54 protein-coding genes, 2 tRNA genes and 1 pseudogene (1 of these 57 cut by a window edge) are annotated in these 44,712 nt (G+C 51.6%); 44 read left to right on the top strand and 13 right to left on the bottom strand.

The genetic code is table 11. The annotated features are described in order from the left end of the window. From OGY08_RS02350 to ldtA, 6 genes are all read left to right on the top strand, one after another. On the top strand, positions 1–658 hold the 3' portion of the coding sequence (locus OGY08_RS02350; RefSeq protein ID WP_125363423.1) for an energy-coupling factor ABC transporter ATP-binding protein. 158 nt of this gene lie to the left of the window's left edge; only the last 658 of its 816 coding nucleotides appear in the window; its start codon lies off the left edge, out of view; its stop codon occupies positions 656–658. Continuing rightward, complete coding sequence (locus OGY08_RS02355; RefSeq protein WP_125363422.1) at positions 655–2,175, top strand: cobyric acid synthase; 1,521 nt, start codon at positions 655–657, stop codon at positions 2,173–2,175. Before OGY08_RS02350 ends, OGY08_RS02355 begins: the two co-directional genes overlap by 4 nt. Next, positions 2,172–2,717 carry a bifunctional adenosylcobinamide kinase/adenosylcobinamide-phosphate guanylyltransferase gene (cobU, locus tag OGY08_RS02360; protein WP_003834083.1) on the top strand — a complete coding sequence of 182 codons (546 nt, stop codon included), beginning with the start codon at positions 2,172–2,174 and terminating at the stop codon, positions 2,715–2,717. The genes OGY08_RS02355 and cobU overlap by 4 nt, the downstream gene beginning before the upstream one ends. Then, the gene (cobS, locus tag OGY08_RS02365) at positions 2,714–3,457 is read left to right on the top strand and encodes an adenosylcobinamide-GDP ribazoletransferase (protein WP_125363421.1); all 744 of its coding nucleotides are present in this window, start codon (positions 2,714–2,716) and stop codon (positions 3,455–3,457) included. The genes cobU and cobS overlap by 4 nt, the downstream gene beginning before the upstream one ends. A 24-nt stretch (positions 3,458–3,481) precedes the next feature. Further along, the gene (gene cobT, locus OGY08_RS02370) at positions 3,482–4,546 is read left to right on the top strand and encodes a nicotinate-nucleotide--dimethylbenzimidazole phosphoribosyltransferase (RefSeq protein ID WP_008785130.1); all 1,065 of its coding nucleotides are present in this window, start codon (positions 3,482–3,484) and stop codon (positions 4,544–4,546) included. Positions 4,547–4,673: 127 nt separating this feature from the next. Continuing rightward, positions 4,674–5,603 carry a L,D-transpeptidase gene (gene ldtA / locus OGY08_RS02375; RefSeq protein ID WP_008785129.1) on the top strand — a complete coding sequence of 310 codons (930 nt, stop codon included), beginning with the start codon at positions 4,674–4,676 and terminating at the stop codon, positions 5,601–5,603. Between the two features lie 24 nt (positions 5,604–5,627). Here the strand turns inward: ldtA and OGY08_RS02380 are convergent, their stop codons facing one another. The 5 genes from OGY08_RS02380 to mtfA form a co-directional block, all read right to left on the bottom strand. Beyond that, positions 5,628–6,311 carry an ABC transporter ATP-binding protein gene (locus OGY08_RS02380; protein ID WP_032669186.1) on the bottom strand — a complete coding sequence of 228 codons (684 nt, stop codon included), beginning with the start codon at positions 6,309–6,311 and terminating at the stop codon, positions 5,628–5,630. Between the two features lie 10 nt (positions 6,312–6,321). Then, positions 6,322–8,010: an ABC transporter permease gene (locus OGY08_RS02385; protein ID WP_100272199.1), complete on the bottom strand. Its 1,689-nt coding sequence runs from the start codon at positions 8,008–8,010 to the stop codon at positions 6,322–6,324. Beyond that, the gene (locus OGY08_RS02390; RefSeq protein ID WP_125363420.1) at positions 7,994–9,031 is read right to left on the bottom strand and encodes an extracellular solute-binding protein; all 1,038 of its coding nucleotides are present in this window, start codon (positions 9,029–9,031) and stop codon (positions 7,994–7,996) included. The genes OGY08_RS02385 and OGY08_RS02390 overlap by 17 nt, the downstream gene beginning before the upstream one ends. Positions 9,032–9,292: 261 nt before the next feature. Beyond that, positions 9,293–9,368, bottom strand: a tRNA-Asn gene (locus tag OGY08_RS02395). Positions 9,369–9,500: 132 nt separating this feature from the next. Next, positions 9,501–10,265: a DgsA anti-repressor MtfA gene (gene mtfA / locus OGY08_RS02400; RefSeq protein ID WP_032943883.1), complete on the bottom strand. Its 765-nt coding sequence runs from the start codon at positions 10,263–10,265 to the stop codon at positions 9,501–9,503. 93 nt (positions 10,266–10,358) lie between these two features. Between mtfA and OGY08_RS02405 the strand changes: the two genes are divergently transcribed. Continuing rightward, a tRNA-Ser gene (locus tag OGY08_RS02405) sits at positions 10,359–10,448 on the top strand. A gap of 66 nt (positions 10,449–10,514) precedes the next feature. Here the strand turns inward: OGY08_RS02405 and OGY08_RS02410 are convergent. The 6 genes and pseudogenes from OGY08_RS02410 to OGY08_RS02435 form a co-directional block, all read right to left on the bottom strand. Further along, entirely contained in the window at positions 10,515–11,558 is a 1,044-nt protein-coding gene (locus tag OGY08_RS02410; RefSeq protein WP_100272200.1) for a tyrosine-type recombinase/integrase, read from the bottom strand. Then, positions 11,533–11,775, bottom strand: coding sequence for a DUF4224 domain-containing protein (locus tag OGY08_RS02415; RefSeq protein ID WP_071667664.1), 243 nt, complete (start codon positions 11,773–11,775; stop codon positions 11,533–11,535). The genes OGY08_RS02410 and OGY08_RS02415 overlap by 26 nt, the downstream gene beginning before the upstream one ends. Before the next feature lie 70 nt (positions 11,776–11,845). After that, complete coding sequence (locus OGY08_RS02420) at positions 11,846–14,317, bottom strand: 3'-5' exonuclease (protein ID WP_275377271.1); 2,472 nt, start codon at positions 14,315–14,317, stop codon at positions 11,846–11,848. A gap of 141 nt (positions 14,318–14,458) precedes the next feature. Then, positions 14,459–14,785 (bottom strand): RrF2 family transcriptional regulator, encoded by a 327-nt coding sequence (locus OGY08_RS02425; protein ID WP_032944383.1) that lies wholly within the window; start codon positions 14,783–14,785, stop codon positions 14,459–14,461. A 57-nt stretch (positions 14,786–14,842) separates the two neighbouring features. Further along, positions 14,843–14,989, bottom strand: a pseudogene (locus OGY08_RS02430) (hypothetical protein); the annotation flags it as partial. Positions 14,990–15,276: 287 nt separating this feature from the next. Further along, entirely contained in the window at positions 15,277–15,657 is a 381-nt protein-coding gene (locus OGY08_RS02435; protein ID WP_003832307.1) for a helix-turn-helix domain-containing protein, read from the bottom strand. A gap of 105 nt (positions 15,658–15,762) precedes the next feature. Here OGY08_RS02435 and OGY08_RS02440 point away from each other — a divergent pair, with 105 nt between their 5' ends. The 9 genes from OGY08_RS02440 to arsC all read left to right on the top strand — a co-directional run bounded on the left by OGY08_RS02440 (position 15,763) and on the right by arsC (position 22,585). Next, on the top strand, positions 15,763–15,975 hold the full coding sequence (locus OGY08_RS02440; RefSeq protein ID WP_003832309.1) for a helix-turn-helix domain-containing protein: 213 nt from the start codon (positions 15,763–15,765) through the stop codon (positions 15,973–15,975). 3 nt (positions 15,976–15,978) lie between these two features. Beyond that, complete coding sequence (locus OGY08_RS02445; protein ID WP_060683634.1) at positions 15,979–16,533, top strand: toxin YdaT family protein; 555 nt, start codon at positions 15,979–15,981, stop codon at positions 16,531–16,533. 252 nt (positions 16,534–16,785) lie between these two features. Then, positions 16,786–17,697, top strand: a complete 912-nt coding sequence (locus tag OGY08_RS02450; protein WP_224759863.1) for a DnaT-like ssDNA-binding domain-containing protein — start codon at positions 16,786–16,788, stop codon at positions 17,695–17,697. Next, positions 17,609–18,154 carry a replication protein P gene (locus tag OGY08_RS02455; RefSeq protein ID WP_122984015.1) on the top strand — a complete coding sequence of 182 codons (546 nt, stop codon included), beginning with the start codon at positions 17,609–17,611 and terminating at the stop codon, positions 18,152–18,154. The genes OGY08_RS02450 and OGY08_RS02455 overlap by 89 nt, the downstream gene beginning before the upstream one ends. Positions 18,155–18,277: 123 nt before the next feature. After that, entirely contained in the window at positions 18,278–18,631 is a 354-nt protein-coding gene (arsR, locus tag OGY08_RS02460) for an As(III)-sensing metalloregulatory transcriptional repressor ArsR (RefSeq protein ID WP_044700602.1), read from the top strand. A gap of 47 nt (positions 18,632–18,678) precedes the next feature. After that, on the top strand, positions 18,679–19,041 hold the full coding sequence (gene arsD / locus OGY08_RS02465) for an arsenite efflux transporter metallochaperone ArsD (protein WP_000855179.1): 363 nt from the start codon (positions 18,679–18,681) through the stop codon (positions 19,039–19,041). Positions 19,042–19,058: 17 nt separating this feature from the next. Then, positions 19,059–20,810 carry an arsenite efflux transporter ATPase subunit ArsA gene (arsA, locus tag OGY08_RS02470; protein WP_100272201.1) on the top strand — a complete coding sequence of 584 codons (1,752 nt, stop codon included), beginning with the start codon at positions 19,059–19,061 and terminating at the stop codon, positions 20,808–20,810. Between the two features lie 47 nt (positions 20,811–20,857). Further along, entirely contained in the window at positions 20,858–22,147 is a 1,290-nt protein-coding gene (gene arsB / locus OGY08_RS02475; protein WP_100272202.1) for an arsenite efflux transporter membrane subunit ArsB, read from the top strand. Between the two features lie 12 nt (positions 22,148–22,159). Next, complete coding sequence (gene arsC / locus OGY08_RS02480; RefSeq protein WP_100272203.1) at positions 22,160–22,585, top strand: glutaredoxin-dependent arsenate reductase; 426 nt, start codon at positions 22,160–22,162, stop codon at positions 22,583–22,585. A 66-nt stretch (positions 22,586–22,651) separates the two neighbouring features. Here arsC and OGY08_RS02485 read toward each other — a convergent pair whose 3' ends face one another. Continuing rightward, positions 22,652–22,948 carry an ArsR/SmtB family transcription factor gene (locus tag OGY08_RS02485; RefSeq protein WP_065554936.1) on the bottom strand — a complete coding sequence of 99 codons (297 nt, stop codon included), beginning with the start codon at positions 22,946–22,948 and terminating at the stop codon, positions 22,652–22,654. A gap of 100 nt (positions 22,949–23,048) precedes the next feature. On the opposite strand from OGY08_RS02485, the gene OGY08_RS02490 reads away from it, so the two are divergent. The 7 genes from OGY08_RS02490 to OGY08_RS02520 all read left to right on the top strand — a co-directional run bounded on the left by OGY08_RS02490 (position 23,049) and on the right by OGY08_RS02520 (position 27,295). After that, positions 23,049–24,140 (top strand): permease, encoded by a 1,092-nt coding sequence (locus tag OGY08_RS02490; protein WP_100272204.1) that lies wholly within the window; start codon positions 23,049–23,051, stop codon positions 24,138–24,140. Positions 24,141–24,422: 282 nt separating this feature from the next. Beyond that, positions 24,423–24,656 carry a DinI family protein gene (locus tag OGY08_RS02495; RefSeq protein ID WP_065554934.1) on the top strand — a complete coding sequence of 78 codons (234 nt, stop codon included), beginning with the start codon at positions 24,423–24,425 and terminating at the stop codon, positions 24,654–24,656. A 45-nt stretch (positions 24,657–24,701) separates the two neighbouring features. Then, positions 24,702–24,947, top strand: a complete 246-nt coding sequence (locus OGY08_RS02500) for a hypothetical protein (protein WP_100272205.1) — start codon at positions 24,702–24,704, stop codon at positions 24,945–24,947. 129 nt (positions 24,948–25,076) lie between these two features. Continuing rightward, positions 25,077–25,277 carry a hypothetical protein gene (locus OGY08_RS02505; RefSeq protein ID WP_065554933.1) on the top strand — a complete coding sequence of 67 codons (201 nt, stop codon included), beginning with the start codon at positions 25,077–25,079 and terminating at the stop codon, positions 25,275–25,277. Positions 25,278–25,279: 2 nt separating this feature from the next. Then, on the top strand, positions 25,280–25,639 hold the full coding sequence (locus OGY08_RS02510; RefSeq protein WP_048221174.1) for a RusA family crossover junction endodeoxyribonuclease: 360 nt from the start codon (positions 25,280–25,282) through the stop codon (positions 25,637–25,639). After that, complete coding sequence (locus tag OGY08_RS02515) at positions 25,636–26,676, top strand: DUF968 domain-containing protein (RefSeq protein ID WP_100272206.1); 1,041 nt, start codon at positions 25,636–25,638, stop codon at positions 26,674–26,676. The genes OGY08_RS02510 and OGY08_RS02515 overlap by 4 nt, the downstream gene beginning before the upstream one ends. Before the next feature lie 13 nt (positions 26,677–26,689). Then, entirely contained in the window at positions 26,690–27,295 is a 606-nt protein-coding gene (locus OGY08_RS02520; protein WP_060683642.1) for a hypothetical protein, read from the top strand. Positions 27,296–27,606: 311 nt separating this feature from the next. Here the strand turns inward: OGY08_RS02520 and OGY08_RS02525 are convergent, their stop codons facing one another. Further along, positions 27,607–27,981 carry a FlxA-like family protein gene (locus OGY08_RS02525; protein ID WP_060683643.1) on the bottom strand — a complete coding sequence of 125 codons (375 nt, stop codon included), beginning with the start codon at positions 27,979–27,981 and terminating at the stop codon, positions 27,607–27,609. 144 nt (positions 27,982–28,125) lie between these two features. Between OGY08_RS02525 and OGY08_RS02530 the strand changes: the two genes are divergently transcribed. From OGY08_RS02530 to OGY08_RS02630, 21 genes are all read left to right on the top strand, one after another. Next, the gene (locus OGY08_RS02530) at positions 28,126–28,314 is read left to right on the top strand and encodes a hypothetical protein (RefSeq protein ID WP_060683644.1); all 189 of its coding nucleotides are present in this window, start codon (positions 28,126–28,128) and stop codon (positions 28,312–28,314) included. A 431-nt stretch (positions 28,315–28,745) separates the two neighbouring features. After that, positions 28,746–29,024: a phage holin gene (locus OGY08_RS02535; RefSeq protein ID WP_016150496.1), complete on the top strand. Its 279-nt coding sequence runs from the start codon at positions 28,746–28,748 to the stop codon at positions 29,022–29,024. Next, positions 28,996–29,544 (top strand): lysozyme, encoded by a 549-nt coding sequence (locus tag OGY08_RS02540; RefSeq protein WP_219013478.1) that lies wholly within the window; start codon positions 28,996–28,998, stop codon positions 29,542–29,544. Before OGY08_RS02535 ends, OGY08_RS02540 begins: the two co-directional genes overlap by 29 nt. Beyond that, positions 29,541–30,056 (top strand): DUF2514 domain-containing protein, encoded by a 516-nt coding sequence (locus OGY08_RS02545; protein WP_060683646.1) that lies wholly within the window; start codon positions 29,541–29,543, stop codon positions 30,054–30,056. The genes OGY08_RS02540 and OGY08_RS02545 overlap by 4 nt, the downstream gene beginning before the upstream one ends. Before the next feature lie 473 nt (positions 30,057–30,529). Further along, on the top strand, positions 30,530–30,733 hold the full coding sequence (locus tag OGY08_RS02550) for a hypothetical protein (protein ID WP_044703081.1): 204 nt from the start codon (positions 30,530–30,532) through the stop codon (positions 30,731–30,733). 250 nt (positions 30,734–30,983) lie between these two features. Beyond that, complete coding sequence (locus tag OGY08_RS02555; RefSeq protein ID WP_275388314.1) at positions 30,984–31,475, top strand: DUF1441 family protein; 492 nt, start codon at positions 30,984–30,986, stop codon at positions 31,473–31,475. Next, entirely contained in the window at positions 31,475–33,577 is a 2,103-nt protein-coding gene (locus OGY08_RS02560) for a phage terminase large subunit family protein (protein WP_125363797.1), read from the top strand. Before OGY08_RS02555 ends, OGY08_RS02560 begins: the two co-directional genes overlap by 1 nt. Next, a complete protein-coding gene (locus tag OGY08_RS02565; RefSeq protein ID WP_125363798.1) occupies positions 33,574–33,789 on the top strand; it encodes a DUF6148 family protein in 216 nt (71 codons plus the stop codon). Before OGY08_RS02560 ends, OGY08_RS02565 begins: the two co-directional genes overlap by 4 nt. Then, entirely contained in the window at positions 33,786–35,294 is a 1,509-nt protein-coding gene (locus tag OGY08_RS02570; protein ID WP_044700357.1) for a phage portal protein, read from the top strand. The genes OGY08_RS02565 and OGY08_RS02570 overlap by 4 nt, the downstream gene beginning before the upstream one ends. After that, positions 35,221–37,251: a ClpP-like prohead protease/major capsid protein fusion protein gene (locus OGY08_RS02575; RefSeq protein ID WP_353622337.1), complete on the top strand. Its 2,031-nt coding sequence runs from the start codon at positions 35,221–35,223 to the stop codon at positions 37,249–37,251. Before OGY08_RS02570 ends, OGY08_RS02575 begins: the two co-directional genes overlap by 74 nt. 91 nt (positions 37,252–37,342) lie before the next feature. Continuing rightward, entirely contained in the window at positions 37,343–37,669 is a 327-nt protein-coding gene (locus tag OGY08_RS02580; protein WP_008784475.1) for a DUF2190 family protein, read from the top strand. Beyond that, positions 37,662–37,937: an ATP-binding protein gene (locus tag OGY08_RS02585; protein WP_125363800.1), complete on the top strand. Its 276-nt coding sequence runs from the start codon at positions 37,662–37,664 to the stop codon at positions 37,935–37,937. The genes OGY08_RS02580 and OGY08_RS02585 overlap by 8 nt, the downstream gene beginning before the upstream one ends. A 12-nt stretch (positions 37,938–37,949) precedes the next feature. Next, positions 37,950–38,504 carry a phage tail protein gene (locus OGY08_RS02590; RefSeq protein WP_008784477.1) on the top strand — a complete coding sequence of 185 codons (555 nt, stop codon included), beginning with the start codon at positions 37,950–37,952 and terminating at the stop codon, positions 38,502–38,504. Then, positions 38,501–38,899, top strand: coding sequence for a phage tail terminator protein (gpU, locus tag OGY08_RS02595; RefSeq protein WP_125363801.1), 399 nt, complete (start codon positions 38,501–38,503; stop codon positions 38,897–38,899). The genes OGY08_RS02590 and gpU overlap by 4 nt, the downstream gene beginning before the upstream one ends. 7 nt (positions 38,900–38,906) lie before the next feature. After that, positions 38,907–39,644 carry a phage tail tube protein gene (locus tag OGY08_RS02600; RefSeq protein WP_286565538.1) on the top strand — a complete coding sequence of 246 codons (738 nt, stop codon included), beginning with the start codon at positions 38,907–38,909 and terminating at the stop codon, positions 39,642–39,644. A 36-nt stretch (positions 39,645–39,680) separates the two neighbouring features. Then, on the top strand, positions 39,681–40,088 hold the full coding sequence (gpG, locus tag OGY08_RS02605) for a phage tail assembly chaperone G (protein WP_008784480.1): 408 nt from the start codon (positions 39,681–39,683) through the stop codon (positions 40,086–40,088). 50 nt (positions 40,089–40,138) lie between these two features. Next, positions 40,139–40,417: a phage tail assembly protein T gene (locus OGY08_RS02610; RefSeq protein WP_286565540.1), complete on the top strand. Its 279-nt coding sequence runs from the start codon at positions 40,139–40,141 to the stop codon at positions 40,415–40,417. Further along, on the top strand, positions 40,395–42,911 hold the full coding sequence (locus OGY08_RS02615; RefSeq protein WP_126317845.1) for a phage tail tape measure protein: 2,517 nt from the start codon (positions 40,395–40,397) through the stop codon (positions 42,909–42,911). The genes OGY08_RS02610 and OGY08_RS02615 overlap by 23 nt, the downstream gene beginning before the upstream one ends. A 3-nt stretch (positions 42,912–42,914) precedes the next feature. Beyond that, positions 42,915–43,262 carry a phage tail protein gene (locus OGY08_RS02620; RefSeq protein ID WP_125363803.1) on the top strand — a complete coding sequence of 116 codons (348 nt, stop codon included), beginning with the start codon at positions 42,915–42,917 and terminating at the stop codon, positions 43,260–43,262. Next, positions 43,259–44,014, top strand: a complete 756-nt coding sequence (locus OGY08_RS02625; RefSeq protein ID WP_286565543.1) for a phage minor tail protein L — start codon at positions 43,259–43,261, stop codon at positions 44,012–44,014. The genes OGY08_RS02620 and OGY08_RS02625 overlap by 4 nt, the downstream gene beginning before the upstream one ends. Position 44,015: 1 nt before the next feature. Beyond that, on the top strand, positions 44,016–44,712 hold a 697-nt coding region (locus OGY08_RS02630; protein ID WP_286565545.1), incomplete at its 3' end, for a C40 family peptidase.

Below are 44,712 nucleotides of genomic sequence, written 5' to 3' on the forward strand. Positions count from 1 at the left end.
ACAGCAAGGCGCGGTGATGTGGCAGGGCAAACCGCTGGATTACAGCAAGCGCGGCCTGCTGGCACTGCGTCAACAGGTGGCAACGGTATTTCAGGACCCCGATCAGCAAATCTTTTATACCGATATCGACAGCGATATCGCCTTTAGCCTGCGCAATCTTGGGGTGGATGAAGCTGAAATCGCTCGCCGTGTGGAAGATGCGCTTACGCTGGTCGACGCCCAGCATTTTCGCCATCAGCCCATTCAGTGTTTAAGCCATGGGCAAAAAAAACGCGTAGCGATTGCCGGGGCGTTGGTGTTGCAGGCGCAGTATCTGCTGCTGGATGAACCTACTGCGGGCCTCGACCCGTCAGGCCGCACGCAGATGATTGAGATAATCAAACGCATCGTTGAGCAAGGAAACCACGTCGTAATTTCCAGCCATGATATCGATCTTATCTATGAAGTCAGTGATGCGGTGTACGTTTTACGCCGGGGCGAAGTACTCACGCACGGTACGCCAGGCGACGTTTTCGCCCGTACGGATCTTATTGAACAAGCGGGATTAACTCAGCCCTGGCTGGTGAAGCTGCATACAGAGTTGGGCTTCCCGCTGTGTAAAACAGAGGCTGAATTTTTTAGCTGTATGCGAGAGAACGCACTGAAGGAGGCGTCATGACGCAGGCAATAATGTTGCAGGGAACGGCATCTGATGTGGGTAAAAGCGTATTGGTCGCCGGGCTGTGTCGTATTTTTTATCAGGATGGACTGCATACCGCGCCGTTCAAATCGCAGAACATGGCGCTGAACTCTGGCATTACGCCAGAGGGAAAAGAAATGGGCCGCGCGCAAATTTTTCAGGCCGAAGCCGCAGGCATTACGCCAGATGTGCGTATGAACCCGGTGTTGCTTAAACCGACCAGCGATCGAAAAGCGCAGGTAGTGCTGATGGGTAAAGTGGCAACCGATATGGACGCGGTGAGTTACCACGAGTACAAGCCACGTCTGCGGGAACAGATCCTGTCAGTTTATAACAGCCTGGCGCAGGAGTTCGATGTGCTGGTGCTGGAAGGAGCGGGGAGCCCGGCAGAGATTAACCTGCGCGATCGCGATATCGTCAATATGGGTATGGCCGAGATGGCGCAGTGCCCTGTCGTTTTGGTGGCGGATATCGATCGTGGCGGGGTGTTCGCCTCCATTTACGGCACGCTGGCGCTGCTGCACGATCACGAACGCGCACGGGTAAAAGGGGTGATCATCAACAAGTTTCGCGGTGATGTGACGCTGCTGCACTCCGGTATCGAGCAAATTGAAGCGCTGACCGGCGTTCCGGTACTGGGCGTGATGCCATGGCTGGATGTTGATCTGGAAGATGAAGACGGCGTTGCGCTGCAAAAGGGCAAGTATTTGCGCACTGACAAACGCGACATCGATATCGCCGTTGTTCAAATACCGCACATTTCTAACTTTACTGATTTCAATGCGCTTGCTGCGCAGCCGGATGTGCGCGTGCGCTATGTTCGCCAGCCTGAAGAGCTGGCGGGGGCCGATCTGGTGATTTTGCCGGGCAGCAAAAATACCCTTGGCGATCTGGTATGGCTGCGTGAAAGCGGGATGGCGCATGGCGTCGTGCAATTACATCGTAATAACGTACCGGTGGTTGGGATTTGTGGCGGCTATCAAATGCTCGGCGACACCATCATTGATGAAGTAGAGTCGGGCCTCGGTACGCTGCCGGGTCTGGGCTTACTCAATACAGTCACCCATTTTGCCCAGCACAAAACCACGACCCTGGTTGAGGGACAAATGTCTTCATCGCTGCCTGACTGGCTGGCGGGCACAGCGGGGTTATCCGTTCGCGGTTATGAAATTCATATGGGCGAAACAGCATTAACTGATGAATGCCGGTCGGTGATGACGCTGCACAAAGACGGCGGCAGCGTTGTTGACGGCGCGGTTACTCCGGATGGTCTGGCGTTCGGCACTTATCTTCACGGTCTTTTCGACAGCGATGATTTCACCCGTGCGTTGGTCAATGGCCTGCGAGAACGTAAAGGGTTAGCTCCGCTGGATTCCACCTTCCATTACGCGCAATATAAATCGCAGCAGTTTGATCTGCTGGCGGATGCGATGCGGCAACACATCGATATTGAAAAAATTTATACCATCATGCAGCAACACCGGGAGCCAGTATGATGATTCTGGTTACTGGTGGCGCGCGAAGCGGTAAGAGTCGGCATGCGGAAGCGCTGATCGCTGATTCCCCAAACGTTTTGTATATCGCGACTTCGCAGATTTTTGATGAGGAGATGGCTGCGCGAATTCAGCATCATCGCGATGGACGTCCTGCGCACTGGCGGACAGCCGAACGTTGGCAACATCTTGATGAACTGATCACGGACATGAACGATCCTCAGGAAGCTATTCTGCTGGAATGCATCACCACGATGGTGACCAACTTGCTGTTTGCGCTGGGCGGTGAAAGCGATCCGGACAGCTGGGATTACGCGGCGATGGAGCAGTCTATCGAAGGTGAAATCCGTTCGCTGATCGCAGCCTGTCAACGCTGCCCGGCAAAGATCGTGTTGGTCACTAACGAAGTGGGTATGGGGATTGTGCCGGAGAATCGTCTGGCGCGGCATTTTCGTGATATTGCAGGACGCGTGAACCAGCGACTGGCGGCGGCAGCGGATGAGGTCTGGCTGGTGGTATCAGGAATTGGAGTCAAAATTAAATGAGTAAGTTGTTCTGGGCAATGCTCTCTTTTATCAGTCGCTTGCCCGTTCCTGCTCGCTGGTCGCAAGGACTGGATTTCGAGCACTATTCCCGCGGTATTGTAATGTTTCCCCTGATTGGCGTCGTGTTGGGAGGGCTGACGGGGCTGGTCTTTATGGCGCTCCAGCCCTGGTACGGTATTCCGTTGGCGGCCCTTTTTGCGGTGCTGACACTGGCATTGCTGACCGGGGGATTTCATCTGGATGGTCTGGCGGATACCTGTGATGGCATTTTTTCGGCGCGCCGACGCGAGCGGATGCTGGAAATCATGCGCGACAGTCGTCTGGGCACCCACGGTGGGCTGGCGTTAATTTTCGTTTTACTGGCGAAGGTACTGGTGGTGAGTGAACTGGCTTTGCGTGGCACGCCGATGCTGGCCGCGCTGGCAGCGGCATGTGTCGCCGGGAGAGGAACGGCGGTGTTGCTGATGTATCGGCATCGCTATGCCCGCGAAGAAGGACTGGGCAACGTTTTTATTGGCAAAGTCACCGGGCGTCAAACCTGCGTTACGTTGGGATTAGCGGCGATCCTTGCCGCCGTGCTACTTCCCGGCATGCGCGGCGTGGCAGCGCTGGTTGTCACAATAGTGGCGATTTTTATTCTTGGGCAGTTATTAAAACGCACGTTGGGTGGGCAAACCGGCGATACGCTGGGCGCTGCCATTGAACTTGGCGAGTTGATTTTCTTGCTGGCTCTGCTCTGAGTCAGCCCACATACTGGAACCCTTATGCAGACTTTAACCTCTTTACTCCGCACGATCCCATCACCCGACAGTGCCGCGATGCTTCGTGCACAGCAGCATATTGACGGCTTGCTTAAGCCGCCGGGAAGTTTAGGGCGACTCGAATCTCTCGCCGTACAATTGGCCGGGATGCCTGGCCTGAAGGGTGTGCCGCATGTGAACGGCAAAGCGATGCTGGTGATGTGCGCCGATCACGGCGTGTGGGATGAAGGGGTTGCCGTTTCGCCTAAAGTTGTCACGGCTATACAGGCTGCCAATATGACGCGTGGAACGACCGGCGTCTGCGTCCTGGCCGCTCAGGCTGGGGCGAAGGTTCATGTGATAGATGTTGGGATTGATGCTGAACCTATTCCCGGTGTGGTGAATATGCGAGTGGCACGCGGCTGCGGCAATATAGCCGAAGGTCCGGCAATGAGCCGTTCGCAGGCCGAGGAGCTGTTGCTGGAAGTTATCCGCTATACCCATGAACTGGCAAAAGACGGTGTAACGCTGTTTGGCGTCGGGGAGCTTGGTATGGCAAATACCACACCTGCGGCGGCCATTGTCAGCGTGCTGACCGGCAGTGATGCTGAGGAAGTCGTGGGTATTGGCGCTAACCTTCCTCTTTCTCGGGTGGGGAATAAGGTAGACGTTGTGCGCCGGGCAATTGCCGTCAATCAACCGGATCGCCATGACGGTGTCGATGTGCTGGCTAAGGTTGGCGGGTTTGATCTTGTCGGTATGGCGGGGGTGATGCTGGGGGCGGCCTCCTGTGGCCTGCCGGTCGTGCTGGATGGTTTTCTTTCGTATTCTGCTGCTCTGGCGGCCAGCCAGATTGCGCCGCAGATTAAACCCTACCTAATCCCGTCACACTTCTCCGCTGAGAAGGGCGCCCGCACCGCGCTGGCGCATCTTGAATTGGATCCTTATCTGAATATGGGGATGCGTTTAGGCGAAGGTAGCGGGGCCGCGTTGGCGATGCCGATTATTGAAGCTGCCTGTGCGATGTACAAAAATATGGGGCAGCTCGCCGCCAGTAACATCGTGCTTCCAGATGGTAAGGAAGCGTAGTTACTGCTCAACCTGAACCTCGCCTGATGGCGAGGTTTTTTTATGCGCAAATATGTTGTAAGCCACTAAAACAGATAATAAAAGCTATACTTTACGGATATCTGTTGCGACGAAGGAAAGGAAAAAGATGCGTCGTGTAAAACTGCTTTGTTCACTCATTATGCTGCTTGCGAGTCAGGGAGCGCAGGCGGTGAGTTATCCGCTGCCGCCAGAGGGGAGTCGCCTGGTGGGTAGCACTTTGACTATTACGGTTCCACAAGGAAACACCAAGCCGCTGGAGGCATTTGCCGCTCAGTACGGGCAGGGGTTGAGCAATATGCTTGAAGCCAATCCGGGCGTCGATGTTTTTCTGCCTAAATCGGGTTCAACGCTGGTTGTGCCACAGCAACTGATACTTCCGGATACCGTGCGTGAGGGGATTGTCATCAACGTCGCCGAGATGCGGCTTTACTATTATCCTGCTGGCAGCAATACGGTTGAGGTTTTACCCATTGGCATTGGTCAGGCGGGTAGAGAAACGCCGCGTAACTGGGTGACAGCGGTAGAACGTAAGCAGGAAGCACCAAGCTGGACGCCGACGCCAAATACCCGACGTGAATACGCCGCTCGCGGGGAAAGCTTGCCGGCATTTGTTCCTGCCGGACCAGAAAATCCGATGGGCCTGTATGCAATTTATATTGGCAGGCTTTATGCCATTCACGGGACAAATGCCAATTTCGGTATTGGTCTGCGGGTAAGCCAGGGGTGCATCCGTTTGCGGAATGACGACATCAAGTACCTGTTTGATACGGTGCCTGTAGGGACGCGTGTACAATTAATTGACCGACCGGTGAAATACAGCGAAGAGCCGGACGGTAGTCGCTGGGTGGAAGTACATGAGCCGCTGTCACGAAACCGTTCGGAATACGAGTCTGACAGAAAGGTGCCTTTGCCAGTCACTCCCGCTTTGCGCACCTTTATCAGCGGGAATGACGTGGATGTGAGCCGCGGGAGCCAGGCGTTGGAAAGACGTTCCGGTATGCCGGTGAACATCAGCCTGGTACAGAAGCATTATTAATTTTCAGGGCGACCCTGTTTACCTTCAGGTCGGATGGGTCGCTTTTTTAATTTGATACTGCCCCATTTTTACCACGCCAATATGGTCAGCCATTAGCTGGGCTTCGTGTTCACTGTGGGTAACCAACAGCGCCGTTTGCCCGGCGGCGCGCAAAATATCCCGTACCTCGTTGCCAAGACGCTCACGCGTGCGCTTATCCAGGCTGGAGAAGGGTTCATCGAGCAACAGGATTTCCGGATGTGGCGCCAACGCGCGCGCAAGGGCGATACGCTGTTGTTGCCCGCCGGAAAGCTCATGCGGATAGCGGTTGGCATGGCTGTGTAACTCCACCATTTTCAACAGCTCAGTTACTCTGGCCTGTTGTTCCTCACGCGGCATGCGACGCAATCCAAAGGCCACATTTTGCTGCGCGGTCAGATGGGGGAATAACGCATATTCCTGGAAGACCATGCCGACATGACGTTTTTCCGGTGGCAGATGAACGCCGGGACCGGCAACACGTCGCTGTGACACATAGATCTCTCCGTTTTGCAGGCGTTCAAATCCGGCTACTGCGCGTAGCACCGTGGTTTTTCCGCAGCCTGAAGCGCCCAGCAGACAGGCAATTTCACCTTTACGTACCGACATTGAAAATCCGCTCAGTACCGATTGCTGGCTGTTGCCATAAGCAACGTGTACATCCTGGAGTCGTAATGCAATTTCTGACATTGTTGCTCTCTTAACCACGGCGAGTCATTTGGTGACGCACCAACAAAATAACCGGTAGCGTGCCAGCTAAAACAATCATTAGCGCGGCGATAGCACCTTCTTCATAGGTTCCACGGGCGGCTTCCGCATACAGCAACGTTGCCAGCGTTTCAAAATTGACTGGGCGCAAAAGCAACGTTGTTGGCAGCTCTTTCATGGCATCAGCAAAAACCAGCAGGGCACTGCTGACTAACGCTGGGCGCAGCAGGGGAAAATGGACTCGTGCAAACGTCCCCGCACCATTCTCACCCAACAGACGAGACGCCTGTTCCAGCGAAGGTGGAATGCGGCCCAGACCAGAATCCAGCGCGCCAATGGCAATCGCCTGGAATCGCATGGCACAACAAATTACCAGCAGGATCCCGGCGGACATCAGCGGCAGGCCGCGAACATCCAGTAAATCTGCCAGCCAGCGGTCGACAGCCATGGCGGGGGGTAAAAAGCCAATCGCCAGAATTGTGCCGGGAACCGCATAGCCTAAAGAGGCCAGACGCATCACGCCGCGACGAAATCCCGGCATGGCGTTGTCTGCGGCGCTATGACGCGCGCTCCAGGCCACCAGCATACTGACGCAAACCACCACCAGCGTGGTTCCCGCTGCCAGCGATAGCGTATTTTGCAATGCTGACAGTAACGAAGAGGAAAGGGGGTTCTCATCGCCTATGCGTTTGGCGCTTTCCCAAATTAAAAACAGTACCGGAGCCAGAAAACCCAGCACAACCGGCAGTGAAATAACGCCACCGAGCAGCCAACCACGCCAGCCATGCACGCGCGTAGGTTGAATCTCCCGCAGGCTGCGGCTGCTGAATCCTTGTTTTCTGCGACCATAAAATTCCAGCGTCAGAATAAGGAATATAAACATCAGCATCATGCAGGCAATTTGTGCCGCGGCAGATAAATCAGACCGCGAGATCCATGTGGTGTACACGGTAACGGTTAACGTCTGTACACCGAGAAACTCTGATGCGCCAATATCGTTGAGCGTTTCCAGCAGTGCCAGACTGATCCCAACGGCCAACGCCGGACGAGCCATGGGCAAAGCAACACGAAAGAAGGTTCCGGTTGCGCTGCATCCCAGCGTGCGTGCGGCTTCCAGTAAATGAGCCGGTTGGCTAATAAACATGGCGCGGGTTGTCAGATACACGTATGGGTACAGCACTAATCCGAGCAGGATGATTGCGCCGGAAAGTGAGCGTAAATCAGGCAGTCGGAACTGTCTTGGGCTGTCAAAACCTAATAAAAAACGGATAAAGGTTTGCAGAGGGCCAATCGGATGCAGCAGATCGAGCCACGCAAAGGCCACAATGTAGGTCGGCATCGCCAGCGGCAACAGTAACGCCCAGCTAAGAATTTTACGTCCAGGAAAATCCCATGCCGTTACCGCCCATGCGCTGCCTACGCCAATCACGCCGACCATCACCGCGACACCGGCTAATAACAGCACGGTATTTTTTAGTGCGGCAGGCAGTACATACGTCAGGAGATTATCCCAGTGAGATAAATCGGCCTGGGTAGCCTGCCAAATCAGCGCAATGATCGGTGTCAGAACGCCAAGCGCTACGCACAGCGCGCCAAGATGTAGCGGCGTTAATAATGACTGCGGCCCGGAAACCAGGCCGCGTAACGTCGGAAACTGCAGAGGTTTATTGATCGAATCCAACTTTATCTACCAGCAGACTAGCTTGTTTACGATATTTAACGATTTCGGTTAACGGCGTTTTATCGACGTCGATTTCACCGATGGTAGCGCTGATAACCGGGTCAAGCGTCACGCCTTTCAATACCGGATATTCGAAGTTCGCTTTCGCATACTGCTGCTGGGCAGGTGCGGAAACCAGATATTCCATCAGCTTAACGGCATCGGCTTTATTTGGTGCATAGCGGGCTACAGCTGCGCCACTGATGTTGACGTGTGTACCGCCATTTTCAAAGGTGGGTTTAACGACTTTAATCGCATCGCCCCACTGACGTGCATCACTGCCTTCTTTGGCGTTTTTCATATGGCCGACGTAATAGGAGTTGGCGAGACCAATATCGCAAATGCCGCCGAGAATATCGCGAGCTACATCGCGGTCGCCACCGGTAGCTTTACGCGCAAGGTTAGCTTTCACACCGCGCAGCCATTCTTCGGTCTTTGCTTCACCGTGATGAGCAATCATTGCGGCGATCAGCGCTGTGTTATACGGGTGCTGTCCGGAACGAATACAAACTTTACCTTTGTACTCAGGGCTGGCGAGTTGTTCGTAATGCCAGTTATCGATTGGCAGTGACTTCTCGGCATACAGCACGCGGGCACGCATCGACAGCGCAAACCACTGATTATCTGCGCCGCGTAGATTAGCCGGAATAGCGGTTTTCAGTGCTTCTGACTCTACTGGCTGAGTTACACCCGCTTCCACTAAATCAATGAGATTACCGGCATCGACGGTCATCAGCAGGTCGGCAGGTGAATTTTTACCTTCAGCTTTAACGCGCTCAAGCATACCGTCCTTGATATAGACCGTACTGACTTTGATGCCGCTGGTTTTGGTCCAGCTATCAAGCAAAGGCTGGATCAGACCCGGTTCACGGGTGGTATAGAGCGTTAACGTTTCCTGAGCGAAAGCCGGTAGGCTAACTGAGAAGACCAGGACAGAGGCAAGGGTGATACGGCGCAGTCCGGCGCGAGGCAGAGAATTCATCGTTTATATCCCAGAGTAATTGGAACGTACAGTGAACCGAGCGGGGGGCTCGTTCCTTTGGCTCGCGTACAATAAATGATAATCACTAGCACTTACAATAATTGCAAAGTTTAAACGATTTACATTTACATAACTTTAATCAACGTTGTGATGCGGCATGTAACAGCGGTGCAGAGCAGGCAGGGGGCTTATGAGAGGGGATTTTATAGCGACCTGAAAAGCAAAAAGCCTGCTTAGTTTCCTAAGCAGGCTTCTTAAATATGGCTCCTCTGACTGGACTCGAACCAGTGACATACGGATTAACAGTCCGCCGTTCTACCGACTGAACTACAGAGGAATCGTGTGAACGAGGCGCATATTACTGACCTGACCATGAGGTGTCAACAGTAAAATTAGCGCGTCATTTCAATTGGTTAATTAATCTTCAAATTCAGCGTTAATGCACATTTGGTGAGCGACAATGGCCACCTTAGCGGGTATCGCGTAACCGCTCCATGGGGTTCTGGCGGTAAAACTGAATGAAACGTTGCCATAAGGCCGGAAAACGTGGTGCAAATAATTCAGGGGCACTGAAGAAATACTCCGATAGAACGGCAAAGCATTCGGCAGGATCGGTCGCTGCGTAGGCATCTATACTGCACGCGGTTTCACCGACCAGATCAATTTCATCCTGAATGTTATTCATTGCGGCATGCAGGTCGTGCTCCCAACTGGCAATATCTCGCAGAGGGATCGCCGGAATACCGCTGGCGCGGTCGCCATTACGCATATCAAGCTTATGTGCCACTTCATGGATGATTAGATTGAAGCCGGAGGCATCAAAAGAATCCTGAATGTCGAGCCAGTTGAGGATTATTGGACCTTGCTGCCAGCTTTGCCCGGACTGTACAACACGTTGATTATGTACCAGCCCAATATCGTCTTCCCATTCATCGTCCACGACAAACGGGGCAGGGTAGATGAGAACTTCATGAAACCCGTCGAGCCACTCGATCCCCAATTCCAGAACAGGCAAACAGAAAAGCAGCGCAATGCGCGCACTTTTTAGTGGATCCAGTTCAAACCCCTGAAGCGCTACCAATCTTTTTTGCTGTAAAAAGCGCTCGGCCAGGGCGATAAGCCTGGCTTGTTCTTGCTCGGTGAGATTCACCAGAAGAGGAATAGCCAGGGCGTCGTCCCACGGCCAGTCGTCACTCCGGGTTGTTTCTTGCTCTTTCCAGGGCCACTTAATCATCGTTTTGCTCGCAAACTCGTCACTTGAACGAAATTGACGGAACGGGGTCTGTTAAAATGCCAAATTACCTGGCATCATGGCAACCGCCAAAACGGAGAGATGCCAGAGCGGCTGAATGGACCGGTCTCGAAAACCGGAGTAGGGGCAACTCTACCGGGGGTTCAAATCCCCCTCTCTCCGCCACTATTCAAACACTTAGCTCAATTCCTTTCAACGACTCATGTCACACTTGGTATAGTGTTGGTATATTCACTTGGTATAAAACTCGCCATCATCATCTTCTGATTTGCCCAATACTGGAAGATCCAATGTGGGAGAAATTTTCACTTTTCTGTCATAAACCACAACTTGGCTTTCAGTTTTGTGACCTGAGAATAGTTGTTTGTCCTTACTCGAGCCTTCGTAATCAGATATTCCCTTGGCTTTGAGATCATGAAATGTACAAGGCAGTTTTCTATCTAGTTTTTTTCCTGCTGCTTCCCTTGCAGTTTCCCACAGATCGTTAAACCCACTTTTCGAGTATTTAGTTTTTTTGCTGCTACAGATAACCGTTTCCCGCCCACCCAGGTTTTTTGCAAGTTCGATGGCGTTATGAAGCCGTTCAGTCCAGACTTTTATTTGTTTAGTGCCGGTCTTTCCCTGCTGGATAAAAATGCCTTCCTCGCTTACTTGCGACCATTTGAGAGAAAGAACATCCGAAACGCGAGCTGCACATAAGTAAGATATCTCCATGCCAACCCGGAGAGCTGGTGCCGCCTCTTCATAAATTGCCTGATATTCTTCGTCTGTCACGTACACGTCACGGGCTTTTAAAGAGAACTTGCGCACTCCTTTGCATGGATTTCCTTTCACATATCCTCGTTCATATCCCCATGAGAAAACACGCGACATCCCGCCGAGTTCCTGGTTAGCCTGGTTAATACTGCGTTGGCCACGTTTATCCATATAGATCCTGACCATCTCAATTTTTATGTCATCTGCTCGCATATTCCCGAACACTGGGACCAGGTTTTTTTCATATGACCTGTAATCAGTCTGTGTTCGCGGAGCCAGTTCAGCAAAAGCTGGGCTGCTGGTGAATAACTTCCATAATTTAGAAAATGTCATTACGTCTGAACGCTTGGCTTTTTCTTCCTCATAGCGCGCCCATAACCGGGACATACTTGTCCCGGTAATAGGTGCAAGAGTTACGCTTTGTTTTGTTCCTTTTGGCTTCCACACATAGCTATAACGGTTTTTAGTTACGCGTGGTGGGAGGTGCTTGTCTTTAGGATCTTTTCTTGGTCTGCCCATTGATTGCGTCGTAATTTGGCTCAAGTGCAACATATTCATCGACCTTAGGTAATTCAGAAACTCCGGGATCAATACTTCTGCGCAATACAATTGGGCGGTTCCGCCCATCAGTGGTGAACGGTATTCCGTGACACCGCAGCTGTCGCTGCTGGTGGGTGTAGCGCTGATAGCCAGTAATTTCTGCAATTTCCTGAGGAGACAGTGTAAGTTCGTGCATAGCTCATCTCTCTGATGGCCTGCCTGTAAAAACATACCAGGCAGGATCCATAAATTGTGAAATTAGAAAATCAGTTTGCGGTCAGACGTTGCCAGATTGCAGAAACGTATTTGACCTGATGTCGGGCGTCAGAAAGCGCATTGTGCATGTCGCCTTCAAACGGGATATCGAAGCGTGGATTGATACCGACAGATTTACCCAGTTCGACCATGGTCCTTACGTCCCTGTCATTCCAGAACGGAACAGCGAAGGGGGTATCTGTTAACGCGTATGCGCGGCGAAGAATGACGTTATCAAACGAACATCCATTACCCCATAATTGAACAGTGTGGCTACCGTTAGCAGCATTTTCAGCAATAAAGTCAGCCAGAAGTTCAAGGGATTCACGCAGCCCCATAGCTTCATCAACAAGAATGGCAGAGCGGGCTTCAGATGATTGTTTTAACCACCACTGAATTGTCGACGCATCTGGTTTCATGCCAAACGACATCGATGACTCCAGACTGACAACCTGGTAAAACTCGGCGCCAGTGTTACCAGTTGAAGGATCAAAAAATACAGCGCCGATAGAGACTATTGGGGCATCAGGACCATTGCCCATGGTTTCCATATCAACCATCAGGTGAGTATAGAAAGCGTTCAGGGGATCCGTTTCAATATGGTGAACGGGTTCATTATTCAGGGAAGCTGACGCGTCACCAGTTGCATCAGCGCTTTTAACTGGCAAAACTGCTGTTTCGCTCTGAGACACTTCAGGATTAGCTTTGATTTCGTTGTTGTCAGTTTCTTCCATCTGCACATCGCTGGTGGCTTCCTCTGTATGGGTATGATGTAACTTATCCTCGACGGCGCGCTGGCGTACCTGGTCTACGACAGAAAGCGCTGGCGCTTGCTGGTTCCCCATCAGGCCATCGATGGAGAACACGCCGTTGCCCATGTTGGCGATTTCTGGTTGTTCAACTCCTGCCTTCTGTTCAGCTGTGACTTTCTCGTTAATCTCGTTTTCCCAGCTTTTTTCTGGCACGTGACCGGCTGCCGCCAGGGTTTCTTCAGTTGGGTGCTGGTGGTCGGTTTCAGTCAGGTTCTTATTGATGTAACGGCTCAGCAGCTCTGGGAAATGGTGAGCGTTTTCTTCTGCACTGCGAATAAGCGCGAAAATAGCAGCACGGGAATAATCCAGGATGCCAGCACGTTTGCGCAGGGCGACGGACCACTCTTTGAATGGGCTTTCGTTTTTAGCAATGATCTCTTTTGCACGACGGAAAACGCCACCTGGGATATCGTAGATGTTGAAATCCATTGGAAGTGTGGCCAGCGCAATATCAATGTCCAGAGTTTCCAGTGTGTGGACAAGTGCCGGGTTACGATCGGTCTTATTGCCACCACCAGCGTTTGTTCCAGTATCAGAGCGCTGAATCTGCGAGACACGATTGCCCTTACCCCACTCTTTAACCAGCAACCCGCGGTCAATGTGTTCAGTACTGAACCAGGCCTTAAAGAACTGAATTATGGTAGACAAATCCACTCGTTTTCCATCAACCGGAAAAACGGTTTTCAGCGCGCTGACAATCTTCCAGATATCGATCTCTGGCGCTTTCCTGAATGGTTCTACATTCTCGGCGGCAAGCAGCAGGTTTTGCACATAGCTGTTATCCACATCCAGCTCGAGTTCCTGAATGGTTTTCTTCTGCTCAGTATCAATATGGTAAGCATATTCTTCAGAAATAAACTGAGCTAAGAGGCGCTGGCGTAGCGGGAGAGTCGCAACGGTAATGAGTTCTGGCGTTACAGGTGGAACGGTGGGCTCATCACCCACAATTCGTGCTTTCTTATCGTTAACCCACTCCTGCACGGTTTGAGTCCGCGCTTTCGGTTCCGCAATCCAATCGGTAATAAATTCCTCAAATGAAGTAATGGTATAGACCTGCTCACGGTCGAAGACTTCTTTTATTGCGTTTGCCAGGTTCCACTCGACATGAGCAGAAAGCTCTTTCGCCGCTGGCACATTTGCAACGGCTAGTAATAGGTTTTGTATATAGAGATCATTTTCGTCCAGTTCCATTTGTCCGATCTGGACGTGCCGCGCTTCACTGATTTCCTTCTCTTCACCGTCATTTAACAGGTGCGCAATCAGCCGCTGAGACAGGCGCAGGCGAGATATGGGGCGGAGCAATGCTGGCGCATCGCTGGTGGGTACATTGGCACTGGAGGTTTCAGGTTTTTGCTGGCTGGAAGCCCCCAGATTTTCATTATCCGGCTTCTGTTTCAGTTGCCACGTCAGCTGGTCTTCTGCCAGCTCGTAACGATCGCACCATGTGTCATCAAGTGTGCTTTCCTCAGGCAGATCGTCAACAATAAACCAGTTGGTGCGGACAGGTGATTGATAGTCGGCGCCACGACCGACGGCAATATCGTTGTCTTCGAGAATATTTAGGATTTCGCGTTCTGCACGGGAATCTGATTTCGCAGAGAACCAGCAAAACAGGTTTTTTGCCTCAGTTGCTTTCGCTTTGGCTTTAATAAGATACGCATACGTTAACATTGCGTTCGGGCTCCATAGGATTGTAAGATACCCGGCAGCTGATGATCGCCGCCTAAGGTAGTGGTTATTGGTCAAAACTCGTTCCGGAAAGCTTTGGTCGGCTGACCGGGTACTTAACCCGCCTTGCGCGGGTTTTGTGCTTTATGGGGTAGGGGATTTTCCCTGCGCCAGCTGTGCGACGGGGACCCACTCCAGAGCATTCAGCACGGGCTCAAATGAATCAGGCGTGTGAGTAACGGCGCGAACGACGTCAGCCACGCTGGGGTTTGCTTTGCTAAGGTGGTACCCGCCACCAGCGCCACGCTGGCTGGTGACGATTTCACTGCTGCGCAGCTTCGAGAAAATCTGCTCGAGGTAAGACACAGACAGCTTTGATTCTTTACTGATAGATGCGATGGAAACCGGACTGCCGTTGTAAATCCTGTTGAGGATGGCAACGACCTGAACAGAAGCCACTACACGTTTCATTCCAAACTCCATAGTCACTTCCTTACTGATGCTGGCAACAGCCATTGGTCAAACTCGTTATGAACGAACTGAAGTCTGTTGGTCGGCAGACGGGTCGCCCTTCTGGGCGAGCATGTAGCAAATCAGTCGAATGATTACTTCAATACGGTTTAGATGTACGGCCTGACACCGCACTGGTTTACGTGCGAAATCGATCATGGATTTATCCTCTTGCTTTGCCCTTGTCGCCAGGCTGGCGGAACGTTGAACCTGCTGCGTGTTAATGCTTGTCATCTCATCCGGTGATTCGTATGCCGCCGGCAGCTACTTCGTGGGCGTCCTGCCTTGATGACGCTTTTCAAACTGTGTTTATATTTAAACCCTAAATGTGTTTAAAAGTCAACATGGCATGTGTTTAAGGTGGCGAGGATGATAACGATATGGGAAAAGGGAAGGTGAAAGGCATAAAAAAACCAGCCAAGTAGGCTGGTTAGATTGTTAAAAAGTGTAGCTTAATCGTCAGTTGGCTTTAATCGTCCCCGAAGGTACTTCTCGACATACTCATCAATTTCTTTCAGCCGCAATTGAAAGGTATCGATCATTCTGTCTTGTTCAGACTCCGGCAACTGGTCAAAAAGAGTAATCAACTTACGATGTTTTGGCGTTAACCATGATTCGGCGTGATCATCACCAAACATTAGTTCAGCCGGGCTAATTCCGAGAGCTTTAGATATCGTTATAGCGTCGTCAACGCCCACATTGCGGCGACCCGCTTCATAGTTCCCGATGCGTGACTGAGCCCACCCACATAACTCTGCGAGTTTAGATTGCGACATATTTTTCTGTTCGCGTAGCTGCTTCAGTCTGGCGGCAATTGCAGTGTTTATATTCATTACTGATTTTTACCACGTTACGTGTTAACGCTCAAAGAACGTTTCGTCTTGACTATCTAACACATTATGTGTTTAATTCAGCTAAACACTAGATGTGAGGACAAGATGAACAACATCGCCAAAGAACGGCAAGCGCTCGGTTTAACTCAAGAGCAATTAGCCAAATTATTCGGGTGGCGTCAGTCAAGGCTCTCAAATTATGAGAACGGAACACGTCAGCCTGGCCTACCGGAATGCAGATTGATTGTGGAGAAGCTTAACGAGTTAGGGCGCACCTGCTCTCTTGATAGTGTATTTCCGCCACAAAGCGAGGTCTGAAAGATGCAATCAGTAGCTTATACCCATAATAAACCACGAGTAGCCGCTGCGGTGAAATCGCAAAATCAATTTAAACCCCAGCGACGCGACAGCATTCAGCACCGCGTCATATTGGCAGCCGTTCGTGAATGGGAATCGACATTACCAGGACAGGCACAGGAACGGATCGCTCAGTTGGTGGCTGAAGAGTGGGCCAAGGCAGATGGTCGTGGAATTGCTGTTAATAAACAGAATTTATTTCGATATCTGAAAAACGAAGGAGGGTCAGAAAAGTACACGGCTTACGTGATGCAGCTGTCAGGCTCAATCATCGCCGCTATGCCAGTTCAGATTGCCAGGAAGCACGGGTTAAGTAATGCGAGCACAGAGGCGGAGCTGGTGGCTAACGCTATCAAAGAATGCAGTGAGGCACACCAGGCGAAATTAATCGGTGCTCCGTTACAGAAGCTCGAGAAGGAGATTCGTGAAGCGGCAATCGCATTGTTCAACATGCTACCTGCTGACGCGGCGGGACCACTACTGGCGAGTATAAGCGCCGTAGCGCCGCAATTGTTTTAATCGAGTTTTGACCAATGACCATTATTACTGCAACTCGCGGGGTGAAGTATGCCTAATCCTTTGGCTAAGGCCATGCCTAAGAGTAAGGCTAGTAACGAGCCTTACCGTAAGGTGAAGATTACCATGTGGGATGATCCTAAGTTTCGAGCCTTATCACCACTCCCGCCAAGTGGGCAGAGTCTGTTTATTTACCTGCTTACTGGACCATTCACAGGGATTATTCCCGGGCTGTATAAGGCGGGAAGGGCGGCTATGGCCGAAGAATTAAACTGGGATGTCGAAGCCTTCGACTTAGCCTTAGGTGAAGCCATAGCGTTAGGTATGGTGGAAGCCGATCTTAAAGCCAGAGTTTTTTGGTTGCCTAATGCGGTGAAACATAACCCGCCAGCATCAGTAAACGTGATCAAATCCTGGGCAAGATCGTTTGAATTACTGCCTGAATGTTCACTGAAAGATAAAGCATATGAAGCTCTCAAAGCCGCCTGCTACGGGGTTTCTGACGCTATGGGGATGGCTTTTGATAAGGCTTTCGCCTTGCCTAAGGATAAGGCTAAGTCTTTGGCTAAACCTTTGCCATCAGGTATCCAGAAAGCAGTTAGCAGTAAACAGATCTTAAACCCCTCTCTTAACGCGGGTGCGATGAAAAATCTGAATGGGGATGAACTGCCATCCCCGGCCATGCCCCGATACCTGGACGGTGTTGATGAACCGATCGGGAAATTCAGCATGGCAGATAGCTGGCTTCCCTCCAGAGACTTCCGACAGCGCGCCGCATCGTGGGGTATCACCCTGCCTGAACCAGATTACCTTCTGACTGAACTCGCAGAATTCACCGCGTATTGGGAGTCGGAAGGGAAAGTTTTTACACAAATCCAGTGGGAACAAAAATTTGCCCGACATGTAGCCCGGGTGAGAACGCAGGTAAAACCAGAAACCGGAGGTAACAGTCATGTGGGAGCAGGATCAGAACCAACAGCATCCCGGGCAGTTCAGCAAATTCAGTCAGCACACGCAGAGTGGCGCCGCAGGAATGGACTTGATGGCGACGGAAACAGCCTGGCGACTGTGGCAGGTCATGGGGGAGGTGTATTCGAACCGATGGACCCAGAAGAACGGGGCGGAGCCTTCGCCTATCTGGATAGCCCAGATAGGTTCGATGACTGAACAGCAAATTAGGTTGGTCTGTCAGCAATGCATGGAGCGCTGCGCGATGGGAAATACATGGCCGCCTGACCTAGCTGAGTTTGTTTCTCTGGTTTCAGAGAGTGGGGCGAATCCATTCGGACTGAAATCGGAGCAGGTTATGACGGAATACCGGCGCTGGCGCAATGAGTCATATCGGTATTCAGGAAGCGATAAATATCCATGGCCTCAGCCCGTGCTGTATCACATCTGCATCGAAATGCGCAGAACGGGCGTAGAACGACAAATGACAGAGGGGGAGCTGAAACGACTGGCAGAAAAGTTACTCACGAAGTGGTCGAAGCATGTTGGTAATGGACTAAGTGTCCCACCAATTCGACGTCAACTGGAAGCGCCGCGCCATCCGGCAGGACCAACGCCAGCACAATTACTGATAGATGAATACAGGCGTCGAAAAGCGGCAGGATTAACAAATTGAATAATGAACAATCAGTAAATCTGATATTAAAACCACATAGCCATCATATTCGAATTTTCGAATGTGATGGTTGACGACACTCAACTATTGCAGGAAACTACGGAGAGAATTCAGGAGACTAAAATGGCTGAACTAACTTCTCTACAACTCTTCAAAAACCTTTCCGATGAAACTCGGCTGGGCATCGTGTTGCTGCTTAGAGAAATGGGAGAGCTATGCGTGTGCGATCTCTGTACGGCGCTGGATCAGTCGCAGCCCAAGATCTCCCGTCATCTGGCAATGCTCCGGGAAAGTGGACTATTGCTGGATCGCAAGCAGGGCAAGTGGGTTCACTACCGCTTATCTCCGCATATTCCTTCATGGGCTGCTCAGGTAATTGAGCAGGCCTGGTTAAGCCAACAGGACGACGTACAGGCCATCGCCCGTAAGCTGGCATCTGCAAACTGCTCTGGTAGCGGTAAGGCTGTTTGCATCTAAAAAATTTGCCTGAACATATATGATTTTCCGAATGTGAGGTATTCAGAATGAAGACGTTAACGGTGTTTGACCCGGCAATGTGCTGCAGTACCGGCGTATGTGGCTCAGATGTCGATCAGGTTCTGGTTGATTTCTCTGCTGATGTGCAGTGGCTGAAAGGACGTGGCGTACAGGTTGAACGTTACAACCTGGCGCAGCAGCCCATGAGCTTTGTTCAGAATGAGAAAGCGAAAGCATTCCTCGAAGCATCTGGAGCAGAAGGGCTTCCGCTACTGCTGTTGGACGGTGAAACGGTGATGGCTGGGCGATACCCAAAACGCGCTGAGCTGGCTCGCTGGTTCGGTATTCCGCTGGAGAAGGTAGGGTTAGCTCCCACCAGCTGCTGTGGTGGTAATACTTCCTGTTGCTGAATATGTCAGGAGGACATATGAAATTCTTAGAGAACATCCCGCCTTACCTGTTTTTTACTGGCAAGGGAGGCGTAGGAAAAACGTCCATTTCCTGCGCGACGGCTATCCGCCTTGCCGAACAAGGTAAGCGGGTTTTGCTGGTCAGTACAGATCCGGCCTCCAATGTCGGCCAGGTATTCGACCAGGCTATCGGTAACACCATTCGCTCTGTGACAGCAGTTCCTGGACTTTCCGCTCTGGAGATTGACCCTCAGGAAGCCGCCCAACAATACCGCTCCAGAATCGTTGATCCTATCAAAGGTCTTCTGCCTGAAGACGTTGTTAACAGTATCAGCGAGCAGCTTTCAGGAGCCTGTACGACTGAGATTGCGGCGTTCGATGAGTTCACCGGCTTATTGACAGACGCTTCCCTGCTGACCCGCTTCGATCACATCATTTTTGATACAGCGCCGACGGGCCACACGATTCGCCTTCTCCAGCTACCCGGTGCCTGGAGTAGTTTCATTGAAAGTAATCCGGATGGTGCTTCCTGTCTTGGCCCAATGGCCGGGCTGGAAAAGCAGCGTGAGCAGTATGCTCATGCGGTAGAGGCGTTGTCCGATCCTGAACGTACCCGCCTGGTTCTGGTTGCACGACTGCAAAAATCTACGCTGCAGGAAGTAGCCCGCACCCATGAAGAACTGGCCGCAATTGGCCTGAAAAACCAGTACCTGGTTATTAATGGTGTGCTGCCTAAAGCCGAAGCTGAACATGACGCGCTGGCGGCTGCGATATGGCAACGTGAGCAGGAGGCACTGGCAAATCTTCCTGCCGGTTTATCTGAGCTACCGACAGATACCCTATTACTACAGCCAGTCAATATGGTTGGTGTTTCAGCCTTGAAGGGACTGCTGGATACCGGTTCTGAGGCATTACCGCTCCCGGTAACGAACATCCAGTACACGCCTGAAAACTTATCGCTCTCTGGCCTGGTCGATGATATCGCTCGCAGTGAGCACGGCCTGATTATGTTGATGGGCAAAGGTGGCGTAGGTAAAACCACGATGGCAGCGGCTATCGCCGTCAGGCTGGCAGACATGGGATTTGACGTGCATCTCACGACCTCTGATCCTGCTGCGCACCTGAGTACAACGCTGAACGGCAGCCTCAAAAACCTTCAGGTCAGCCGCATCAACCCTCACGATGAAACCGAACGCTATCGCCAGCATGTTCTTGAGACGAAGGGAAGAGATCTGGACGAAGCAGGGAAACGGCTACTGGAAGAGGATTTGCGCTCTCCCTGTACTGAAGAAATTGCCGTGTTTCAGGCCTTTTCCAGGGTGATTCGTGAAGCGGGTAAACGGTTTGTTGTCATGGATACCGCCCCTACCGGACACACGCTGTTGCTGCTGGATGCGACCGGGGCTTACCACCGCGAGATTGCCAAAAAAATGGGGAGTAAAGGTCATTTTACTACCCCAATGATGCAGCTTCAGGATCCGGATAGAACCAAAGTTCTGCTTGTTACGCTTCCTGAAACCACACCGGTTCTGGAAGCGGCAAACCTGCAGGCTGACCTTGAAAGAGCGGGGATTCATCCGTGGGGCTGGATTATCAATAACAGCCTTTCCATTGCGGATACGCGTTCTCCGTTGCTTTGCCAGCGCGCCCGGCAGGAACGGCCTCAGATTGAGGCTGTTAAGAATCAGCACGCTGAGCGTATAGCGCTTGTTCCGGTGCTGGCGTCAGAGCCCGCCGGTATTGAAAAGCTCAGAGAGTTGATGAGTTAATTTTTTGGCATATACAGGGCGGCAAAGTCGCCCTGTCAGGAGGTTTTATGTTACTGGCAGGCGCTATTTTTGTCCTGACCATTGTTTTGGTTATCTGGCAACCGAAGGGATTAGGGATCGGCTGGAGTGCAATGCTGGGCGCGGGACTGGCTCTGATATCAGGCGTTGTGCATGTGGGCGATATTCCGGTGGTGTGGAATATCGTCTGGAACGCGACGGCGACCTTTATTGCCGTAATTATTATCAGCCTGCTGCTTGATGAGTCCGGTTTTTTCGAATGGGCAGCGCTGCACGTTTCCCGCTGGGGTAATGGTCGTGGACGTTTGCTCTTTACGTATATCGTCCTGCTCGGTGCGGCGGTGGCGGCACTGTTTGCCAACGATGGTGCGGCACTTATTCTGACGCCGATAGTCATTGCCATGCTGCTGGCATTAGGGTTCAGCAAAGGCACCACGCTGGCATTCGTCATGGCTGCCGGTTTTATTGCCGATACGGCCAGCCTGCCGCTTATCGTGTCGAACCTGGTGAATATAGTCTCGGCGGACTTCTTTGGACTGGGCTTCACCGAATATGCATCGGTGATGGTACCGGTCGATATCGCCGCCATTACTGCCACACTAATTATGCTGCATCTGTTTTTCCGCAAGGACATCCCGCCAACTTACGATCTGGCCCTCCTAAAGAAACCAGCAGAAGCAATAAAAGATCCGGCTACATTCCGCACTGGTTGGATAGTTCTGATTCTCCTGCTTGTTGGTTTCTTCGTCCTCGAGCCGCTCGGTATTCCCGTTAGTGCGATTGCAGCGGTTGGGGCGATAATTCTGTTTGCAGTGGCGAAACGAGGCCATGCCATTAACACTGGTAAAGTGCTACATGGTGCACCCTGGCAGATCGTCATCTTCTCATTGGGGATGTACCTGGTGGTTTACGGTCTGCGCAACGCAGGGCTAACCGAATATCTTTCAGGTATTCTGAACGTGCTGGCTGATAAAGGACTCTGGGCCGCGACGCTGGGTACTGGCTTCCTGACGGCTTTCCTGTCTTCCATCATGAACAACATGCCTACCGTGCTGGTTGGCGCTCTTTCTATCGATGGAAGCACCGCAACAGGCGTTATCAAAGAAGCGATGATCTACGCCAACGTGATTGGCTGCGATCTGGGCCCGAAAATTACACCTATTGGTAGCCTGGCAACGCTGCTCTGGCTGCATGTACTTTCACAGAAGAATATGACCATCACCTGGGGATACTATTTCCGCACCGGGATCGTCATGACTCTGCCTGTGCTGTTTGTAACGCTGGCTGCGCTGGCGCTACGTCTCTCTTTCACTTTGTAATGAGATACTGATATGAGCAACATCACCATTTATCACAACCCGGCCTGCGGCACGTCGCGTAATACGCTGGAGATGATCCGCAACAGCGGTAATGAACCGACCGTTATTCATTACCTTGAAAATCCACCGTCTCGCGATGTACTGGTCAAACTTATTGCGGATATGGGGATTACAGTACGGGCGCTGCTGCGTAAGAACGTCGAGCCGTATGAGGAACTGGGCCTTGCAGAAGATAAATTTACTGACGATCAATTAATAGATTTTATGTTGCAACATCCGATCCTGATTAACCGTCCGATTGTGGTGACTCCACTAGGTACTAAACTATGTCGTCCTTCCGAGGTGGTTCTGGATATCCTTCCAGATGCTCAGAAAGCAGCTTTCGCCAAGGAAGACGGTGAAAAAGTCGTTGATGATTCAGGTAAAAGACTGAAATAACCTACAAAAGAGCCGCCTATAATTGGGTGGCTCCTTTATCAAATGAAAACAATGTAATGCTTCAATTTAATTCTTTAGGCTGTTGATGCAACATTCTTCGCGTAGAAAATCAATAATCGACTCTAACTTGTCATATTGAGAAACGCAGATTAAGGAGCGGCTTTCGCGATTTTGTTTAACCAATCCTACAGAAACTAGAGCGGAGATATGATGGCTCAGTGTTGAAGCAGGAATCGCAAGTTGTTTTTGTAGATCGCCTACAGGTAAACCTTGCTCACCGGCTTTAACAAGGTGTTTGAATATAAACAAACGTGTCGGATGGCCTAGCTCTTTCATAGCTTTGGCGACTTCTTCTAGCTGCATGGTGCCTTCCTCATTCAGTAATATTTCGATAATACCAGAAATATGTTGCTCTTACACATATAATTCGAATATTCTAGAAATGTGGTTTATTGGAGGTTTTATGAATAGCTTGATTTCTATGTTTACTAGCGCAGCAGAGATGTTCCTGTTTCTGGCTGTCGAGTTATCAGTCCTTTTTTTTCTGATTAGTGCAGGTGTTAGCCTTATCAGACAAAAGATACCCGACCATAAGATTCAAAAAATGTTAGGTGCGAAAAAGGGGAAAGGGTACATTCTTGCATCGTTGTTAGGAGCTGTAACACCGTTTTGCAGTTGCTCTACAATTCCCATGTTACGCGGGCTCTTATCAGCAAAAGCAGGCTTTGGTCCAACACTTACATTCTTGTTTGTTTCGCCTCTGCTTAACCCGATAATCATTGGTCTGATGTGGGTTACTTTTGGTTGGAAAGTGACCCTGCTATACGCTGTTATAGCAGCTACAGTTTCCGTACTGGCAAGTATTTTGTTAGATGTGCTTGGTTTTGACAGGCATATTGTCGAAACATCCAAATCCTTGGCTAATTGTTGTGGTGTTAGTAGGGGAAAAACTCTTGAAACCAAACTACAGAGTGCTCCAGCATGCTGTTCTGTATCAAATCAACAGGACGTAGAGGCTAATAGCTGTTCTAAATCGCAAAAAATATTTAAGAGTTTCTCAGCATTTCGGAGCATAAGTAGTGAATTGACCTGCGAAAAAGATCAAACAAATAAACAAAACTTCTCGAAAAGTGTAGTAAGAGATCCTAGTGTGATACGTCTGGCATTTCAGGACGCATGGATTCAATTTAAAGATGTATTACCTTATCTAATGTTAGGTATTGTTATTGGATCGTTTATCTACGGTTTTATCCCTGCTGAGTGGATTGCTACTCATGCTGGGAAAAATAATCCATTTGCCATTCCATTAAGTGCAGTTATTGGAATACCTCTTTATATACGGGCTGAGGCAGTAATTCCGTTGGCATCAGTCTTGATGGATAAAGGCATGGGGACGGGAGCAGTAATGGCTCTGATTATTGGTAGCGCAGGAGCTAGCCTGACGGAAGTAATACTGCTTAAATCCATGTTCAAAACACCCTTGATTGCTGCATTCCTGACCGTTATTTTGGGGATGGCAATTATTATGGGCTACCTAACACAGTTGTTATTTTAATTGGGTATGCTAGACAGAACCAGTGAAGATTGCAGGGGGCGAGCATATGAACGTTGTGAAATCACTCCTAATCAAAAATGTTATCCAAATTTAAGGACGTTGATAGCTCCGTACTTGCAATGGTGTTAAAACAACAAGTCCTTATAGAAATGAACCCGCTTCGGCGGGTTTTTTTTCATCAAATCTATAGGCTAAGGTTAACAATTTGTGCTCTTAAGTCATTGATCATTTCAAAGTATCGGTGTACTGTATAAACATACAGTATATGCAGTGAGGGCTAATATGATAGTTGAACTAACCATTGATAGTACTAAAGATCTTCCAAAGGGAGCTGTTCCGGCACTGGAGAAAGAATTGCTTAAAAGGTTGGGCAACCACTATGAGAACTGCAGCCTGAGCATACGACGTGCAGGCTCCGATGGTTTAAGTGTGTTTGGGGGTGACAAGGAAGATAAAAAGAAAATAGAGACTATTCTCCAGGAAACCTGGGAAAGTGCTGACGACTGGTTTTATTAATTATTTTGGGTGTTACTTTGATCCCGTTTGCATGGGGGAGTTTAAGTGAAAGAAAAATCAGAATTGCCCAAAAAAGGCTACGCAGTCATAAGATGTCACGATGGAGTTATCGTTGCCAGGCTGCAATCATTTCCTGAGTGTGAGCGCGCCCTGATGTACCGTCGCGGTAACATGGTGTCTTTCATGCCTCTTCAGGATAATGAAATTATTGGTACACCTACGTTGTTTACTCAGATGCTGGAAAGGGCTGGTTATCGCGTTACCCAAAAATCTGTTACACTCCCGTCTTAGGCCTGAACAACCTATACCTGCTGCGCCACAGGAGAAAAGCCCCATGGCGCAAGATCAATTCAAGCAATCCCTCATTCTGACGTTAACCAACGCCAGCGATTTTCTTTTTGCCGCATCCAGAGGTGCGTTATGAAGAAAAGCTGGTTTCTACATACTCAACTCACCACTGACCAGGCTGACGAACTGGAAGCCCGCTATCGCGCAAAGCATATTAAGACCGAGCGTAGTCTGGATAATGACTTCATTCACTGGACGATCAGCGCGTTCTTGCCAGAAGCATCTAAGCCTCCTCGCCAGGACAGAACCTGGCAACAACGGATCTGGAGGTGAATGTGAAAGTCTACGATATCACCCCAATGGGCAAGCCCAGAATGACGCGCGCTGACAAATGGAAAAAGCGCCCCGAGGTTCTGCGTTACCGGGCTTTCTGTGATGAAGTTCATCTGCAGGGTGTTGAGCTGCCGGAAAGCGGTTCGCATGTCACCTTCATTCTTCCTATGCCAGCGAGTTGGAGCAATAAGAAACGGACTGAGTTCAACGGTAAACCACACCAGACAAAACCTGATTTTGACAACATGATGAAAGCTCTGATGGATGCCATTTACGAAGATGACGCTCACATCTGGGATTCACGCGTCACAAAATTATGGGGAGAGAAGGGACAAATAATTATCGGGGAGATTGCAGAATGAGGGCGCTGCTGAAGCCGGTGGTTGCGCGTGAGCTTGGAATTGTGCTGCTCAAGCCGGGCAGTGAGCTGATGTCATTATTCAGTTGTGAACGTGTGCTGGTGGAAAGCCAGCCGGCAGGTATGGAACGGTTGCCTGCTGGCCGTGTTCCTGACGTTCGCCAGCCGCTTGCGTGTGACGAGTCGCTGCGACCGTTCTTCCTGGATGAAAAAGTTATTAAGGTTGCTGGTGGTTTGAGTGGCCTTGATTACTGGCTTCTGCGTTATGGCGGTAGCTGCTGCCAGTGGCCACACAGCGATTACCATTATCACGAGTTAACCACTCTGCGTCATGAACCCGGATCGGTTCTTCTGTGTGGACATTGTGATAACCATTTGCGTGACCATTACAGCGAACAACTTGCAGAGCTGGCGAGATGTAATGTTATTAGCTGGATTATCAACAGCATCATGGTGGCACTGAATCAGGATCCTTCCAGAGAACTGTCGCTGGCGGAGCTATGCTGGTGGGCGGTGCGTATGGGGGTTACCGACGCAATTCCCGAATCAGTAGCCAGTCGGGCGCTTCGTATTCCTTCGGAAGATCATCAGTCAGTCATGCATGAATGCGACGTCGAGCCGGGTGTAACCGCCACCAGCATCATTACAGCCAAAGCCAGCACAGTAACCGTGAACATGCCACCAGCGCAGGTGCCTGAGGTTAAGCCTGTAGTTGGTGTTCTGGTCGACCCTGAGTCCCCGCAAACCTATATGAAACGTCCAAAGCGTATCCGTTGGACGGCCCCCCGATATCTGGAATGGATTAAAACACAGCCCTGCGAATGCTGCGGCAAACCATCCGATGACCCACACCATTTAATTGGCTGGGGGCAGGGAGGTATGGCAACGAAGGCGCATGATATTTTCGCGATCCCTTTGTGTCGTCAGTGCCATACAGAACTACATAACGACCCGGTGAAGTTTGAGCGAAAGCATGTACCTCAGCCGGTAATGATTATCAGAGTGCTGGACCGGGCTTACGGGCTCGGTGTTCTGGTGTAAGGAGAAAAACAGGATGACACCACGTCAATGCCGCAATCATTTTGAAGCACTTGGTAAAGCAGCATCTGCGCCGCGTAAAAGTTGGCTCGGTAAATGTATCCTCCTGACGGGGATCCAGTCCGGATGGATTAAATCCCTGCTCACTACCTGGGGGGAAGGTGTGGGAGGAAAAACTGCTCCTCGTTTGCCGCGAGGACATGCGTGTTGGAATGTGCTTAAGGGACGGAACTGGTCAGATAAGGCACTCGAGCGATTCACCGTTGCGTTAAATCAGGCGAGAGAAGAGGGATTCCGTGGACAGCAGGCAATGAACAGGGCACACAGCATTCTCTGGCCCCAGTCACCCGCCAGTGTAATTGACGAGGCCCTGCATAGTGACGATGTCGATTTTGTTGAGCAATGCGTACTGCAGGCGCTGGATATAAACGATCCGGTTTATGTTGTTGGTCTTCAGTATTACACCACCCGAAAAAAAGTCTCAGACATAACCCGGGAACTACAGGCGATTGCGCCATGGCTGACACAAGAAAAGGCCAGAGAGCGAGTGAAGTGGTGTTTACAGATTTTCAGAGCAAAGGTGTTCTTGTCAGCGAAAGCACTTTTGGAAAGCAAGGAATAATATTTTTGCTTTTTTGTGCTGTTTTTTGTGTCTGGTATTGAAAACTACCCAGAAAGTTAGATAATCCATTTATGCTTGGCAGAGCTGCGCCACGATGGCAGCGACGAAAAGCGAACAATTTGAATATAACGAGAACCCCGCCAGCGCGGGGTTTTTGCTTTCCGGCGATACGACAGGGGTATTCGCGAGGTGTATTACACCAGTACCCCTGTCATATCGCCGTGCTGAATCGTTAACTTGAAAACAAGTTCTCACAACGCTCCAGTGCTTTTTCGTTTTTAACTCAAAGGAAAAATGGTTGGGGGTAGCTGCTAAACGTAGACATCAATATTTTTAGTATTATTCCCTGCAACGTTCGAACCTGATTTGTCACTTACCGTAGGTAATGCTCCCGATACCATTTGGTTTTTTTCTGCTTCTTGTTTTTGTAATTGAGCAATTTTTGCGTATATAGACTCGATTTGCCTTTGAATCATCTCCATCTGCTGTTTAAGCAGTTTTGCCTCATCTTCGGAGGTTACTTCATTTATTTTTGAACCCATGGCGCTGAGTTCTTTTGTCAACTCACCAATTTGTTTTTTCAGGTTTTGAATTTGTTGTGAAACAGAGTTGCCAGTACTTGAAGGTGCTTGTTTTACTGTGCTTTGTAGTATGTCCTGACCCAAAGTGCTAACTGTCATGCTCATGGTGGTTCCTCCGACCTTACATTTATTATCCATTATCGTCATCTTTCGAAATTACTTTATTAGCAAAGGTTAAGTTGTGGCTTCCTGCACCACAGCATCATTTGTGCCGCTCTATACTATCTGCTGAGTATCGCGGAGGAGCTTATGAAAGAAGGGTATTACTGGATTCAGCATGTCGGAGTTGTACAGGTAGCGTACTACACGAATGACACTGTTGATGACTTGGAAACGGGGAAAATAATCACAGGTGTTTGGCATCTGACCAGAGGCGATGACATTTGCCATAACGGTGAAGCAGATGTGTTAGAAGGTCCTCTCTCTCCACCATTGTAAACAACCGTACTTACTTCGAGGCTGCCGCGTGGCGGCCTTTTTCATTTCAGGCTCACGGATATCACTCACTACGTGCTTTGTTGATAAATCAAGCCCGTGAAGTCTGATCCTTTTAGAATAATAGTGCTGTTTGATTGCAGGTTTTTCTTATTGATTCTAAAGTTATAGAGCATCTAGTAAAAGCTCTCGTTTGACGTAAGTGTGATGAATCCCCCTAAGCGGAGGGGTGAAACTGACAGTAAACAAAGTCATGGAATGACATGCTTAGTGCACACGGGTCATGGTTTGTCAGCCAAAGGCCCACCGGGAGGCACCCGGCATCACGTTGACGCTTCAGTAATGCAATATGCTTATTTTCTGGCCCGTTCATTCGAACGGGCTTTTTTATTCCCCTTTCACAAAACGCCATCCGAAGAATCGGAGGTGAGGCTATGACCAGAATGAGCACCATTTACAGCAGACTTTCATATGGAACAGGCACCACGCTGACCGGCTGCGGTGTATCAGCGAAGGCATACGCCGAAACAGCTAAAACAGCAAAAGAGGTGTCCTGGATGTTGGCCGACAGAATTGCAGGGTTAAGCCTGAGCGACTGGGCAATTATTGTCGGTATCGCATGCACCGTTATCACCTGTGCAGTGAACTGGTACTACAGGCAAAAGGAAAGGGAGGACCGGCTTAATGGCAATGTCACCAAAGCTGAAGAATAAACTGAGCGCAGCGGTCGTTGGTTTGATTCTTGCCGGGGCTTCCGCGCCCGTGATTCTCGATCAGTTTCTGGATGAGAAAGAGGGTAATAGCGAGCAGGCGTATCGTGACGGCGGCGGGCTCTGGACGATTTGCCGTGGCGCCACGGTGGTTGATGGTAAACCCGTTATCCAGAGTATGAAGCTGTCAGCTGAGAAATGTGCCCAGGTGAACGCCATTGAACGCGACAAGGCGCTGGCATGGGTTGAACGAAATATAAAAGTTCCGCTGACCGAGCCGCAGAAAGCAGGTATCGCTTCTTTCTGCCCCTATAACATCGGCCCCGGAAAATGCTTCCCGTCTACGTTCTATAAGCGCATCAATGCTGGCGACCGTAAAGGAGCCTGTGAAGCGATCCGCTGGTGGATTAAAGACGGCGGCCGCGATTGTCGTCTGACCAAAGGTCAGAAAAATGGCTGCTATGGCCAGGTAGAACGACGAGACCAGGAAAGCGCGCTGGCGTGCTGGGGGATAGAACAGTGAGCCTGCGCTATCAGTTCATTGCCATTTCGGTGCTGGTGGCCGTCGCATTTATCGCCGGAAACGAGTGGAGTAACCGCGGTTGGGAAAAAAAGTGGGCGGAACGTGATAGTGCGGAATCATCGCAAACAGCGAACGCGCAGACCGCCGCCCGCATGATTGAACAAGGGCGAATTATTGACCGTGATGAGGCTGTAAAAGATGCACAAGCACAAGCCGCTAAATCTGCTGCCACTGCTGCTGGCCTGTCTGCCACTGTTAGCCAGTTGCGCACCGAAGCAACAAAGCTTGTCGCCCGCCTGGACGCCGCAAAGCACACCTCAGATCTTGCCGCTGCCGTCAGAAGCAAAACAGCCGGAGCCGACGCCGCAGTGCTCGCCGACATGCTCGGACGCCTTGCAGAAGAAGCTCGATATTATGCTGAGCGATCTGACGAAAGCTACCGAGCTGGAATGACATGTGAGCGTGTTTACGACTCGGTGAGACATTCGAATAACAACAGGGTTACACGATGAACGCCCACGTGCAGTGGCTGTGCTTGATGGTAGGATTGACGGAAAGAGGGAAAAACTTAAGGTGCTTGAGGTAACGATTACTTTAATTTTTTACTGGTATATCGCTTTTGCAATTCGAGTTTCGCCCAGTGCATAAGGAACTCGATTATGGGAGTCGCATAAGGGGAAAGTGCGTTAAGAAAGTCAATTAGAGTTGTGTCTGTCATATTGTATCTCCTTCAAACCAAAATTGTGGAGATGGCTGAGGATTTCAGTCATCTATTGTAGGGCCTAATAGGTCTTCCCATTAGTGAGTCGTAAAGATTGCGACTCTTTAAAAGATTCATTACAGGAGATATGGAAATGGTTTCGCTTCGTTTGAATAAAGCTGTGTTAATCAGCCCCACAGGTATTCGCTGAGTGTCTGCGATCATGCTTTACTAAATAATTCATGGGTTTATCATGGTTACTCTTTGATAAAAGGAGTTTTGGTAATGAAATTTCTCTGGGTTGTATGCATTATTTGCGGAGTTATTGGGTTTGTGCAGGGAATTATCGGGGTGTTCGGTGCTGTTAGTGCGCCTCAGCAGGCTGCTGGTGCAGCAATGGGCGTTGCATGGGCGGTAATCCCATATTGCATCTGTCGTGCTATCCAACAGATGAGACCACAAGAAGTGGTAATCAAAAAAGACGAATGATACTCAGCTATCACATCGAATAAGCCTCGCAAGAGCGGGGCTTTTTAATGCCCGCCACCTATCATTGCAAGTGATAATCATTATTATTAAATGGGTCCTCCCGGCGGGGTGGCCTGCCACGGGGCGGCGTGCTCGCGGGAATCGGCTAGTTTTTGCGATCTATGGTCATCATCATCATTCGTGCAATCCATTGATTTTTCAAACCACGATTTTTCAATGATGTCGAATCGTTCAAAAAGTGTTCACCATCATGGGCCAGGAAATTGCTTCGTTAAAACTCAACATTAACCAGCTGGCTGGCATCACTGGCGTGCATCGGCAGACTGTTGCCGCCAGGCTAAAAAATGTTGAACCTGCCGCCGGTAGTAACAGCAAACTCAAGCTGTATCTCGTCACCGATATTTTGAGTGAACTGATGATTCCGACCGTCTCAACGTCCAACGTAGAGGAAATGGAACCATCGGACAGGCTCGCGCACTGGAAGGCCGAGAACGAGCGGCTGAAATTTGAGGTAGATACGAAGCAGCTCATTCCCGCTGAAGACGTTGCCAGAGAATTTTCACTGATGGCGAAAGCTGTTGTAACGGTGCTTGAAACTCTACCGGACATTCTTGAGCGCGACTGCGCACTGACACCAGCCGCTGTCTCGCGTGTGCAAGACGTGATTGATGATTTGCGTGATCAGGTTGCACAAAAAGTAATGGACGCCGAACAAGAGGAGGAAGAGCCAGAGGAGGACTGATGGCAAAACGGGCATCAGCCAGAGGTATCCGCCGGGATATCTCCGGTATTTTACGTGCCCCGCGTCGCATGAAGGTAGCTGATGCGGTCCGCGATTTCATGCGTGTCCCTATCGGTGCGGGTAACTCTGTTAAGTGGGATCCAAATCTGGCCCCTTACATCATCGAGCCGATGAATAGCCTGGCTTCAAGAGAATACGATGCTGTGGTGTTTGTAGGGCCTGCCCGAACAGGGAAAACGATTGGTCTGATTGATGGCTGGATTGTCTATAACATCGTTTGTGATCCCGCAGATATGCTGGTCATACAGGTATCCGAAGAAAAAGCGCGTGAGCACTCAAAGAAACGCCTCGATCGCACATTCCGCTGTAGTCCTGATGTGAAATCACGACTCAGCCCGCGCCGGAACGATAATAACGTCCACGACCGTACATTTCGTGCAGGGAATTATCTAAAGATTGGCTGGCCGTCGGTGAATATCATGTCCTCGTCAGACTATAAAAGTGTAGCGCTGACTGACTACGATCGTTTCCCTGAGGATATCGACGGCGAGGGTGATGCGTTTTCTCTTGGTTCGAAACGAACCACCACATTTATGTCCAGCGGGATGACGCTTGTAGAAAGTTCTCCCGGTCGCGAGATCCGTGACACCAAATGGCGACCAACCAGCGCGCATGAAGCTCCCCCGACAACAGGAATATTATCGCTATTTAATAAAGGTGATCGGCGACGGCTTTACTGGCCATGCCCGCATTGCGGGGAATATTTTCAGCCGGAAATCGCCAATATGACAGGATTCCGTGAGACGCCTGACCCCGTTGTAGCAAGTGAATCTGCCTACCTCCAGTGCCCAGCATGCAAAGGCAAAATTACGCCCGAGATGAAGCGTGACCTGAATATTCGCCATGTATGGTTGCGTGATGGGGAAAAAATGGACCGGGACGGCAAGCGATATGGTGAACCCCGCAGATCTCGTATCGCCTCGTTCTGGATGGAAGGCCCGGCAGCTGCTTATCAGACCTGGGCGCAGATGATGTACAAATTCCTGACTGCTGAGCAGGAATATGAGGCCACCCAGAGCGAAGAAACGCTCAAAACAGTTGTAAACACCGACTTTGGGCGACCCTATTTGCCCCGCGCCAATCTGGAGCAGCGTAAAAGCGAACTGCTGGAGCAACGTGCCGAAGATGTACCAAAGCGAACGGTTCCAGATGGTGTGCTGTTTATGACTGCAACGGTCGATGTTCAGGGCGGCAAATCCCGGCGTTTCGTGGTGCAGGTCACTGGCTACGGTGCACAGGGTGAACGTTGGGTTGTGGACCGCTACAACATCCGGCAGTCATTAAGGGCCAATGAGCACGGCGAGTGTTATCCCATAGACCCGGCAAGTTATCCGGAAGACTGGGATTTGTTGCTGTCAGACGTGTTCGAAAAGTCATGGGCATTAGCAAGTGACCCGTCGAAACGTATGCGCCTTATGGCGATGGCTGTCGATTCCGGCGGGGAAGATGGCGTCACCGACAACGCTTACAAATTCTGGCGCAAATGTCGTCGTGAAGGGCTGGGCAAAAAGATTTATCTCTTTAAGGGGGACAGTGTACACCGTTCGAAACTCATCACCCGTACTTTCCCTGACAACACTGATAGATCCACACGACGTGCAAAAGCCGCCGGTGATGTGCCGCTTTATCTTCTCCAGACCGACGCACTTAAAGACCAGGTGAATAACGCTTTGTGGCGTGATTCGCCTGGCCCGAATTACGTGCATTTCCCTGACTGGCTCGGCAGCTGGTTTTACGATGAACTGACCTATGAGGAGCGATCGACCGATGGCAAATGGAGTAAGCCGGGACGTGGTGCAAACGAAGCATTTGACCTGCTGGTCTACGCAGATGCGCTCGCCATCCTCCACGGCTACGAGAAAATCAAATGGCCCGCTGCTCCTGAGTGGGCGAGGCGGGAAACCTGGCTGGAGAACGCGCCGCCGGAAGCTGGCGAAGCGGCATCCCAGACACCAGAACCAGTACCCACCAAAAAACGGAAGCGGAAAAATCCCGTAACCGATGATTCTAACCCCTGGAGTACATCAGGAGGATGGTTGTGAACCGTGTTGATATTGAAACCATGATCCAGCGATATACCGAAGCCGAAATGGCGGTGCTGGATGGCAAAACTATCCGTTTCAATGGGCAGGAAATGACGATGGAGAACCTGTCGGAAATCCGAAAAGGGCGTCAGGAGTGGGAGCGTCGGCTCTCTTCTCTTATTTCTCATCGCCGCGGGCGACCCGGTTACCGACTGGCGAGGTTTGAATGAGCCTTTTAGATGATGCGATTGGGGTCTTTTCGCCTGGCTGGAAAGCAGCCCGTCTGCAGGCGCGCGCGAAAATCAGGGCATATGAAGCCGTTACCCCGACCAGAACGCACAAAGGGCGCCGTGAAAATCGTTCAGCTGATCAGCTCAGCAAAATGGGGGCGGTATCACTGCGGGAGCAGGCCCGGTGGCTCGATAACAATCACGATCTGGTGATTGGGGTGTTCGATAAGCTGGAAGAGAGGGTGGTGGGGAAAGCCGGAATTATTGTTGAACCCCATCCCAAACTGATGAACGGTAAAATCGCCAAAAAGCTGGCAGATCAGATCCGTAATAAATGGGCAGAATGGTCTGTCAGGCCTGATGTCACGAACCAGTTTACCCGCCCGATGCTTGAGCGCCTGATGTTGCGCACCTGGCTGCGGGATGGCGAAGTGTTTGCCCAGCTTGTCAGTGGAACCGGGAATGGTCTTACGCCAGCAGCCGGTATCCCCTTCTGGCTTGAAGCGCTTGAACCAGATTTTATTCCCATGAACAGCGATGCTGCCAGCCAGCTTAATCAGGGGGTATTCGTCGACAACTGGGGCAGACCAAGGAAATATCAGGTTTATAAAAGCCTGCCCGTTTCAGGCCGTCAGCTTGATACCAAAGAAGTGGATGCGGAAAACATGCTGCATCTTAAATTTGTCCGCCGTCTGCACCAGACCCGGGGCGTATCGATGCTATCCGGTGTACTGATGCGTCTGAGCGCACTTAAAGAGTATGAAGATGCTGAGCTCACCGCCGCACGTATTGCTGCTGCGCTGGGTATGTACATCAAAAAGGGGGACGGGCAAAGCTTCGAAGAGAGTAACAGTTCTTCCGATGATGATGATCGGGAAGTGATGATTCAGCCAGGCATCATTTATGACGATCTGAAGCCTGGTGAAGATATCGGCATGGTGAAATCTGACCGGCCCAATCCTAACCTTGAAACCTTCCGTAATGGGCAACTTCGCGCTGTCGCAGCAGGCAGCCGACTCAGCTTTTCAAGCACAGCCAGAAACTACAACGGCACCTACAGCGCGCAGCGGCAGGAACTGGTGGAATCAACAGATGGCTATCTCATTTTACAGGACTGGTTTATTGGCGCGGTGACCCGGCCAATGTACCGCGCCTGGCTGAAAATGGCGGTGGCCGCTGGCGAGATTAAATTACCCCGCGGTCTGGATATGGAGTCGCTGTACTCGGCGGTGTATTCCGGCCCTGTTATGCCGTGGATCGATCCGGTTAAAGAGGCCAATGCCTGGAAGTTACAGATCCGGGGCGGAGCGGCAACGGAATCCGACTGGGTCCGCGCCAGCGGACGTAACCCGAACGATGTGAAGGCGCGCCGGAAGGCAGAGATCGACGAAAACAAAGAGATGGGGCTGGTGTTTGACACTGACCCTGCCAATGACAAAGGAGGCACAAGTGCCGAAGCCAAAGAACCGGGCGCACCACCGTCCGAAAGCCAGCGCAAAAAGTAATTCCTGGTTCCGTATGCAGGCCAGCGCCGACAACGAAGCGGATATTTATATCTACGACGAGATCGGCTACTGGGGGGTGACGGCGCGCCAGTTTGTGAATGACCTGAAGGCGCTGGGCGATATTACCCATATCAACCTTCACATCAATTCGCCCGGTGGCGATGTCTTTGATGGCATCGCCATTTTTAATGCCCTGAAGCATCACGGCGCGGCAATCACCGTTCACATTGATGGTCTGGCAGCTTCAATGGCTTCGGTGATTGCGATGGTTGGCAACCCGGTAATTATGCCGGAAAACACGATGATGATGATCCACAAACCATGGGGATTTGCGGGTGGTGATGCCAACGACATGCGGGATTATGCCGATCTGCTGGATAAGGTCGAGTCTGTCCTGATCCCTGCCTACGCGGAGAAAACTGGAAAAACGACCGAAGAAATCGCCGCCATGCTGGACGATGAAACCTGGATGGACGGTAAAGAATGCTTAGCGCATGGCTTTGCCGATCAGGTCACTACCTCTCTGCAGGCAATGGCCTGTATTCAATCAAAACGTATCGAGGATTTTGAAAAGATGCCAAACAGCATTCGCAACATGATCACCCCACCGCGCAATATCACTGCGCGTGAGCCACAACAACCTCAGCCGCAGGTGACTACGCCTCAGCCGGCAGCATCAGATGAAGCGACAATCCGTGCTCAGGTTCTCGCCGAGCAAAAGAGCCGCGTAAATGGTATCAACGATCTCTTTGCGATGTTCGGCGGCAAGCATCATGAGCTGCAGAATAAATGCATCGCGGATCCGGAGTGCACAGTGGCTCAGGCTAAAGATGAACTGCTGGCGGCGCTGGGCAAAAATGCTACACCGTCGAATAAAACCACGGATGCGCATATTTACGCCGGGAACGGTAACTTTGTTGGAGATGGTGTCCGCCAGGCGCTGATGGCGCGCGCGGGCTTCGAGAGCATGGAGCGGGACAACGTCTATAACGGCATGACGCTGCGCGAATATGCCCGTATGGCGCTGACCGAGCGCGGCATCGGCGTTTCCAGCTATAACCCGATGCAGATGGTCGGTATGGCACTGACACACAGCACGTCTGACTTCGGTAATATCCTGCTCGATGTTGCTAATAAAGCGTTGCTGCAGGGCTGGGAGGAAGCGGCAGAAACTTTCGAGCAGTGGACTAAGAAAGGCCAGTTGTCAGACTTTAAAACGGCACATCGTGTCGGTCTTGGTGGTTTTTCTTCCCTGCGCCAGGTTCGCGAGGGGGCTGAATATAAGTATGTGACCACCAAAGATAAAGGTGAAAGCATTGCGCTGGCCACCTACGGGGAAATCTTCTCTATTACCCGTCAGGCGATCATCAACGACGATCTGAATCAGTTAACCGATGTACCTATGAAGATGGGCCGCGCGGCAAAAGGGACGATCGGCGATCTGGTGTATGCCGTTCTGACCGAAAACGCGAAATTGTCTGATGGCAAGCCGCTGTTCCATGCTGATCACGGCAATATCTCCGCAGGCGCGATTTCTGTAGCCAGCCTTGATGAAGCGCGCAAGATGATGCGTCTGCAGAAAGAGGGTGAGCGTCCCCTGAATATTCGCCCGGCATTCATGCTGGTGCCTGTCGCGCTCGAAACCCTGGCAAACCAGACGATCAAGTCTGCCAGTGTGAAAGGGGCGGATATCAACGCCGGTATCATGAACCCAATTCAGAACTTTGCTGAAGTTATCGCGGAGCCGCGTCTTGACGCCAAAGACACCAGCGCCTGGTATCTGGCCGCCGCTAAGGGCACGGACACCATCGAAGTGGCTTACCTGAACGGCGTTGATACTCCGTATATCGATCAGCAGGAAGGCTTCACGACCGACGGTATTGCCACCAAAGTGCGCATCGATGCCGGTGTATCTCCTCTGGATTATCGCGGCCTGGCGAAATCAACCGGGAAATAATCCCTTCCACTCAAGCAGCACATCACAGCCCATAAGGGCTTTTTTTGTATCTGAATTCGGCCCCGTATGGGGCTGGATGGAGACTGAATTTATGGCGAAGAATTTTGTACAGCATGGCAAAACTATTGAGATTGCCAACACGGGCAGCGTTGAGATCCTGAGTGGTTCGCCGGTGATGGTGGGGAAAGTCGTGGCGATTGCCATTACTGATATTGCGGCAGGCCAGACGGGAGACGGTTTTACCGAAGGTGTTTTCCTGCTGCCTAAGCTGACTACCGATGCGATCACCATCGGTGAGCAGGTTCATATAAAAGATGGAAAAGTGCAGAACGACGCGACAGGTGCCGATCTGGCTGGGGTTGCCTGGGAAGATGCTGCTGCCAGTTCCGCAATTGTAGCCGTGAAAATCAATGCCTAATCCCTTTGACAGACTTGTCAACCGCATGGATGCGGTCACGGTGAACAAAATGGGCAAGCCAGCGACCATCAACGGGGAGCCCATGATTGTTATTCCGGCTGAGTTTCTGGAAGAAATGGGGCCTTTGAGCGGAACAGGGCGATCGCTGGTGGTGTTTACTGCAGGATACAGGCCGCGTCGTAATGACGTGGTGATTTTTGAAGGGGAGGAATTCCATCTTACCCGTCACGAACGCTTTAACGGCAAACCGCGCATCTTTATCGAGTAAGCAGGAGGGAGTATGTCGATTAAGGGGCTGGAGCAGGCCATTGCTAATCTGAACAGCATCAGTAAAAGAGCTGTACCGCGCGCTTCCGCCCAGACGGTGAACCGTATCGCCACGCAGGCGGTCAATCGCAGTGTGTCCGCTGTCGCGAAATCAACCCGCGTTCCCCGAAAACTGGTCAGGCAGCGTGCACGGATACGTCGGGCTACGGTGGAGAAGCCGCGCGCTCTGATTCGCATAAACCGCGGGAATCTTCCCGCTATCAAACTGGGACCATCCAGTATGCGTCTGTCACGGCGTAAACGTGATAAGTCAGGTGCGAACAGTGAGCTGCGTGTGGGGCGTTTTCGTTTTCCCGGGGCCTTTATTCAACAACTGGCAAACGGTCGCTGGCATGTCTTGCGGCGTACCACAAAGAGTCGGTATCCCATTGAAGTGGTCAGTATTCCCCTTTCCGTTCCTCTGACCGAAACGTTCCGGGCTGAAGTGCCAAAACTTATGGACGAACGTATGCCGCAAATTATGCGACAAAACCTGTCTAACCAACTGAGGCTGATCCTTAAACGATGAAAAACAGTGATATCCGCAAAGCCGTACTAACCGCGCTCCAGCGCAATATCTCAGATGCAGTGACATGGTTCGATGGTCGTCCTGGGTTTCTGGATGAGCAGGATCTTCCGGCGGTTGCGGTTTACCTTTCTGACGCCCGAGCCTCGGATGAAAGTGTTGATGAAGATATGTGGACAGCCGTGCTGCATGTTGAGGTGTTTCTAAAAGCCACGGCTACAGACAGTGCTCTGGATTCCTGGATGGAGGACCGCATCTATCCGGCAATGGCTGATGTTCCCGAACTGGCAAATCTTCTCGAATTGATGGCGGCTCAGAGGTATGACTATCAGCGCGATGAAGAGGCCATGACGTGGGGATCTGCCGACCTCAGTTATTCCATCAGCTACATTATGTGAGGACGTAATGACTACACCAAACCCACTGGCGCCGGTAAAGGGTGCCACCACCACACTCTGGATTTATTCCGGGTCGGGCAACCCGTTCGCTAACCCATTATCGGATGTTGACTGGACGCGCCTGGCAAAGATTAAAGACCTGCAGCCCGGTGAACTGACTGCCGAATCAAACGACGACACCTATCTGGATGATGCGGATGCTGACTGGACGTCCACTTCACAGGGCCAGAAATCGGCGGGGGAGGCCAGTTTTACGCTGGCCTGGAAACCTGCCGAGAGCGGGCAGCAGGATCTGGTTCGCTGGTTTGATGACGGTACCGTGCTGGCGTACAAAATCAAATACCCGAATGGCACCATCGATGTGTTCCGTGGCTGGGTAAGCAGCCTGGGTAAAACGGTGACGGCAAAAGACACCATTACCCGTTCTGTCAAAATCAGCAACAACGGCAAACCTGGTCTTGCTGAAGACAGCGCTGCTGCAGTGATTGACGTAACCGGCGTCAGCCTGGATAAATCGACCACCACCGTTGCGGTTGCTGCCACCACCACGCTGAATGTCACCGTGGCGCCAGCCAGCGCAAGCGATCCATCTTTCCGGGCCACCACCACGGATGCAGGTAAAGCCACGGTGACTGTCGCCGGTACGGTGCTGACGGTAACCGGTATTGCAGCCGGAACCGCTGACATTATTGTGATGACTAACGACGGGCTGTTTGTCGCGATCTGTAAAGTCACCGTTGCCTGACTTCCGGGGCTGTGGCCCCGCTTTCTGGAGTAATCCATGTTTTTAAAAAGTGAGCCGTTCGAACGCAACGGCAAGACCGTCACGCTCTACGAACTGTCGGCGCTGCAGCGTATTGAGCATCTTGAACACCTGAAGACGCTGGAAAGTATCACCGATGCCGACATGCAGGCGGCGATGGATATGACGATTAAATCCGGCGCACTGCTGGTGGCCATGTCTTTATGGCATGGACATCCCCTGAAAGGGGCGCACAAAACGCCGAAAGAAGACGTTGAGCAGATCCAGAATGAAGTACTGATGACCTGGCCGCTGGAGATTGTTTCCGCAGCAGAGTACAGCGTGAAGCTGCTGTCCGGCATGGTGCCGCTGCAGGAAGCGAATGATCCAGAGGATGTTGCTGTGACTGAGCCGGTCAGTCTGGAAAAGTCCTCGCCAGCGAGCTGACATTCGTCCTGAAACTGGCGCGTGAATTTCGCCGCCCGGACTGGCGCGCCATGCTTGCTGATATGTCGTCAACGGAATACGCCGACTGGCGAACGTTCTACCAGGACAATTTTTTTAATGATGTGCAACTGGATGCACATTTTTCCTCGCTGATGCATATCGTCATTACCGCGCTTGACCCCAAAACCACATCAACCCCTGCCAGCTTCAGCCTGCTTTCACCTTCAGCGGAGGATATTGCCGACGATGAACCCGGTGACGCTGTGCTGATGGCAAAGGCCGAGGGCATTTCAGGAGGTGTTCGCTATGGCCCAGACGGCAGTGGGTGACCTGGTCGTTAATCTTGATGTTAACTCGTCAAAGTTCAACGAGCAGATGGAGTACGTAAAAAGGCAGTTTAAGCAGACGGGTGACGCAGCGAATGACTCGGCGCTGAAGGTACAGCAGTCATTTACCCGCCAGGAGAGCGCCGCGAAGAAGGCCGGTATTTCTGTCGGCCAGTACAACGCGGCGATGCGTATGCTGCCTGCGCAGTTTACGGATATCGCCACCCAACTGGCCGGTGGACAGAGTCCGTGGCTTATCCTGCTGCAGCAGGGCGGTCAGGTGAAAGACTCCTTCGGCGGTATCATTCCGACCTTTCGGGCGCTGCTGGGCACCATATCGCCGGTGATGGTAGGTGTTGGCGCGCTGGCGGCCGCCACTGGCGCGGTGTTTTACGCCTGGTATCAGGGCTCGTCCACGCTGTCTGATTTCAACAAAACGCTGGTCCTGTCCGGTAACACTGCCGGGCTGACCTCAAACCGCATGCTGGTGCTGGCGAAATCCGGCGAGCAGGCGGGACTCACGTTTAACCAGACCAGCAGCGCGCTGACGGAGCTGGTCAACGCCGGAGTGCGTGCCGGTGCCCGGTTCGATGAGATGAGTCAGGCGGTAGCGAAATTTACCGATGCGTCGGGTGTGCCGGTCGATAAGGTGGCGGCGGCATTCGGCAAACTGACGAACGATCCGACCTCTGGTCTGATTGCCATGGCGCAGCAGTTCCACAACGTCACAGCGGAACAGATTGCTTATGTGGCGCAGCTGCAGCGTGCCGGGGATGAAGCCGGGGCGCTGCAGGCAGCTAATGATGCGGCGACGAACGGTTTTCGTGAGCAGACAAAGAGCCTGCGCGACAATATGGGGTCGATTGAGTCTGCTGCCGACAGCCTGAAGCGTGCCTTTAAATCGATGTGGGATGCAGCGCTCGATATCGGGCGGCCTGACACCACGCAGGAGATGGTTGCCAAAGCTGAAGCGGCCTTTAAGCGGGCGGATGAAATCTGGAATCTGCGTAAAGGTGATGGTTATGTCAATGATGATGCGCGCGCCAGCTACTGGAACGATCGGGAATCTGCCCGCCTTGCACTGGAAATGGCGCAACAGCAGGCCAGTGTGGCAAAGGCAACTGAGGATAACGCCGCGCGCGAGGCGGTGATTGAATCTGACCGCCAGAAGTATGCCGTGCAGGCGCAGTCGAATTATGCAAAGACGCAGACTGCGCTGGAGAAGTACACGGCCCGTCAGAATGAACTGAACAAGGCGCTGAAAGACGGTCGGATCCTCCAGGCTGACTACAACATCAATCTGGAAGCAGCGAAAAAAGAATACGACGACTCGCTGAAGAAACCCAAAGCCCCTTCAGCGGTGAAAACACCTGCAGGAGTAAAAAGCGTCGATACTGCCAGCGCGCAAACGCTGGAGCTGGAGGCGCAGTTACGCACTCTGCAGGAGCATAAGAGCATCACGGATACCATCAGCCAGCAGCGGCAGGAATTGTGGAAACAGCAATCCCGCTTTTCGGTGCTGGAAGAGGCCGCCAAAAAGCGCGCGCTGACCGCCGATGAAAAATCGGTGCTGGCGAACAAAGACGAGGTACTGGCGCGGGCCGAAGTGAATGCCCGGTTGGGCGATCAGATTGTTGCCCAGGAACGGTTAAACCGCCTGCAGGACAGCTCGCAGAAGTACGTTACCCAGATTGGGGAGAAAACCCGAGCGCTTGTGGCCGGGGGCAGCATGAGCAGTCGCGGCGCGCAGCGGCAAAACGAAGAGGCACAGCTGCGGCAGGGCTGGATGAATGCCGGCGGTACGGACACCGATCAGGGTTATCAGAACGAACTGGATGCACTGAAGAAATATTATGCCGCGCAGGACGAGCTACGTGGCAACTGGCAGGCCGGGGCGAAATCAGCGTGGGCTGACTATGCCGATTCAGCAGCTGATGCCTATGGTTCGATGAAGTCCGCTGCTTCAGCCACATTCGATGGTATCAGCCAGAATATGGCCGATATGCTGACGACAGGGAAAGCAAACTGGGCAGATTTCACCCGTTCCACGTTGTCGATGCTGACGCAGATTCTGATGAAGCAGGCTATGGCTGGCCTGGTCAGTTCCGCCACGTCAGCGCTGGGTTTTGCTGGTGGTGGTTATACCGGGTCCGGCGGCAAGTATGAACCAGCAGGTGTGGTGCACCGTGGAGAGTTTGTCTTTACGCAGGAAGCCACCAACCGAATCGGTGTCGGCAACCTTTATCGCATGATGCGCGGTTATGCGACTGGTGGCCTGGTCGGGGGGAGTGGCGCTGGCGTTGCTTCTCCTTTTGGTGTCAGCGTGTATGCGCCGGTTTCGGTTACAACAAGCCAGGGGGATTCCGGTCAACAGAAAGGAAGCGGCGATGCGCTGGGGAAAGCCTATCAGCAGGTGATCAACAGCTCCATCAGGGAAGGTATCACCAGAGAAGTCCGGCCAGGTGGCATCATCTGGAATGCAACAAAACAGAGGTAAGCAATGGCGATCGAGCATTTTGCATGGCGGATTAAAGCATCCAGCCAGCCGACCCTGAAAAGTAAGGATACCGTCCGCACGGCACAGTTTGGTGATGGCTATAAGCAAGTGTCAGGTGCCGGTCTGAATGATGAAACGCTCAGCTATGAGTTTTCATTTACCGGCGAACCGGGAACCGTCAAGGATATCTATGTTTTCCTGCGGCGCCATAAGACGAAATCCTTTTCGTTTACCCCGCCTGGCGGTGATCTTGCGCTCTGGCGCGTTGAGGCAGACAGCCTGCAGCGCGTCACCAAAAGTAAAACGGTTGAAACCGTATCAGCCACATTTGAACAGGCGTTTGCACCATGAGCTTAAACAGTGATTATCAGAAACTTGAGCCGGGCAATGTTGTCCGACTTTTTGATGTCGATGGCACCTCATTTGGTGTTTCCGACGTTCTCCGCTTCCACGCCCACAACATTGTCCACACTCCCGATGAAATTGCCGCTGCTGGTGGAGATGAAAAAAAGCTACCGGCGAAATCAATCTGGTGGCAGGGGCAGGAATATAAAGCCTGGCCCTGCCAGATCGAGGGTATTGAGACGGCGACCGACGGGACCAGCGCGCAGCCGACGCTGTCGGTAGCTAACCTGGATAGTTCCATTACGGCGCTGTGTCTTACTTATGATGACCTGCTGCAGGCAAAGGTCACGATTCATGACACGCTGGCGCAGTATCTGGATGCGAAAAACTATCCGGAGGGAAACCCGTCAGCGGATCCGCAGCAGGAAAAGCTGAAGGTGTTTTACATTGACGCCAAGAGCACTGAAACCAACGAGGTGGTGGCGTTTACGTTGTCCAGTCCAATGGACCTGCAGGGGTTGATGATCCCGACGCGCCAGCTACATTCGCTTTGTACCTGGTGTATCCGTAACAAATATCGCTCAGGTGATGGATGTGACTATGCCGGAACGCGTTATTTCGACAAGCACAACAACCCGGTTAACGATCCGTCACTCGATGAATGTCCCGGTACGCTCACTGCGTGCAAGTTGAGGCATGGCGAGGGGAACGAGTTGCCGTTCGGTGGCTTCCCTGGCACATCCCTGATCAGGAGCTGATATGCGTCAGAAAATTATCGACGCCATTATGGCGCATGCTGCTGCTGAATATCCGCGTGAATGCTGCGGCGTAGTGGTGCAAAAAAGCAGGGTGCAGCGGTACATTCCCTGCCGTAATCTGGCAACCGATCCGACAGAGCATTTCCACCTGTCGCCGGAAGATTACGCCGCTGCCGAAGACTGGGGAACAGTGATTGCCATTGTCCACAGCCACCCGGATGCCACGACGCAGGCGAGCGAACTGGATAAGGCACAGTGTGACGCTATGTTACTTCCGTGGCACATCGTCAGCTGGCCGGAGGGGGATCTGCGTACCATTCAGCCGCGGGGCGAGCTGCCGCTACTGGAGCGCCCGTTTGTGCTCGGTCACTTCGATTGCTGGGGGCTGGTGATGAGCTATTTCCGGCAAACGCACGGCATTGAGCTGACGGATTACCGCGTGGATTATCCCTGGTGGGAGGACAGTTACCCCGAAAACTTCTACCATGATTGCTGGTATGAATGCGGATTCCGTGAATTCAGTGGCGTGCCGCAGCCAGGTGATATGGTTATCATGCAGGTCCAGGCTAATAAGTGGAACCATGCAGGGATCCTGCTGGAAGGCAATATGCTACTCCACCATCTTTATGGCCATTTGAGTCAGCGTGTGCCTTATGGCGGCTACTGGCAGGAACGGACGATGAAGGTTCTACGGTATA

Source organism: Citrobacter sp. Cpo069, assembly GCF_030332785.1.
Taxonomy (GTDB): domain Bacteria; phylum Pseudomonadota; class Gammaproteobacteria; order Enterobacterales; family Enterobacteriaceae; genus Citrobacter; species Citrobacter portucalensis.

Coding starts and splice junctions, on each gene's coding strand:
- arsA (WP_100272201.1), top strand. CDS start 19,059: ATGAAATTCTTAGAGAACATCCCGCCTTACCTGTTTTTTACTGGCAAG.
- OGY08_RS02435 (WP_003832307.1), bottom strand. CDS start 15,657: ATGAATATAAACACTGCAATTGCCGCCAGACTGAAGCAGCTACGCGAA.
- OGY08_RS02585 (WP_125363800.1), top strand. CDS start 37,662: ATGCCTAATCCCTTTGACAGACTTGTCAACCGCATGGATGCGGTCACG.
- OGY08_RS02575 (WP_353622337.1), top strand. CDS start 35,221: ATGACAAAGGAGGCACAAGTGCCGAAGCCAAAGAACCGGGCGCACCAC.
- OGY08_RS02540 (WP_219013478.1), top strand. CDS start 28,996: ATGGCAATGTCACCAAAGCTGAAGAATAAACTGAGCGCAGCGGTCGTT.
- OGY08_RS02530 (WP_060683644.1), top strand. CDS start 28,126: ATGAAAGAAGGGTATTACTGGATTCAGCATGTCGGAGTTGTACAGGTA.
- cobS (WP_125363421.1), top strand. CDS start 2,714: ATGAGTAAGTTGTTCTGGGCAATGCTCTCTTTTATCAGTCGCTTGCCC.
- OGY08_RS02455 (WP_122984015.1), top strand. CDS start 17,609: ATGGGGGAGGTGTATTCGAACCGATGGACCCAGAAGAACGGGGCGGAG.
- OGY08_RS02425 (WP_032944383.1), bottom strand. CDS start 14,785: ATGAAACGTGTAGTGGCTTCTGTTCAGGTCGTTGCCATCCTCAACAGG.
- OGY08_RS02610 (WP_286565540.1), top strand. CDS start 40,139: ATGCTTGCTGATATGTCGTCAACGGAATACGCCGACTGGCGAACGTTC.
- OGY08_RS02615 (WP_126317845.1), top strand. CDS start 40,395: ATGGCCCAGACGGCAGTGGGTGACCTGGTCGTTAATCTTGATGTTAAC.
- OGY08_RS02505 (WP_065554933.1), top strand. CDS start 25,077: ATGAAGAAAAGCTGGTTTCTACATACTCAACTCACCACTGACCAGGCT.
- OGY08_RS02485 (WP_065554936.1), bottom strand. CDS start 22,948: ATGCAGCTAGAAGAAGTCGCCAAAGCTATGAAAGAGCTAGGCCATCCG.
- OGY08_RS02555 (WP_275388314.1), top strand. CDS start 30,984: ATGGGCCAGGAAATTGCTTCGTTAAAACTCAACATTAACCAGCTGGCT.
- OGY08_RS02525 (WP_060683643.1), bottom strand. CDS start 27,981: ATGAGCATGACAGTTAGCACTTTGGGTCAGGACATACTACAAAGCACA.
- OGY08_RS02390 (WP_125363420.1), bottom strand. CDS start 9,031: ATGAATTCTCTGCCTCGCGCCGGACTGCGCCGTATCACCCTTGCCTCT.
- OGY08_RS02625 (WP_286565543.1), top strand. CDS start 43,259: ATGAGCTTAAACAGTGATTATCAGAAACTTGAGCCGGGCAATGTTGTC.
- OGY08_RS02490 (WP_100272204.1), top strand. CDS start 23,049: ATGAATAGCTTGATTTCTATGTTTACTAGCGCAGCAGAGATGTTCCTG.
- gpU (WP_125363801.1), top strand. CDS start 38,501: ATGAAAAACAGTGATATCCGCAAAGCCGTACTAACCGCGCTCCAGCGC.
- arsB (WP_100272202.1), top strand. CDS start 20,858: ATGTTACTGGCAGGCGCTATTTTTGTCCTGACCATTGTTTTGGTTATC.
- OGY08_RS02380 (WP_032669186.1), bottom strand. CDS start 6,311: ATGTCAGAAATTGCATTACGACTCCAGGATGTACACGTTGCTTATGGC.
- arsR (WP_044700602.1), top strand. CDS start 18,278: ATGGCTGAACTAACTTCTCTACAACTCTTCAAAAACCTTTCCGATGAA.
- OGY08_RS02600 (WP_286565538.1), top strand. CDS start 38,907: ATGACTACACCAAACCCACTGGCGCCGGTAAAGGGTGCCACCACCACA.
- OGY08_RS02580 (WP_008784475.1), top strand. CDS start 37,343: ATGGCGAAGAATTTTGTACAGCATGGCAAAACTATTGAGATTGCCAAC.
- ldtA (WP_008785129.1), top strand. CDS start 4,674: ATGCGTCGTGTAAAACTGCTTTGTTCACTCATTATGCTGCTTGCGAGT.
- OGY08_RS02415 (WP_071667664.1), bottom strand. CDS start 11,775: ATGCACGAACTTACACTGTCTCCTCAGGAAATTGCAGAAATTACTGGC.
- OGY08_RS02450 (WP_224759863.1), top strand. CDS start 16,786: ATGGCCGAAGAATTAAACTGGGATGTCGAAGCCTTCGACTTAGCCTTA.
- OGY08_RS02570 (WP_044700357.1), top strand. CDS start 33,786: ATGAGCCTTTTAGATGATGCGATTGGGGTCTTTTCGCCTGGCTGGAAA.
- OGY08_RS02535 (WP_016150496.1), top strand. CDS start 28,746: ATGACCAGAATGAGCACCATTTACAGCAGACTTTCATATGGAACAGGC.
- OGY08_RS02520 (WP_060683642.1), top strand. CDS start 26,690: ATGACACCACGTCAATGCCGCAATCATTTTGAAGCACTTGGTAAAGCA.
- cobT (WP_008785130.1), top strand. CDS start 3,482: ATGCAGACTTTAACCTCTTTACTCCGCACGATCCCATCACCCGACAGT.
- OGY08_RS02515 (WP_100272206.1), top strand. CDS start 25,636: ATGAGGGCGCTGCTGAAGCCGGTGGTTGCGCGTGAGCTTGGAATTGTG.
- OGY08_RS02495 (WP_065554934.1), top strand. CDS start 24,423: ATGATAGTTGAACTAACCATTGATAGTACTAAAGATCTTCCAAAGGGA.
- OGY08_RS02590 (WP_008784477.1), top strand. CDS start 37,950: ATGTCGATTAAGGGGCTGGAGCAGGCCATTGCTAATCTGAACAGCATC.
- arsD (WP_000855179.1), top strand. CDS start 18,679: ATGAAGACGTTAACGGTGTTTGACCCGGCAATGTGCTGCAGTACCGGC.
- OGY08_RS02410 (WP_100272200.1), bottom strand. CDS start 11,558: ATGGGCAGACCAAGAAAAGATCCTAAAGACAAGCACCTCCCACCACGC.
- OGY08_RS02560 (WP_125363797.1), top strand. CDS start 31,475: ATGGCAAAACGGGCATCAGCCAGAGGTATCCGCCGGGATATCTCCGGT.
- OGY08_RS02620 (WP_125363803.1), top strand. CDS start 42,915: ATGGCGATCGAGCATTTTGCATGGCGGATTAAAGCATCCAGCCAGCCG.
- mtfA (WP_032943883.1), bottom strand. CDS start 10,265: ATGATTAAGTGGCCCTGGAAAGAGCAAGAAACAACCCGGAGTGACGAC.
- OGY08_RS02355 (WP_125363422.1), top strand. CDS start 655: ATGACGCAGGCAATAATGTTGCAGGGAACGGCATCTGATGTGGGTAAA.
- gpG (WP_008784480.1), top strand. CDS start 39,681: ATGTTTTTAAAAAGTGAGCCGTTCGAACGCAACGGCAAGACCGTCACG.
- cobU (WP_003834083.1), top strand. CDS start 2,172: ATGATGATTCTGGTTACTGGTGGCGCGCGAAGCGGTAAGAGTCGGCAT.
- OGY08_RS02445 (WP_060683634.1), top strand. CDS start 15,979: ATGCAATCAGTAGCTTATACCCATAATAAACCACGAGTAGCCGCTGCG.
- OGY08_RS02420 (WP_275377271.1), bottom strand. CDS start 14,317: ATGTTAACGTATGCGTATCTTATTAAAGCCAAAGCGAAAGCAACTGAG.
- OGY08_RS02550 (WP_044703081.1), top strand. CDS start 30,530: ATGAAATTTCTCTGGGTTGTATGCATTATTTGCGGAGTTATTGGGTTT.
- arsC (WP_100272203.1), top strand. CDS start 22,160: ATGAGCAACATCACCATTTATCACAACCCGGCCTGCGGCACGTCGCGT.
- OGY08_RS02440 (WP_003832309.1), top strand. CDS start 15,763: ATGAACAACATCGCCAAAGAACGGCAAGCGCTCGGTTTAACTCAAGAG.